We start from the raw sequence: 54,296 nt of genomic DNA on the forward strand, positions 1-54,296 counted from the left end.
GCTCTAGTGTGACGTCCGCAAAATACGCAAAGCCGTATTTTGCGGAAGATCGCTGCGCCGAAAACGTGGTTTTCGGCTTGCTCACGTGTCGCGTACGACTCCTGCGCAGCATATCGACTTTTTTCACGGACGCGACACTAGCCCGGGCCCATCCCCTCCCCTACCTCATCCTGCCGCGCCTTCAGGGCACGAAGGCCGTCACGCACGCGGGCGCGCCCGTGCCGCCCGCAAGGCGCGGGGCGGCGACGAGCAGCACGGCCCCCGTGGGCGGCAGCCCGTCCAGCCCCCGCAGGCATTCCAGGCCGAGCCCGCCCGCTCGGGCCACGGCCAGGTTGGCCGCGAAGTCCGAGGCCTGCCCGCCGTCCAGGCCGTGGGTGTCCGTGCCCAGGCCCGCGGCGCCCCGCCGCGCCATCAGGAATTCGGCCGCCTCGGCCGAGATTCCCGGGAAGTGAAGCCCCCCTGCCCCATCCAGCCCGAGAAACGCGGCCCTGGCCGCCCCGGTCTCGCCCCACCTCTCCTCCCAGCCGGTGCGAAAGAGCACCAGGGCGCCCGCGGGCACCGGGCCGTGCGCGGCCTCGAAAGTCTCGACGCGCGCGAGGCCCAGGAGCGCGTCCGCGTCCCCTGCGCAGGCCTCCCGGCAGTCCAGGACCACGGCGGGCGCAAGGAACGGCCGGGCCAGGGCCTCGTCCAGGGTCGCCTCCCCGTCCACGAAGGCGCACGGCGCGTTGACGTGCGTGCCGGAATGCTCGCCCAGGCACGCCTCGCGCAGGCCGTAGCCGTGCGTGGCTATCGCGGCCGCAGGGCGAAAGCGCGTGGCCGGGTCTCCGGGCCAGTGCGGCATGTCCGGGGAGATGCGGTGCGTGAGGTCGAGGATGCGGGTGTAGCGAAGCGTCGGCATGGCGGGCTCTCACAGGGCGGTCGAGGGTCTCGGTCGGGGGCTCAGAACTCGATCAGGGGCGGGTGGGCGAAATGGCGCATCGCCCCTGCCGTGCCGCCGTCGAGCGGCAGGCCGGGCGGCAGGTCCCAGGCGGCGGAGCCGAAGACAAAGGGCTCCATGCGCCGCAGAAGCTCCGCGGCCGAGCCCACGGCAGCGGCGAAGAGGCCGTCCAGGCCGGCGCGCCGCTCCTCGCCCGTGACCGGGTCGCGGTAGGCCAGTCCGCCCTGCACCCGGGGCAGCTGCGCGGCCATGGAGGGGATGAAGAACAGGGCCAGGATCTCGCGCAGGCCGCGCGGCAGGAAGCGCCGCGCGCGATAGAGCGCCTCCGGAAGGAGCGGCAGCCTGCCCGCGGCCTGCAGCCCGGCGAAGACGCGCCAGGCCCGCGCCTGGCAGGGCACGCGAAGCTCCTCGGGCACGCCCGCGGCCTCGCACAGGCCGCCGCGCCGCATGATCCCGGGCAGCACGCCGCGCGCGCGGCGCAGCCGGCGGCCGAGGGACATGCTCCGGGCGCGGGCGAGGCCGGGGCCTCCCCCGTCGCTCGTCCCGCCCAGGAAATGGAGGCTCACGAGCGCTTCGAGGGCGCGGTGGCGCTGTACCGCGGCCGTGCGCAGTGCCGGGTCGGGATGGTGGTAGTCGCCCGTGGCCCAGAAGATGAAGGGGTGAAACGTCGCGTCCGCGCAGACGTGCGTGGCCAGCCCGGCCAGCCAGGCGGGCAACCAGGGCTCGGGCTTCGCGCGGAAGCGCCCGGCCGCGAGCCTGAGCACGGCGTGGGTGTCCTGGCCGTCCTGCCCGCCCAGGACCGCGGGCACGCGGCGGCAGGCGGCGGGCGCCCAGCGCGGCAGGTAGTAGAGCGCGTCGTGCGCCACGCCGCCCAGGAGCAGCACGTCGGGCCGGGCGGCCAGGGGCGCCTCCCAGGCCGTGCCGGACAGGGCCTCTGCCGTGGCCCGGGCCACCAGCCAGTGCGTCAGTTCCTGGGGCACTCCCCGCCGAGCCTCCGGTCGCGCAGCCACATGTCCGCCAGCACCAGCAGCACCATGGCCTTGCACACCGGCACCACGCGCGGGATGGCGCAGACGTCGTGGCGGCCGCCCACCGTGATCTCCACCTCCTCGCCCTGCCGGTTCAGCGTGCGCTGCGGCCGGGCGATGGACGGGATGGGCTTGATGGCCGCGCGGACGACGATCTCCTGGCCGGACGAGATGCCGCCCAGGATGCCGCCCGCGTTGTTGGAGGAAAATCCCTGCCTGGTGATGGAGTCGTTGTTCACGGATCCCCGGGAGCGCGCCGCGGCGAACCCCGAGCCGATCTCCACGCCCTTGACCGCGCCGATGCCCATGAGTGCATGGGCCAGGCAGGCGTCCAGCTTGTCGAAGACCGGCTCGCCCCAGCCCGCGGGCACGCCGCGGGCCACGACCTCGACCACGCCGCCCAGGGTCTCGCCCTCGGCCCGCGCCTGGACGCAGGCCTTCTCCCAGGCGTCCGCCGCCTGCAGGTCCGGGCTGAAGAAGGGCCGCTCCCGGAAATCTCTCAGGTCGATGCGCTTGACCGCGATGCCGCCGAGTTCCACGGGATAGGCCAGCACCTCCACGCCCATCTCGCGCAGCAGGCACTGGGCCACTGCCCCGCCCGCCACGCGCGACGCGGTCTCGCGGCCCGAGGAGCGGCCGCCGCCGCGGTAGTCGCGCAGGCCGAACTTGGCGTCGAAGGTCAGGTCCGCGTGGCCGGGACGGAAGACGTCCTTGATCTTCGAGTAGTCGCGCGAGCGCTGGTCCTGGTTGGCGATGGTGAAGCCGATGGGCGTGCCCGTGGTCAGGCCCTCGAAGACGCCGGACCAGATCTCCACCCGGTCGGCCTCCTGGCGCGCCGTGGCCGCCGCGCCGCCCTGGCCGGGCTTGCGCCGGTCGAGCTCGGCCTGGATGTCGGCCTCGGACAAGGCGATCCCCGCCGGGCAGCCGTCGATCACCCCCCCAAGGCCCCGGCCGTGCGATTCGCCGAACGTGGTCAGCCGGAATTCCCGGCCGAAAGTGTTTCCGCTCATGCCGCCTCCTGCCACGCCTTCTAGCCCGTCCGCCCGGGCTTGCCAAGCCGCGGCCGAAGCGCCCGGCGCGCAGCCCCCCTCCCGCACGTCAGCGGATCGCCGCGCGCGGGGAGCGATTGCCGTTGACACCCGCGACCGCTGCCGCCATGATGCACGATAAGGAGAAGTGCATGGAGCAGGACGCCTATCGCGATCTCGTGCTGGCGGACATGGCGCGGCTGTATCCGGAGCGGGACGCGGCCCGGCTCAAGGTGCTCACGGACACCACGGACTTCTACCGCGTGAACGCGGGCGACGCCGTGGTGCTCGACGCGGACCACCGCTACCTGATGGGCAACAACACCCGCGAGGGCCGCTTCGGCCTGGACGACGAGGTCAAGTACTGGGTCAAGCGGGCCACGGACCTGGCCACGGGCGAGCGGCGCATCGTGAAGCTGGCCTTCTTCGAGCACTTCGACGCCACGGTGGGCGGCGTCCGCTTCGAGTGCTTCAGGAGCCCGCGCAAGGAGGCGCGCATCCTGGAACTGGTGCGCGGCCACCCGCACTTCATGCAGGGCATCTCCCTGCCGGACGCGGCGGGCAACGTGGTGCGCGTGCTCGAGGTCATCCCGGGCAAGAGCCTGCCGGACCGCATCTTCGCCCTGGAGTGCGACCACGAGACCTATTTTCGCGAGATATTCCCGGAGGTCTTCTCCGGCTTCGTGGACTGCGCGCGGGCCATCGCCCTGCTGCACGAGCACTGCGAGAAGCACGGCGACGTGCGGCGCGACCACATCCTGGTGGACGGCGACACGGGCGCGTACCGCTGGATCGACTTCGACTACAACTTCATGCACGGCGAGAACATCTACAGCCTGGACGTCTTCGGCCTGGGCAACGTGCTCGTCTTCCTGGCGGGCAAGGGCGACGTGCTGGTGCCGGAGCTCAAGCGCGACCGGCCGGAGATCTTCGAGAAGCTCTACTGGGAGGACCTCTCCCTGGTCTGGCAGAACCGGGTGGCCAACCTGGCCAAGGTCTTTCCCTACATTCCGGAGTCCCTGAACCGCATCCTGACCCAGTTCTCAAACAGCGCCACGCTGACCTACGAGCACGCCGGGCAGATGCTCGACGACCTCGAGGCGGCGCGCGCGGATCTCGGGAGGTAAGCCATGCCCCACAACACCCCCTTCCTGGCCAAGTCCATCCTCGTCGCGGTGGACGGCTCGGAGAACTCCCGGCGCGCGGTGGAGCACGTGGCCGCCGTGCTCGTCTGCTCGTGCGAGTTCATGGTCACCCTGCTGCACGTCATCGCGGAGCCGGACCCGGACTATTTCGACGACAGCCCGGCGCGCCGCCTTGAGTGGATGGGCAAGGAGCGCCGTGAGGCCGAGACCTATCTCGAGGAATACAAGAGGATACTGACCGGCGCGGGGCTGCCCTCCTCGCGGGTCACGGTCGAGGTCAAGGAGATGGACTGCCCGTCCATCGCGCAGTGCATCCTGGCGCAGCGCGAAAGCCTCGGCGCGGACATCATCGTGCTCGGCCGCCAGGGGCGCGGCGCGCGCGAGGAGCTGCTGCTCGGCAGCGTGTCCAAGCGCGTGGTCCACCACGCCCACAAGTGCGCCATCTGGATCGTGACCTAGGGCGCTTCGTCCCCGGCGGCCTGTGCCAGCAGATCGCGGACCTCCCCGTCCCCGGTCTGGGAGAAGTCGTCGTACCACTGCCCCACGGCGCGGAAGGGCTCGGGCGTGGCCAGGCAGACCACCTCGTCGGCGATCCTCTCGAGCGCCGCCAGGGTGTCCCGCGGGGCCACGGGCACGGCCACGACGATGGAAGCGGGCCTTGCCGCGCGCACGGCCTGGACCGCGGCCTGCATGGTCGACCCCGTGGCCAGGCCGTCGTCCACCAGGATCACGGTGCGGTCGTGCAGCACAAGGGGGCCGCGCCCTCCGCGATAGGCCTTCTCGCGGCGTACGAGCTCCGCCGATTCCCGCTTGCTGACCTCCTCCACCGAGCGCTCGGAGATGTTCAGGCCGTCGATGATGCCGTGGCGGAGCACCCTGGTCCCGCCCCCGGCCAGGGCGCCCATGGCGTACTCCTCGTTTCCCGGCACGCCGAGCTTGCGCACCACGAAGACGTCCAGGGGCGCGTCGAGCGCCAGGGCCACCTCGTAGGCCACGGGCACGCCGCCGCGCGGCAGGCCGAGGACCAGAAGCCCCGCCGTCCCCTTGAAGCGCGCGAGCGCCTGCGCCAGCTTGCGCCCGGCGTCGCGCCTGTCGATGAACATGCCCATGCGCATCCTCCCTGGCCCGGCACGGCTCACCCGGACGGACCGTCCGCCAGCAGATCGCGCAGCCTGGCCGCGTCGCGCGCGGCGAAGCCCTGCTGGTCGTTGTCGAAATAGCAGTACACGTCGCGCCCCTCCTCGAGCCAGGCGCGCGCGGCCCCGGCCCAGTCCGCCAGCTCCTCGTCCGCGTAGGAGCCCTGGTAGGCGTCGCCCGGGCCGTGCAGCCTAAGGTAGACGAAGGGCGCCGTGACCTCGCGGGGCGAGCGGTAGCCCGCCAGCTCGTAGATGCAGAAGGCCGCCCCGGCCTTTTCCAGGAGATCGAGCACGGACGGGACGATCCAGGAGCGGTCGCGCAGCTCGAAGGCGCAGCGCAGCCCCTCGGGCAGGACCGCGAGAAAGGCGCGCAGCCGCGGAAGGTTCAGGGACCAGCGCGGCGGGAGCTGGAAGAGCACGGGGCCGAGCGCCTCGCCGAATTCGCGGAGCACGGCGAAGAGCTTTCCCGTGCTCCGCCCGGGGGCCTTCAGCTTCTTCATGTGCGTGGCGTAGCGGCTGGCCTTGCAGGCGAAGACGAAGCCCGGCCCGGCCTGCTCGCGCCAGGCGCGCACGGTATGGGCCTCGGGCAGGCGGTAGAAGGTGGCGTTGACCTCCACGCTCCGGAAACGGCGCGCGTAGTAGCCGAGCTCGCCGTCCTGCCCGAGGTCCTCGGGATAGAAGGGGCCGTGCCAGTGCGCATAGCTCCAGCCGGAGGTGCCCACCAGGCAGCGGCCCCGGGCGCGCGCGGCGCTCGTCACTTGTGGCCCTCGTGGGGCTCGACCTCGAAGGAGACCTTGGCGTTCAGCCGGTAGAGGATGATGTGGCCGTCCTTGACCTTGGCATGCAGGTCCTCCACGTAGACGGACCTGACGTTGTGCACGGTCTTTGAGACCTCGCGCACCGCGACGGCGGCGGCGTCCTCCCAGCCCTTCTCGGACTGGGCCAGCACTTCGATGACCTTCACGACGGGCATGGCGTCCTCCTTTCGGGTTGCAGGATCTGCACCCCCTCCCGGAGGCCTGGACCACGGGTCCGGGCCCGCTGCGCCCGAAACGGCGGACAAACGGCCGCGCGCCGGGGACGGGCGCAGGGAGCCTCCTCCATAGCATGGTTTCAGGGATTTGCCACACCCTCGCGAGGCGCGGCAGAAGCGGACAGGAGCGTCCGCGATGCGAAGGCCCTCGGGCTAGTGCTGCTCCGGAGCCCTGGCGGGAGTCTGGGGGGTCTGGGGAGTCTGGGCCGCGGGCAGCGCCTGGCCCTTGGACAGGTTGTCCTCGAGCTCCTTGTTGATCTGGTCCAGGAACTTGGAGGTCTGGCGCAGGAGATCCTGAAGGTTCTTCCTGGCCACCTCCTGGGCCTCCTTGCCCAGCCGCTGCGCATCGGCGCCCGTGCGGGCCTGGAGCCCGGCCAGGGTCTTGCGCACGGTCTCCACGAGCAGCTTCACCTGCTCGCGCAGGGCGCTCAGCTGGTCGTGCATGCGCGCCGTGGTCCGGTCGGCCTTCTTCTGCAGCTCGTCCACCTGGGCCTTCAGGTCCTCCTGGGCGGCCTTGAGCGTGGCCATGTCCTCCTTCTGCTGCCGCGCCTCGGCGGCCTGCTCCGGCGTCTGGCGCATGGCGCAGCCCGCGGCCAGGAAGAGGCAGAGCAGCAGGCAGGCGAGGGCCCGAAGGGTCGTGAAAGCGCTCGGACGGACGGCCGCCGAGGCGGCGCGATGCGGTGCAGGGCGGCAAGCGGGCATACGGAAGACCTCCATGATCCTGGATCATGTCGCGGACAGAGGGTTCTGTCAAAAAGTTCCTGCGCGATTTTCATCTATCATTGCAGGACGCTTCGCCAGGTCGTAGAATGGCGTTCCGAGTATCGGACAATGTGCCCAGCGACCGGCGGGGCTGTGTCCGAGGGAAAGAGCCCAGAGGGGCTCCAAAGGAGCTGCTCATGCCCTGCATCCTGATAGTGGACGACGACCCCTTCGTGCGCGCGGCCCACCTGCGCAACCTGCAGCGCAAGGGCTACGAGGTCTGCGAGGTCGAGGACGGACATTCGGCCATAGAGCTCATGCGCGAGCGGCCGGTCGAGGCCGTGCTGCTCGACTTCATGCTCCCCGGCATGGACGGGCTGGAGACCTTCCTCAAGATGCGCTCCGTGTTCGGCGAGGACGGCCCGCCCGCCCTGATGATCACGGGCCAGGGCAGCATGCACCTGGCCGTGGAGTTCATGAAGGCCGGGGGCGCGGACTTCGTGGAGAAGCCAGTCACGGACTACGACATCCTGGACATCCGCCTGCGCCGGGCCATGGAGAACGCGCGCCTCAGGCGCCGCGGCAAGGAGGAGGAGATCCTGCGCAAGGCCGCGGAGGAGTCCGACCATCTGAAGGACACCTTCATCGGGCTCGTGGCCAAGGAGCTGAAGCGGCCGCTGGACGACGTGCTCTCCCTGGCCGAGCACATGGCCGAGGGGATCCAGGAGGGCACGTGCCCGGCCCTGGACGAGGCCGGACGCATGTTCGGCTCGCTCCTCGAGGTCTCCCGCGTGGTGGACGACATCCTCGAGCTGGCCGCGTCCGACGGCGTGGCCCCGCTCAAGCTCGCGCCCACGCTCCTCGTGGAGGTCATGCAGCGCATCCGCCCCGAGATCGAGGGCAAGAGCGCGGCCAAGGGGCTCGAGCTGCGCTGGATTGTGCCCGACATCCTGCCCCGGGTCATGGCCAACCCCGCCAAGCTGGCCGAGATCCTGCGCAAGCTCGCGGACAACGCGGTGAAGTTCACGGACAACGGCTTCGTGGAGGTGCGCGTGGAGAGCGACGGCAGCGACGTGCTCGTCTCGGTGCGCGACTCCGGCCCGGGCATCGCCCACGCGGACCAGCCCCGCGTCTACGGCCGCTTCGAGAAGCTGGCCCAGGCCCAGGAGAGCCCGGGCGCGGGCGTGGGACTGTTCATCGCCAAGCGGCTCGCCGAGCGCATGAAGGCCCGGCTGCGCCTGGAGAGCATGCCGGGCCAGGGCAGCGTCTTCTTCCTGATCCTGCCAGTGGCCGAATGACACCCGCACCTCCGTCCCGAGAACGACGAAACGGCCGCGCGCCCCTTTCCGGGCTGCGCGGCCGTTTCGCGTTTCGGATGTCTTTTCCCGTTCCGTCAGTCCGGCTGCGGGTCGCCCTTCTCCGTCGCCTCCTGCTCCATGGCGTGAGCCGTGACCAGCTGGCCGCAGGCGGCCTTGATGTCCTGCCCCTTGGAGCGGCGCAGGATGGTGGTCACGCCCTTGGCGCGCAGCAGGGACTCGAAGGCCAGCACGCGCTCCGGGTCCGGGGCCTCGTAGGGGCCGCCCTCGCTCGGGTTGTAGGCGATGAGGTTGACCTTGGACTTGAAGGTTGAGAGCAGGCGCACCAGGTCGCGCGCCTCGCGCTCCGAGTCGTTGACCCCGCCGATGAGGATGTACTCGATGGTCACGCGCTCGCGCGGCTTCAGGGGATAGTCGCGCAGCTCGGCCACGAGCCGGTCGAGCGGCATGGCCGCCGCGGCCCGGGGCATGATCTTCTCGCGCAGCCCTTGCGTGGGCGCGTGCAGGGAGACGGCCAGGAGCGCGGCCTCGGCCGTGCCCAGGCGCGCGAGGGTGCCGGGCAGCCCCACGGTGGACACGGTCACGCGGCGCTGGCCGATGCACAGCCCCTGCGACTCGCGCATGGTGGCGAGCGCGGTGAGCAGGGTGTCGAGGTTCTGCGTGGGCTCACCCATGCCCATGAACACGAGGTTTCGGAGCGTCATGCGCAGCTTTTCCCGCTCGATGTGCTCCTGCGCCGCCAGCACCTGGCCCAGGATCTCGCCCTGCGTCAGGTTGCGGTGAAAGCCCATGGTGCCGGTGGAGCAGAAGGTGCAGGCCATGGCGCAGCCCACCTGGGTGGACAGGCAGAGCGTGTAGTGCTCCCGCTCCGGGATGAGCACGGTCTCGATGAGCTCGCCGTCCGCGAGCCGGAGCAGGAACTTGACCGTACCGTCGCTGCTCGTGAGCACCTTGGCGGGCTCGGGCCGCGCGAGGCTGAAGGACTCCTCCAGGCGGCCGCGCAGGGCCTTGGAGACGTTGGACATCTCCGAAAAGGTGCGGACGCGCTTCTGCCAGATCCACTGGAAGACCTGGGCCGCCCGGAAGGCGGGCTCGCCGAGGTCCGCCACTGCCTCGCGCAGGGCGGGCAGGGAGAGGTCGAAGAGGCTTTGCTGCGTGAGATCCACTGTGTTTCCTGAATGCGGCCGCAGGGCGGCCCGGCACTGCCTAGACGATGCGCACGCCGCCCATGAAGTGGGCGCTGACGCGGCCGACCAGGGTGCTGCCCAGCCAGGGCGTGTTGCAGCTCTTGGAGTGCATGGTCTCGCGCGACGCGGTCCAGCGCACCTTGGGGTCGAAGACCACGATGTCCGCCGGGTCGCCGGGAGCGAAGCGGTTGGTCTCGATGCCGAAGACGCGGCCGGGCGCGTGGCTCATGGCGTCCACCAGGCGCTCCTCCGTGAGGATGCCGCCGGGCGTGAGCGACCAGACCAGGGAAAGCGCCGTGTCCAGGCCGGAGATGCCGCAGGGCGCGAGGTCGAACTCGACCTCCTTCTCGTGGTCCGCGTGCGGGGCGTGGTCCGTGGCCAGGATGTCCACGATGCCCGTGGCCAGGGCCTGGCGGAGGGACTCCACGTCGGCCAGGGTGCGCAGCGGCGGGTTGACCTTGGCCCTGGTGTCGTAGCCCTCGCAGGCCTGCTCGGTCAGCAGCAGGTAGTGCGGGCAGGTCTCGGCCGTGACGGCCACGCCGCGCGCCTTGGCGAAGGCGATGAGGTCCACCGAGGCCTTGCAGGAGACGTGGGCGATATGGATGGGCAGGCCCAGGCACTCGGCCATGAGCACGTCGCGCGCCACCTGGGAGGCCTCGGCCACCCACGGCTGGCCGCGCAGGCCGAGGCGCGCGCTGACCGCGCCCTCGTTCATGCCCGCGGCCGGGGCCATGGTCGGCTCCTCGCAGTGGTCGATGACGATGCGGCCGAAGGTCGCGGCGTACTCCACGGCGCGCCGGAAGAACTCGGCCGATGCCACGGGCATGCCGTCGTTGGAGAAGGCCGCGCAGCCCGCGGCCGCGAGGTCGGCCATGGGCGCGAGCTCGGTGCCGGAAAGCCCCTTGGAGAGCGCGCCGATGGGGTGGAGGAACGGCCCGGCCGGATGGCTCTTCCGGGCCGCGTCGAGCATGGCCTCGGTGATGGCCGCGTCGTCGTTCACGGGCTTGGTGTTGGCCATGCACATGACGTGGCCGAAGCCGCCGTGGGCGGCGGCGGAAAGTCCGGAGGGGATGTCCTCCTTGTACTCCTGGCCCGGGTCGCGCAGGTGCGTGTGGCAGTCCACCAGGCTCGGCAGCAGGATCTTGCCCGAGGCGTCCAGGACCTCGGCGCCCTCGAAGGCGCGCGTGGGGTCATGGGGCAGCACGTCGAGGATGCGGCCCTCGGCCGCGAGGCAGTCCACCAGGCAGTCGGCCGGGCGGTTCCTGGTGCCGCAGGCCAGGCGCGCGGCGCGGATGACGAGGTTTGCGCCGCTCATTGTGCGCCCTCCTTGCGGGTCATGTAGAGGAAGAGCAGGGCCATGCGCACGGCCACGCCCGAGGCCACCTGGTCGAGGACCAGGGAGGAGAGGGAGTCGGCCAGGCCGGAGTCGATCTCCACGCCGCGGTTCATGGGGCCGGGGTGCAGCACGCGCACGTCCGCGGCGGCGCGCTCGAGGTGGCGGGGGCCCAGGCCGTAGGTCCGGGCGTATTCGCGCAGGTCGGGCAGGAGGCCCGCCTGCATGCGCTCGAGCTGAAGCCGCAGGCACATCACGGCGTCCACGCCGTCCACCGCGGTCATGAGGTCGTCGTGGACCTCCACGGGCCAGGCCGAGATGTGCGGCGGCATGAGCGTGCGCGGTCCGCACAGCCGCACCGAGGCGCCGAGCCGGGTGAGCAGGTCCACGTTGGAGCGGGCCACGCGCGAGTGGGAGATGTCGCCCAAGATCAGCACCTTCTTGCCCGTGAGGCTCCCCCACTCCTGGATCAGGGTGAAGGCGTCGAGCAAGGCCTGGGTGGGGTGGGCGTGCCAGCCGTCGCCCGCGTTGATGATCGAGCACTCCAGTCGCTCGGAGAGGAAGCGCGCCGCGCCGCTCGCGCGGTGGCGGATGACGATGGCGTCGGGATTCATGGCCTGCAGCGTGAGCGCCGTGTCCTTGAGCGATTCGCCCTTGGTCAGGGAGCTCGACGAGGAGGCCAGGGCGAAGGTGTCGGCCGAGAGCCGCTTGCCCGCCATGTCGAAGGACGTCTTGGTGCGCGTGGAGGGCTCGGCGAAGAAGAGCACGACGCTCTTGCCGCGCAGCGTGGGAACCTTCTTCACGGGCCGCTGGTTCACTTCCTGGAAGGAATGCGCCGCGGCGAAGATGCGCTCCACGTCGGCAAGGGAGAGATGGTCGGTGTCCAGAAGGTCCTTGTGGGGCCAGACGGAAGTCTCGTGGGTGCTCATGGGGGCGGGTCCCGGCCCTGGGCGGGCCGCAGGTTGCGGTTTTTGGCCGCAGGAATTCTACTCGTTCAGCCCCGGACCAACAAGAAAAAGTTTTCCGCGTGTTCCCGGACCGAAAGCCCGAGCCCGGCGTAGCGCGGCGCGGTCTCGCGCCGCCAGCCGATCACGTCCGCGAGATGCCGGGAGGGGACGAGCAGCGTGTCCGGCCGGGGGAGCCCCGCGCGCACGTGCGCGGCCACGCGGGAGGCCACGTGCAGGTAGAGCGCCCGGCCGCGCACCCGCTGCCCGAAGGCCGGGTGCCAGGGGCCTGCCGCGATGGCCGCGAGCAGCGCGGGCTCGGGCGTGAGCCCGAGGCGGATGACCCTGACGTCCGCCTCCCACAGCCGGGCCACGGCCGTTCCGCAGGCGGCCAGGGCCTTTGCCAGCGGCCAGGGCGTGAAGGCGCCGCGGGCGTGCATGCGGGCGAGCGGGGTGCCCGAAAGCGCCAGGCAGGGATGCAGGCGCACGCTGTGCGCGCGAAGTTCCACGCAGCGCGCCGCGTCGGACAAAAAGCCCCGCAGGCTGCCGCACGGCAGCCCGGGCATGAGATGCACGCCGAGCCTGAGCCCTGCCGCGCGCACCGCCCGGCAGCCCGCGACAGCCGTCTCGCCGTCGTAGCCCCTGCGGCAGGCCGCGAGGGCCTCGTCGGAAAAGCTCTGCACGCCCACTTCCACGGTTTCCAGGCCGAGTCCGGCGAGCCGCGCGAGGAGGCCGGGCGCGCAGGCGTCCGGCCGCGTGGAGCAGCGCACCGCGACCACCGCCCCCTGTTCCCGAAAGCCCGCCGCGAGCCGCACGAAGCGCTCGGGCCAGTCCCCGGGCAGGGCCGTGAAGGTGCCGCCGTAGAAGCCGACCTCCACCGGCGGGGCGCCCTGCTCCATCCGCTGCGCGAGGGTGCTTCGCAGCGCGTCCAGGGCCGCGGCCAGCTCCGCCCCTCCGGGCTCTTCCACGCCGCCGTCGGCGCCGCAACCGGCTTCCCCGCACCCCGTCTGGATCCGCTGGTCGCAGAAGACGCAGCGCTCCTCTCCCCTGGCCGGACAGCCCGCATGGGGCAGGAAGACAGGCAGGAGCGGGGCGCCCTTCACAGGGGGCGCGGGGTGGAAAAAGGGGGCATAGTCCATATGGGATAAAAATTACCAGGAATTAAACCTACATGGAAACCCGTATTTTCAAATTCTTGTCTTGCCAAATTGACCAAGCATGGTGAATATACCAAATGAATTTGGTTGTTTATCCAGTCTGCCAGAAAAGGCCGCCAGCGGAGTGAACGTGGACCACAGCGAATGCATCTTCTGCAAGATCGCGCGGGGGGAGATTCCCTGCGCCAAGATCTACGAAACACAGAACATTTTATCGTTTCTGGACATCTCGCCCTCGGCCCCGGGGCATGCCCTGATCATCCCCAAGGCCCACTTCCCCACCGTCCTGGAGGTGGACCCGGCGCTCGGGCCCGATCTGATCACGGCCTTCGGCAAGGTGGGCCGCGCGGTCATGGCCGCCACCGGCGCCACGGGCATGAATGTCATGCTCAACTGCAACGAATCCGCGGGTCAGGTGGTGTTCCACACCCACTGGCACGTCATCCCGCGCATCGAGGGCGACGGCCTTCGCCTGTGGCCCGGCGGGAAATACGACTCCATGCAGGAAATGTCCGCCCTGGCGGAGAAGATACGAGCCCTGGTCGCATAGGGCTTTCTACCCACAACGGAGGATTCTTCGTATGAGCATCAACAACGGCGACGGCAAGACCCTGACCAAGGCCGACATCGTGGACCAGATCTACGAGAAGATCGACATGAACAGGGCGGAGATCAAGGCCCACGTCGAGACCCTTCTGGACCTCATGAAGCTCTCCATCAAGAAGGACCACAGCCTTCTCGTCTCGGGCTTCGGCAAGTTCGAGGCCTACGACAAGAAGGCCCGCAAGGGACGCAACCCGCAGACCAGCGAGACCATCACCCTGTCCCCGCGCAAGGTGGTCGTCTTCCGCCTCTCGCGCAAGTTCCGCTCCGAGCTCAACGATCAGCAGCAATGACGAAGGCCTGGGGGAACTCCCCGCGGAGTGCCTCCTTGCCCTGCTCTGCGGCGTTCAGGCTGGGAAAGACCCCGGCCTGAACGCGCCAGAAGGTCCTGCCGTCCACGTCCGCCTGCTCCACCTTCGTGTCCTTGTAGCCCCTGCCGACCATGCTCGCGGCCAGACGGTCCGCGTTGGCCTTGACCGTGAAGGCCCCCACCTGCACGTAGAAGCTGCCCTTCAGGTCCGTGCCCGTGAAGCCCGCGATGGCGCCGATGGAGCTGATGCGCACGTGCGCCAGCCCGGCCCGGTCCATGCCCAGGTCGCGCGCCGCGGCGAAGGAGAGGTCTATGATGCGGTGGTCCGGGTCCACGAAGGGGCCGCGGTCGTTGACGCGCACCGTGGTCGAGCGGCCGTTGTCCAGGTTCTCCACCTTGAGCATGGTGCCCATGGGCAGGATGCGGTGGGCCGCGGTCTCGTCGTACATGTCGTAGTATTCGCCGTTGGCCGTCTTCTTGCCGTGGAACTGCAGGCCGTACCACGAGGCGAGCCCTTCCTCGGAATAGCCCGCGGAGGAGAAGAGCGGCTGATAGGTCCGGCCGTCCTGGGTGTAGGCCCTGAACGTGCCCTTGGGCGCGGCCGTGCCGCCCTCGCCGGGACGCTGGGTGACGGGCACCTCGCCGCCGCGCCGTCCTGACGAGGCGGGAGTCCCTTCGTAGTTGTGGGTGCCGCAGCCGAAAAGGGCCGCGCAGAGGAACAGGAGCAGGGCGGCGCAGAAGAGGGCGCGCCGCTTCTCGTAGACTCGGGGCATTCTCGGTCTCCCGTGTTCTCCGGCCGGACAGGGCGCTTCGCCGCCGCCCTTCGCGCCGCCGTCGGCATCCGGCCGCTTTGTCCGCGCGCAGGGGATGCGCGCCTCCGGCCTTGTCGCCAGGATTGCCCTCGGGGTCAAGCCCTTTGCCCCCTCCGCCCTGCCGGGTCCGTCCCGCGAGGCTTTTCCGCCGACCGTCCGCTTCTTCCGGAAGAAGACGGATGGGCAGGGTACCCGTGCGCTTCCGAATCGCTGCGGCCTCGGGTTTTCCAGGCCGCCAGAAAAAAACGCCCGGGGCACTGCCCCGGGCGTTTTTCATGTACATGCGGTCAGACGTACTGACTCTGGACGATCTTTCCCTGCGCTTGGCCTAGAAGCCGTAGCCGAGTTCCTGGCGGATGCCGGCGGGCAGGTTGGCCGTGGCCGCCGGGTTGGCCTTCTTCTTGGCGGCGCCGGCCTGCACGCGGGCGGACTGGATGTCGGCCAGGGTGAAGCCGTCACGCGGGATGGAGAAGACCTGGCCCGGGTAGATGAGGTTCGGGCTCTTCGTGATCTTGTCGCGGTTGGCCTTGTAGATCAACGGCCACATGAAGGGGTCGTTGTAGATCTGGGCCTGCTCGGAGATGCGCCACAGGCACTCGCCCTTGACCACGGTGTGGCTCGAGGGGAGCTGCTTGTAGTTCATCTCGTAGATCTCCATGGGCGTGGGCGCGGGCTTGGGAGCCGGCTGCACGGGTGCAGGCTTTTCCACGGCCATGGGCTGCGGGACGGGTTCGGCCTTCTGCTGCTTGCTGGCGCAACCAACCGCGCCGGCGAACGCAACGGCCAGAAGAATCATCAGAATTTTTTTCATGTCGCCTTCCTCCACAATGGATCTGAGGTGCCTTTCGCCAGGTCAGACTTTCAACCGTTTTATCCAAGTATCAACAATTTCTCGTTCCTGCAATACAAGATCGTTTTCTTCTCCGCCTGTTCCCGCACGCCCCAGGGCCTCGGCCGCCTTTTCCATCCAGCCGCCCCGCCTGAGGCTCTGCGCTGCCAGCAGATACATCTCGTCCTGCCTCTCGCCGTAGACCGCGCGCAGCAGGTCGCGGCAGCCGTCGCCGAAGACCTGGGCCACGAGCTCGGCCTCCTCGAAGAGCAGGCGGGCCAGGAGCGGGTTCTCGCGGTGCGGCTGCAGGTAGATGGGGAAGAGGCGGCGGCAGTGGTAGAGGATGAAGCGGATGCGCTTGATCTCGCGCTCCATGCTCTGCCAGGTCTGGCGCAGGACCTCGTAGAGCTCCTGGCAGATGACGGACTCCTCGCGCGGCAGGTCCTGGGACTGCATGTCGCGGAACCAGGGGGCGTAGGTCTGCTGCTGGTAGGCGTCCTCCTTGAGCTTGATCGTCTCGTGGAAGATGTAGCCCACGCACCAGTCCAGGAACTGGCCCACCAGCCGCGCGTCCTTGTCCGAGCGGAAGACGTGGTGCGCCGTGTCCTTGAGGCGCCACAAAAGCCCCTTGTTGCTCTCCTCGCCCAGCAGGTCGCGCAGCACGGCGAAGTCCAGCCAGCCGTGGTGGTCGAAGCGCCTGAACTGCTCCTCCAGGGCGCGGGAGGCCTTGCAGAAGTCGCGCAGGACGTCCCGCACGAACTGGGCCTTCTTCTTCTTTATCCAGGAACGCGACATGAGCCGGAACTCCCTTTCTCTTCCGACCGTTACCACAGAAAAAGCGGCGCAACGACCGGGCAGGGCCACAAAAGGACAATCGCCCGGGCCTGTCAACACGAATCATCCCCAGGAATCATCCCCGTCACCGCCGCGGCCAGGCCCCGCCCGCGCACGGCCCCCGGGCACCGGCGTGGCGGGCGGTCAGGCCAGCTCGCGCAGGAGGTTCAGGAACTTGCCCGCCTTGGCCATGGTCTCGTGGTACTCGCGGCTCGGCTCGGACTCGGCCACCACCGCGCTGCCCGCGTGGAAGACGAGGCTCTTCGCCCCGCAGCGCGCCGTGCGCACTGCCGTGGAGGCGTCCATGTCCCGCGGGCCGTGGATCATCAGGAAGCTGCCGCCGTAGGCCTCGCGGCTGTGCGGCTCGAGCTCCTCTATGATCTGAAGCGAGCGGCGGCGGGGGTTGCCGCAGACCGAGGCGGGCGGGAAGGCGGCGGCCAGGAGGTCGAAGACGTCGCACTCCTCGCGCAGGGTGCCGGTGACGTTGGAGTACATGTGCAGGAGATCGTCCACCTGCAGCACGGACTTGTGGCCGTACACGCGCACGCTGCCCGTCCCGCAGACTGCGGCCAGGTCGTCGCGCGCGAGGTCCACGGCGATGGCCAGCTCCGCCTCGTCCTTGTCCGAGGCCAGGAGCGTCTCCGCGAGCTCCCTGGGCGCCCGGTCCAGCCCCGCGTGCAGCGTGCCCTTGATGGGCTGGGTCAGCACTTCGCCGTCCTTGACGCGCAGGAAGCGCTCGGGCGAGGTCGAGAGCAGGGTCTGCGCGCCTCCCCCCTCTCTCTCTCCGCCCGGGGCGCGGAAGCAGGCGTAGTAGCCCGCCGGGTAGCGGCGGAAGAGCAGGCGCAGGAGGCCGAGCGGATCGCCCGAGGTGATCTCGGCGCGCAGCTCCATGGAAAGGTTCAGTTCCGAGACGTCCGAGGCCCGGATGTGGTCCACGGCCCGCTGCACGGCGTTCTCGTAGGCCGTGCGGTCCAGGGATTGGGCCAGGGCGCCGGAGAAGCGCACCGGGGCCCGGGTCAGGGCCTTGGGCGGCCCCTCGGCCAGCAGGTCGCGCACGAGGTCGACCAGATCGTCTGCAGGCCCGGTACCGCCCTCCTCCCCTGCAGGCCCGGCGGCCGAGGGATGCAGCAGCTCCAGACTTCGGGCGTCCGGGTCGTAGGAGAGGTAGAGGGCGTACTTGCGCAGGGCGCCGAGCGGCAGGGAGCGCGTCTTGGCGCTCGTCACGCCGTGGCGCGCGAGCCCCCACTCGTAGGCCAGCCAGCCGAGCACGGGCCGGGCGTCGGCAAAGGCGAAGGCGGCCATGTCGCGCGGGCCCGTGGCCGCGTCGGCCACGAGCTCGGCCTCGGCCTTGAGCCCGGCCAGGATGCGCGGGGCGCGGCCGTCCCTGCCCGGCGTGAGGAAGGCGTCGGTCCCGGCCGCGGCGTCGAGCGCCGCGAGCAGGTCCAGGGCCGCTTCCGGCTCAAGGGTGAAGGAGGCCAGCGAGCGCATGGCGCAGAAGCTCCTCGGGCTTCTCGGTGAGGAAGGACTCCACCTGGAAGGCGAGGCCCGCCAGGGGCAGGCTCTCGTGGCGCACGGCCATGGGCACGCCGCCGTCCGTGGCCGCGGTGACCGCGAGCCCGGGCGCGAGGCGCGAGGCGTAGAGCGACTGGTAGCGGGCCACGCGCAGGCGCTCCGGGCCGAAGCCCACGGTCTCGGCCCGGCCCTGCGCGGGCGTGGCCAGCGCCGCGGTCTCCCCGCCCAGGCAGTGGTTGACGATGAGCATGCCGAGCCCGATGCCCAAAATGGCTGGCCCGGCGTGTCGCGCGGAGTCGTCCGCGGGATTCCCCTGCGCGAAGAGCGGCGCGTAGGCCGGGTAGTCGCGCGGGTGTCCAGGCCCGGTGGCGATGAAGAGCAGGTCGCAGTCGCGCGCCCGCTCGGCCGAGAGGTCGGCGTAGGCCACGCTCTCGGGCACGACGTCGAGGACCTGGGCCGCGAGGTGGGCCAGGCTGCGGCTGAAGCCGCCCCCGTTGTCGGCCAGGAGCAGGCGCATCTCAGCCCTCGGCTTCTGCCCCCGCGGGCGTGGGCGCCGCGGGGCGGCCGTGCCAGAAGATGCGCGAGAAGGTCTCCTCGGAGAGGAAGCTCGAGCCCTTGACCAGGATGGCGATGACCGCGAGCGAGAAGAGGAGCCTGCCCCAGAGGATGCCCGAGAGGTGCGCCCCGGCCAGGATCATGAGCATGGTGTCCTCGATCAGCGAGTGCGACAAGGCCATGAGCGAGAGGCCGAAGACCACGTCGCGCCGCGAAAGCCGCCCCGAGCGCGCCTCCTCGATGATCAGCCCGCCGCCGTAGGCCAGCCCGAGGGTCACGCCGATGACCGTGATGGGCGCGGCCGCGGGCCCTATGCCGCAGAGCCTGAGCATCGGCGCGAGCAGCCTGTTCAGCCGGTCGGTCAGGCCGGTGGCCTCGAAGATGCCCATCATGACCACGAGGAAGAAGATGATGCAGGCGATGAAGCCGAGGGTGCGCAGCTCCTTCACCCCCCACTCGAGCAGGCTCTCCGTGCCCGGGGCCGGGGTGAAGATGATCTGCGCCGGTCCCTGCAGCCAGCCCGTGGCGAGGTAGATCCGGTTCAGCAGCGCGCCCAGCGCCAGCGCGCCGACGAGGCGCAGCACGAGCTGCACCGAGGCGCGCGGCCCCGAGGCCCTGGCCACGACCGTCTCCACGAGCAGGTTGTGGGCCACGAGCATCATGGTCGCGAGCACCGTGGCCTGGGCCGCGGTCACGCTCTGGTTCTGGGCCAGCTGGGCGAAGACGATGAGCCCGGCGTACATGCTGTTGAGCATGGCCGAGACCCAGGCCAGGCTGAAGACCGCGGGCAGACCGACCAGCCCCATGATCGGGCCGAAGGGCTTGGACAGGGGGCCGACGAGGTCCAGGACCTGCAGCACCTTGACCAGCACGACCACCGGGACCATGACCTTGAACAGGGCCAGGCAGGTGCGCACGGTCTGCGCCGCCCGCCCCAGGAGCCAGGCCGGAAGGCGGGACCACATGTTCGTCTCGGTGCTCACGACAGCAGCTCCTGTATGCGCGGCGCCGCCTTCATGGCCTCGAGCCAGCCCGCGGGCACCGCGCCCTCGCCGTGTGCCGCGCCCAGGACGCAGCCCACGGCGATGTTGCGCGCCGCCGAGTCGCCGCCCGCGAGCGTGCTCTGGAGGAGCCCCGCGGCCGGGTCGTCGGCGTATCTGGCCAGCAGGTGGACCACGCTCGGGAAGGCGCTCTGGAATTCGCAGTTCTGGCCGAAGCGCTCGATCACGGCCAGGGAGTCCTCCCCGGCCGAGGCCAGGCCCGCCTCGGCCAGACGGCCGATGTCGGGCACCTCGGCCTGCTTCGCGGCCTCCTCCACGGCGGGGCGGACGGCCTGCCCGCCGAGGACGCGCGAGGCGACGCGGGCGAGGAAGGCGGCCGCGTCCACCACCTGGGGGGACTTGTGGGTCAGCGCGGCCTGCTGCCGTGCCGCCCCGGCCAGGGCCTCGGGGTCGGTCACGAAGCCGAGGAGCGGTGCGAAGCGCGAGGCCCCGGACAGGTCCTGCGAGGTGCTTCCGGCCTCCTCGGCGGGCCAGCCTGCCTTCAGGTTCTCCAGGGTGCGGCGCGTGGCGCCGTCCACGTACCCGGCATAGCCGTCGGCGAAGAGCGCCTGCCAGCGCTGCGCGAAGTCCGCCGCGTCGAAGCCGCCTTTCGCGGCCGCGGACTCGAGCAGGACCAGCATCTGATCGCCGTAGTGGGTGAAGTCGCCCCTGCCCTTGCCCTTGTGGTAGCTGTCCGCAAGCGGGGCCACGGGGCCGGAGAGGCCGGGAAACTCGCGCGCGATGCGCGCCTGGTCGTATATCCAGTGCGGCCCGAGCGCCAGGCAGTCGCCGACGAAGGCCGCAAGCACCGCGGCCCGCCTCGTCGTATCCATAAAAGACTCCTCCTCAAGGGTTCTCCCGGGGCGTCCTTTCCGGACCTTCCCGCCGCGGGATTCCTGCGCGCGCAACGCGTCTTCATCTCTGTGGCACGAACGTGGGGGGATGACAAGAAGCTGCAAGGGCGCCGGAAAACGCGTCCCCGACAGGCCGCGACTGGCCGCAACTGGCCGGGACTGGCCGCGATGGACCACGACAAGCGGCGGCGAACCGCAACGAAGAAGAACTGCAACGGGCGACGAGCGGACGCAGAGCGGGGATGGAACGGGGAGCGGGAACGGGGAGATGCGGCCGGATGCCGGGGACCGGGCGAGGGCGGGCGGGATTGGGCGGCGCCGGGTGGAATCAGGCGGCGCCGTGCTCGGCCGCGGTCTCGCGCACGGCCGAGATGAGTTCCTCGCGGCGGAAGGGCTTGCAGAGCACGCGGTCCGCGCCGAGGACCTTGGCGTAGCTCAGGTACTCCATGCCGCCGATCTCGCCGCCTCCGGAGATGGCCAGGATGTGCGCCGCGGGGTCCAGGCCGCGCAGGTCGATGATCGTCTCGATGCCGTCCTTGCGGGGCATGAAGATGTCCACGATGACCACGTCGGGGGGGCGCTGGCGGTAGCGCCGCACGCCGTCCATGCCGTCGCCGGCCTCCACCACCTCGAAGCCTCCCTGCTCGAGGTACAGGCGCATCATGTCGCGCATCACCGCATCGTCGTCGATAACCAGAACCCTGGCCATGGGGCACCTCCCTGACGGGAATCGCACTGATGCTTGCATATCTACGGCCGAATCGACCACAAGGCAAGCCGTTTGGCCGCGTCCGCTTTTCCCTTGCGCGCCGCCACCCTCGCGGCTACCCTCGGCAGGGTCACAAGGAGGTCGCCATGCAGCGCCAGCTTCGCCGTATCCTCGTCCCGCTCGTCGCCGCGGCCCTGGCCGTGGTCCTCGCGGCGCTCCCGGCCGCGGCCGAGAAGCCGGTGCGCTGCACGGGCCAGACCGTCTACGCCCCGGCCTACTCCCACATCTACCACGGCGTGAAGACCAGGCACTTCCCGCTGACCGTGACGCTCAGCATCCGCAACGTGGACCCGGCCAACACGATCACAATCACCGCGGTGGAATACCGCAACGAGAAGGGCGAGCTCCTGCGCACCTTCTCGGGCATCCAGCGCGGCCTGCAGCCCTTCGAGACCGCCGAGGCCGTGATCGAGCAGCAGGACGCCAGCGGCGGCTCGGGCGCCAGCTTCGTCGTGCGCTGGGAGAGCTCGGCCAGCGCCATTCCGCCCATGATCCAGACGGTCATGATCGGCTCGGCCGCGGGCCAGGGCATCTCCTTCCTCTCCGGGAGCCGGGTCATCGAGCAGCACTAGGCTGCCCCCTCCTCCCCTCCCCGGCCCCTCCCGGCCCCCGACCGGGGAACTCCCGGCGGCGAAAGCGCGGCCAAAGGCCTCGCTGCCGCGCGCTTTTTGACAACAACGGGCAAATTGCCTAGAGACAAGCGGTTTAGCCGCTTGGAGACGAATCATGGCCAAGATTCAGAAGATAAAAGGGTTCGCGGACCTGTTCGCGGCCGAGGCGGGCAAGTACACCTTCCTGGAAGGCGCCGCCCGGACCGTGTTCTCGCGCTACGGATACGGCGAGCTGCGCACGCCGGTTGTGGAGTTCACCGAGCTCTTCGCCAAGGGCATCGGGGCGGACACGGACGTGGTGGGCAAGGAGATGTACACCTTCCCCGACCGCAAGGGCCGTTCCCTGACGCTTCGGCCCGAGGCGACGGCGGGCGTGGTGCGCGCCTTCGCGGAGTCCGGGACGTACCAGCCCGGCCGCGTGTTCAAGTATTTCACCTTCGGTCCCATGTTCCGCTACGAGCGGCCGCAGAAGGGCCGCATGCGCCAGTTCCACCAGATCAACGTGGAGTGCTTCGGCTCGGCCTCGCCCTACACGGACGCGGAAGTGCTGCTCATGCTGCACGACTTCCTGAGCGCCGCGGGGCTGACCAAGCTCTCCTTCGAGCTGAACACCCTGGGCTGCCCCGAGTGCCGTCCCGCCTACCGGCAGGCGCTGAGCGACTACTTCGCCTCCCTGCCCGCGGACGCCCTGTGCGAGGACTGCCGCCGCCGCATGACCACCAACCCGCTGCGCGTGCTGGACTGCAAGGTGCCCTCGTGCCGCGAGGCCACGGACGGCGCGCCGAGCGTGCAGGACCACGCCTGCGCCCGCTGCAAGGGCAATTTCGAGGTGGTTACCGCGGCGCTCGACGCAGCAGGCCTCGCCTACACGGTCAACCCGCGGCTCGTGCGCGGCCTGGACTACTACCAGGGCACGACCTTCGAGGTCGTCTCCGGCGACATCGGCTCGCAGTCGTCCGTGGCCGGAGGCGGCCGCTACGACGGCCTGGTGAAGCTGCTCGGCGGCCCGGACGTGCCGGGCATCGGCTTCGCCTGCGGCATGGAGCGCCTGGCGCTGCTCCTGCCCGAGCGGAAGACGCAGGCGCCGGACTTCCACATCGCGGTGCTGGATGCGGCCGCGCTGCCCGAGGCCCTGGCCCTGGCGCAGCGCATCCGGGCCATGAATCTCACCGGCGAGGTGGCCCACGAGGCCGGAAGCATGAAGAGCCAGCTGCGCGCGGCGGATCGCTCCGGAGCGCGCTTCTGCCTGATCATGGGCGGCGACGAGCTGGCCGCCCGCACGGTGGTGGTCAAGGCCATGTCCACGGGCGAGCAGATGACCGTGCCCCTGGACGACGCCGAGCGCGTGGTCCTCAGGTAGCCCCCGGCGGGTGGACCACGAAAGGCGGATCCCGGATTTTCAGGACATCAGGAACGGACAACGCTTTTTCCCGCAGCCCCCGGCCGAAGTCCTCGGCACGGGTGCGGCGGTTCGGGGGGCGAGGAGAGGCCGGACGGCCTTCCCCTCTCCTTCCGGGATATACCAACGGAGCCCGACACAATGGATGAAGCACGGCGTATCGACGACCTGGGCGGCTGGCGCCGCTCGCACCGCAACAACGAACTGCGGGCCTCGGACATCGGCAGCGAAGTCTGCCTGATGGGCTGGGTGCAGTACCGCCGCGACCACGGCGGCCTGATCTTCATCGACCTGCGCGACCGCGAGGGCCTGACGCAGATCGTCTTCGACCCGGACATCGCGGCCGACGCGCACGCCCGCGCCCACGCCCTGCGCCCGGAGTACGTGCTGGCGGCCAAGGGCCGCGTGCGCTCCCGGCCCCAGGGCATGGCCAACCCGAACCTGGGCACCGGCGATGTCGAGGTCGAGATCTACGACTGGAAGCTGCTGAACACCTCCCAGACCCCGCCCTTCGAGATCGAGGACCGGGTGGAGGTGGGCGAGCCCATGCGCCTCAAGTACCGCTACCTGGACCTCAGGCGGCCCAGGCTCGCCAAGAACTTCGTGCTGCGCCACAAGGCGGCCCAGAGCGTGCGCCGCTACCTGGACGGCCTCGACTTCCTCGAGATCGAGACGCCCATCCTGACCAAGTCCACGCCCGAGGGCGCGCGCGACTTCCTGGTGCCCTCGCGCCTGAACCCGGGCGAGTTCTACGCCCTGCCGCAGTCGCCGCAGCTCTTCAAGCAGCTGCTCATGGTCTCGGGCCTGGACCGCTACTACCAGATCGTCAAGTGCTTCCGCGACGAGGACCTGCGCGCCGACCGCCAGCCCGAGTTCACCCAGATCGACATCGAGATGAGCTTCGCGGACGAGGAGCTGGTCATGGACATGGCCGAGGGCATGGTCCGCACCCTGTTCAAGGAGTGCCTCGACATCGACCTGCCCGCCGTCTTCCCGCGCATGCCCTACGACGAGGCCATCCGCGACTACGGCCTGGACAAGCCCGACGTGCGCTTCGGCCTGAAGCTCGTGGAGTGCTCGGACATCTTCACGAACTCCGGCTTCAAGGTCTTCGCCCGCGCCGAGCTCGTGAAGTGCCTCAAGGTCGAGGGCGGCGAATCCCTGACGCGCAAGGAGATCGACGAGCTGACCGAGTTCGTGAAGATCTACGGCGCCCAGGGGCTGGCCTGGATCAAGATCAAGGAGAACGAGTGGCAGTCGCCCATCGTCAAGTTCTTCTCCGAGGAGGAGAAGGCCGCCCTTGCCGAGCGCCTCGCGCTCAAGCCCGGCGACATCCTCTTCTTCCAGGCAGGACCGGCGGACATGGTCAACACCGCGCTCGGCTACCTGCGCGTGCGCATGGGCGAGCGCATGGGCCTCATCCCCGAGGGCAGCTTCGCCCCCCTGTGGGTCACGGACTTCCCGCTGCTGGAGTGGGACCCCGAGGAGAAGCGGTTCATGGCCAAGCACCATCCCTTCACCTCGCTCAAGCCCGGCCAGGAGGAGCTGCTCGTCTCCGATCCCGGCAAGGCCCTGGCCCGCGCCTACGACCTCGTGCTGAACGGCAACGAGATCGGCGGCGGCTCCATCCGCATCCACAACGCCGAGGTGCAGCTGAACATGCTGCGCGCGCTGGGCATCCACGAGGCCGAGGCCAAGGACAAGTTCGGCTTCCTGCTCGAGGCCCTGCAGTTCGGCGCGCCGCCGCACGGAGGCATTGCCTTCGGCCTGGACCGTCTTATCATGCTCATGGCGGGGGCGACGTCGATCCGCGACGTGATCGCCTTCCCCAAGACCCAGCGGGGCACCTGCCTGATGACCGAGTCGCCTTCCGACGTCTCCTCGCGCCAGCTGCGCGAGCTGCACATCAAGCTGCGCGAGCGGCCGCAGGACAAGGCAGCCGCCGAGGCCCGGCCCGCGGCGGACACGACGGAAAGCTAGACGGCGGCAGACGGACGCGGGCCGCGGCCCGCGTCCGCCCCGCCCTTATTTCGATGGAATAGTCGAGGACAGATGCAGCGAGAGATACGCAAATACCCGGATCCGGTGCTCAAGCAGAAGGCCGAGGCGCTGGCCGAGATCACGCCGGAGATCCGCCGGCTGGCCGAGGACATGATTGAGACCATGTACGAGAACGAGGGCATCGGCCTGGCCGCGCCCCAGGTGGGCGAGTCCATCCGGCTCGTGGTCATTGACGTGACCGGCCCTGAGAAGCGCGAGGAGCCCATCGTGCTGGTCAATCCAGAGATCGTCTGCACGAACGGCGAGGTGACCTCGGACGAGGGCTGCCTCTCGGTCAAGGGCATGCGCGCCGAGGTGGCGCGCGCCGAGACCTGCACCGTGCGCGGCCTGGACCTGGACGGCAACACCGTGGAGATCGAGGCCGAGGGCACCAAGTCCGTCTGCCTGCAGCACGAGATCGACCACCTGGACGGCGTGCTCTTCATCGACCGCATCTCGCGGCTGAAGCGCACGCTCTACGACGCCAAGGTGAAGAAATGGAAGCGCCAGGGCAAAAAGATCTGAGGCTCGTCTTCATGGGCACTCCGGACTTCGCGGCCGAGGTGCTCTCGCGCGTGCTCGACTGGCCGCACGGAAAGGTCGTGGGCGTCTACACCCAGCCCGACCGTCCCTGCGGCCGCGGCCAGGTCTGCCGACCCTCGCCGGTCAAGCGCCTGGCGCTGGAGCGCGGCCTGCCCGTGTTCCAGCCCGTGAACTTCAAGGCCGCCGAGGCGGTGGAGGAGCTGCGCGCGCTCGCGCCCGACCTCCTGCTGGTGGCGGCCTACGGCCTCATCCTGCCCCGCTCGGTGCTCGACATCCCGCGCTTCGGTCCGTTCAACGTCCACGCCTCCCTGCTGCCCAAGCACCGCGGCGCCGCGCCCATCCAGCGCGCGCTCCTCGCGGGCGACCGCTCCACCGGCATCACCATCATGCGCATGGAGGAGGGGCTCGATTCCGGCCCCATGCTCCTGCAGCGCGCCCTGGCCATCGGCATCGAGGACACGGCCCAGACCCTGCACGACGAGCTGGCCGCCATGGGCGGCGAGATGCTCTGCGAGGTCATGGACGCGCTGCGCGCGGGCACCCTCTCCCAGATCCCCCAGGACGACGGGCAGGCCACCTACGCGCCCAAGCTGCGCAAGGAGGAGGGGCTGATCGACTGGGGCGGGAGCGCGGCGGCCGTGCATGCCCGCATCCGGGCCATGACCCCCTGGCCGGGGGCCTATTTCCACCTCGCCCTGCCCGGCCGCGAGAAGCCGCTGCGCGTGGGCGTGCTGCCCGGCCGCATCGGCGAGGAGAAGCCCGCCTGGGCCGCCCCCGGCGACCTCGTGGGCGTTACGGGCTGCGAGATCCGCATGGCCACGGCGGACCGCGTCTACGCGCTCCTTGCGCTGCACCCCCAGGGAAAAAAGCCCATGGACGGCCGCGCCTTCGCCTGCGGCTACCTGGACAGCTGCCCCGAGGGCCAGGCCAAGGCCTGCTCCGGAGACGGCCTGTAGTGCCTGCGCGGCGCGCGGTTCGGACCTTTTCCCTGCCTCCCGCCCGCGGCGCGTCCCGCCGATGTCCTGATCGACCCCATGCCGCGGCGCGCGTCTGACGCGTCTTTCGGGTGCGTCTTTTGGACGCTTCTTTCGGGCCCTTTTGAGGCCCTGGCGGGTCTTTTCAAGCCTCGCCCGCGTATGCCATACTCCATCGGATGGATAAGCGGATGGACAAGACGACCAGGATTCCCGTGCACGGCGATCTGAACGACACACTGGGGCAACCCGCGCGAAAGCGGCTGTTCATCGGCCTCATCGTCGGCGCGAGCGCCATCGTCTGCTGCGTGCTGGCCCTGCTCTGGGTCATCCCCTTCGTCGGCTTCGCAAACATCCATCCGGCCGCGCCCTGGGTCTTCGGCGCGCTCGTCCTGGCGCTCATCCTCATCGTGGGCTGGGCCTCGCTCGGCCTCGTGGTGAACATCATGACCGGCCGCACCCTGCCCTTCTTCAGGCGCATGCGCGGGCTCACGGTCAAGCTCTTCCTGCCGCTCATGACCCTGCTCGGCAAGTTCCTGGGCTTCACCAAGCAGGAGGTCCGGGCCTCGTTCATCAAGGTCAACAACGAACTGGTCGAGGGCGAGGCGGGCACCTACCCGGCCTCCAAGATCCTCCTGCTCATGCCCCACTGCCTGCAGCGCAGCACCTGCAGCCGCCGCCTGACCTACGACATCCGCAACTGCAAGCGCTGCGGCAAGTGCCCCATCGACGGCCTGATCGGCCTCTCGGACCGCTACGGCATCGAGCTGGCCATCGCCACGGGCGGGACCATCGCCCGGCGCATCGTGGTCCAGAAGCGCCCGCGCCTCATCCTGGCCGTGGCCTGCGAGCGCGATCTGGCCGAGGGCATCCAGGACACCTACCCCCTGCCGGTCTTCGGCGTGCTCAACGAGCGGCCCAACGGCCCCTGCCTGGACACCCTGGTCGCCCTGCCCCGCCTGGAAGAGGCCATCCGCCGCTTCCTGGCGCCGGACGACATCGCGGCCGCCGAGGAGCGCGCGCAAGCGGCCTCGGCAAAGACCACCCCCGACGACCACGACGCGCCCGTGCGCGCGGTCGACTAGCCGTGGCCCGCTCCACCGCCCTTCCCTCGGCGCGCGCCGCCGCCCTGGCCGTGCTGCGCGGCTGCCTGCGCAACGGCGAAGACGTACAGCCCGCGCTCGACCACGCCGTGGCCTCCTTCCGCCTCTCGGCGCGCGACGCGGCCCTGGCCACCGAGCTCTGCTACGGCGTGCTGCGCCTGAAAGGCCGCCTCGACGCCCTGCTCGACCGCTTCCTCAAGGCGCCCGGCAAGGTGCCGCCCAAGCTGCGCGACGCGCTCGAGGTGGCGGCGTACGAGATCCATTTCCTGGACAAGGTTCCGGAATACGCGGCCGTGGACTGGGCCGTGTCCTACGTGCGGGCCGAGTTCGGCAAGGCGCTCTCGGGCCTCGCCAACGCCGTGCTCAGAAACGTGGCCCGGCTCGGCGACGCGGCGCACGATCCCGAGACCTTCCGCGCGGGCGCGCGCGACGAGGCGGCCTTTCTCGCGCGCTGGCATTCCTGCCCGGAATGGGTCGTGCGCATGTGGCGCGCACAAATGCCCTCAGATCGCGTTTCAGCCCTCCTCGAGGCCCAGAGCCTGCCCGCGCCCCTCGGACTGCGTCTGAACCCCGTCTCGGCCGAATCCGGCCCGCTGACCGAAGAACTGGCCGCGCGCCCCGGCCTCCTCTGGCGCGAGGGCGACGCCCTGGCCTTTGCGCCTGGCAGCATCCCCCCCGGCGAGATCGACGAGCTGTTGCGCGCGGGCGCCCTCTCGCGCCAGAGCGCGGCCGCGCAGCAGGCCCTGCTCGCGCTCGCCCCGGCCTCCTGGCCCGGCCCCGTCTGGGACGCCTGCGCCGGGCGCGGCGGCAAGTCGCTCATCCTGGCCGAGCGGGGACTTGCGCCGCGGCTCGCCTCGGACCCCAACGCCCGTCGCCTGCGAGGCCTGTCCCGCGAGTGCCACCGCCTGGGCCTGCCGGAGATACCGGCCGTGCGCGCCCGCGCCGAGGAGCCGCCGCTGCGCCGCTGGGAGGGCACCATCCTGCTCGACGCGCCCTGCTCGGGCCTGGGCGTGCTCGCGCGCAGGCCGGACAGCAAGTGGAAGCGCACCCCGCGCGACTGCGGCGACCTGGCCGCGCTGCAGCGCCGCATCCTCACCGCCTCCTACGACCTGCTCGCCCCGGGCGGCGCCGTGGCCTACCTGACCTGCACGCTGAACCGCGACGAGAACGAAGGGGCCGTGGACCACCTCCTGCGCGAACGGCCCGACGCCCGCCTTGAGACCACCTGGGCCACGCCCGCCGACTCCATCCTGCGCGAATTCTTCTTCACCGCACTCATCCGCAAGCCGTAAGGCCCGAACGGGACGAGAGGGCGGCCGGGGGGATGCCTCCGGCGGCCAAGGGGGCGCGGCCCCCTTGGAACCCCGTCTTTGGGTTTCGCCCCCCCTTCTCCCGCCATCCCTTTTTTATTTTTCGAGTTTCACATGAAACATTCTGGGGCCTGTCGATTTTCGACAGGCCCCAGGAGCAGAAAGTTTAGGAGGGGAGGTGGAGAGGGGGTGCAGGGGAGAGGCGGAGGGGAAGCCCTTTTCAAAGGGTGCCCCTCCGCCTCTCCCCCGCTCAGGCCGTCCCAGGAACCCCATCTGCCGCGTTGCCGCGAAAAGCGCACACCTTCGCGTATGCCGGAATACGCGTCAGGCGTGCACTTTTCTTGCGCCTTGCATCTGGGGCTCTTGGAACGGCCTGGAGAATGCCGTTCGTCGATCCGCGCAGTCCGCTTCGCTCTACTTGCCGCCGCGCACGGTGACGCGGTCGACGATCCTGGCGTAGTAGGCGTCGGCCTCTTCGAGGTCCACGGACCGCTTGCGGGCCATGTTGAGCTTCATGGTCAGGTAGTTGAGCTTCTGGATCTGGCGCTGCTTTTCGGACTCGTCCTCGAGGTGGGCCAGGAGGTCGCGGGTGGTCTCGATGTCGCGCAGGGTGGCGGCGTCCTCGGGCAGGTGGCCGGAGTTCCTGAGCATGGTGTAGGCCATGCGCAGCTCTTCGGGGATGCTGAAATACTCGTCCAGGGAGAGGGGGCTGCCCTGGCCCTGGAGGTCCTTGAACTCGCCGTTGCGCTCGGCTTCCTTGATGCGCTCCTCGGCGATGATGTGGATGGCGCTGAACATGCGATGCTCCATGTTCCCGCAAGGCGGGACCGCGGGCGAGACGTCAGGCCTCGCGCCAGATTTCGAGCACGGTCATGTCGTCGCAGGCGGTGTTCCCGGCCAGCCATTCCCTGGCCGAGGCCAGGGCCGCCGGGCCGTAGGGCGGGCAGGACGGGAAGCCGTCGCCGTCCGCGAGGCGTCCCAGGCAGCCTTCGTCCCAGGCCGTGCCGCAGGGGGCGCGGGCCTCGGTCACGCCGTCGGTGAGGAAGAGCACGGAATCTCCGGGCCCGACCGTGATCTCGGCGGCAGCATAGGACACGCCGCCCGCGATGCCAAGGGGCAGCCCCGCGGTCTCCGGCGGGGGGCAAAGGCCCGCGGGCGTGATCCAGCAGGGCGGTACGTGGCCCGCCCGGGCGAACTGCAGGCAGCCGCTCGCCGGGTGGTAGCGGCCCGCCAGTGCGGTGACGAAGAGTTCGCCCGCGAAGAGGTCGACCAGGGGCTCGTTGACCGCGGCCAGGAGCTCGCCCACGTCCTCGTGGACCTGGGCCTCGGTGCGCACGCGCGACCAGAGCGCGGCCATGACCAGGGCCGCGGGCAGCCCCTTGCCCGCCACGTCGGCCACGTAGAGGAGCAGGCTGCCGTCCGGAAGCGGGATGCAGTCGAAAAGGTCGCCGCCCACGAAGGCGGCGGGCCTGGAGGCGGCCCAGAGGCGGCTGCCGTGGGGCAGGTCGGGCAGGGTCGGCCAGAAGTGGGCCTGGATGCGCGCGGCGGTCTCGAGCTGCGTGGTCATGCGCTGCTGCTCCAGCCGCGCCTTGAGCAGCCTGGCACGCACGATGGCCACGGCGGCGAGGTTGGCGAAGCTCTCCAGGACCTCGCGGTCCTCCGCGTCGTAGCAGGTGCGGTGCGTCGCGTTCAGCACCTGGAGCACGCCCAGGAGCTCGTCGCGGTGGACGACGGGCACGCAGAGCAGGCAGCGGGTGGTGAAGCCGGTGGAGCGGTCGGCGCCGTCCGAGAAGCGTTCGTCGGAGCGGGCCTCGTTGACGATGAGCGAGGTGCGCTCGCGCGCCACCCAGCCCGCCACGCCCTCGCCCAGGCGCAGGGTGATCTCGGCGCGCAGCAGGTCCGCCGCGGCCGAGCCCAGGACGTCGTTTCGCGCGTGGGCGAAGGAGAGGAGCCGGGTGGCCGGGTCCCAGAGGAGCAGGGAGGAGGCCTCGGAGCCGGTGACCTCCTGGGCCAGGGAGAGCAGCCTGTCGAGGAGCTCGGGCAGGGATTCGATCTCGGCCAGGCTCTGGCTGGCCGAGATGAGGTGGCGCAGGCGCCGTGCCTGGCCGCTGCCGCTCCCCATGCGCCTCTCCCCCCCTTTCCTCCGCTGTCCCGGCTATTCGCCGAAGCGGCGGAGCAGCCCTTCCAGCTCTTCCTTGCTGGTGAAGTAGAAGCTGATGCGGCCGCGCTCCTCCTGGCCGGTGCAGGTCACCTTGACCCCGAAGCGGCCGGCCAGCTCCTGGGCCATGTCGTCCAGGCTCGGGCTCTTCTCGCGCCCCGGGCCCTTGCGGCGGCCCGCGCCGATGCGCACCACGGCGCCCTCCTCGGGCAAGTCGCCGTTCTTCTTCCAGTAGGTGGCCTGGGCCTCGGCCTGGCGCACGGAAAGTCCGAGCTGGCCGATGCGCTCCATGAGCGTGACCTGGGCCGCCTGGTCGGCGATGGCCAGGATGGCGCGGGCGTGGCCCGCGGTCAGGCCGCCCTTCAGCAGGTCGTCCTGCACGCTCTCGGGCAGGGTCAGCAGGCGCAGGGCGTTGGCCACGGCCGGGCGGCTCTTGCCCACGCGGCCCGCCAGCTCCTCCTGGGAGAGGGAGAGGCGCTCCTGCAGCTCGCGCAGTCCCCGGGCCTCTTCGATGGGGTTCAGGTCCTCGCGCTGCAGGTTCTCGATGAGGGCGATGGCCAGGCTTTCCTCATCGTCGAGATTCTTGATCATGGCCGGGATGTCGGTCATTCCGGCCATCTGGGAGGCGCGCCAGCGGCGCTCGCCCGCGACCAGCTCGTACTCGTCCTTGCGGCCGGGAATGCGGCGCACGAGCACCGGCTGCAGCACGCCCTGGGACTTGATGGAGCGCGCGAGGTCCTTCAGCCCTTCCTGGTCGAAGGTCCGGCGCGGCTGCTGCGGGTTGGGGATGATGGAGGTGATGGGCAGGCGGCGCACCTCGGCCGCGCCCGCTTCCTGGGCCACGCCGCCGAGCAGGGCATCGAGTCCCCTGCCGAGTCCACGCGACGGTTCAGGCATGACGCTACTCCTTCAAGCCGTGACGGCTGTTTCTTGACTCCGCGTGATCTTGCCCTATTCTCTGTAAGCGCCCGACGCCAGGCCCGGGGCCTGCTTCGGGGCAATCAGCACACAAGGAGCCTATAGTGTCCGAGACCAGCCCCGTTCTCTATCTCTACGACGAGGCCAAGCGCCTGCACGGCGTTCTCATAGATCCCGAACTCTGGGAAAAGATCGAGCCCCTGGTCCGTGAGCATCTCCCCTCCTCCGCCAAGGCCGAGGAGCCCGAGCCGCCCGAGCCGATGGCCGACTGGGAGACGCTGACGGCCTACTGGGACTTCAAGTACGACCCGGACTACGACGTCGCCTGCGGCGTCTGCGGCGAGTCGACCACGGACTGGCGCGCGGACGAGCCGCGCAAGTTCCGTCTCGTCGGGGCGAACCTGGGGGGCCTGGTGACCTTCAAGTGCCAGAAGTGCAAGGCCAAGGTCATCAAGCGCCATTTCAAGGATCATATCAAGGTCGAGACCCAGCCCTTCCAGGACAAAAAGGACCCCCGCCTCAACGCCGTGTACGACGGCAACCGCCAGTACTTCACCTAGGGTCTTCCCTCGGCTCAAGCCGAGCGCGGCCTCCTGCGGGCCACCTCCTGCGCGAGATTGAGGTAGGCGGTGGCCCCCACAGATCTGATATCGTAGGAAATGACCGGCTTGCCGAAGCTCGGCGCCTCGGAGAGGCGCACGTTGCGCGGCACGACCGTCTCGAAGAGATACTCGGGCAGGGTGCGGCGCACCTCGTTCTTGACCTGCGCGGAGAGCCGGTTGCGCTTGTCGTACATGGTCAGGACCACGCCGAGGAGCGCCAGCCCCGGATTCAGGCGGCGGCGGACCAGGGTGTAGGTCTTGAGCAGCTGGGCGATGCCCTCCATGGCGTAGTACTCGCACTGCAGAGGCACGAGCATCTCCGTGGCCGCGCACAGGGCGTTGACCGTGAGCAGGCCGAGGGACGGCGGGCAGTCGAGGATCACGTAGTCGTAATCCGGGCTCACGACCTCCATGAGGTCGCGCAGGTAGAACTCGCGGCCGAGCTTGTCGGCAAGCTCGAGCTCCGCGCCCACCAGGTCCTGGGATGAGGGCATGAGCGAAAGATAGGGAAGATCGGTGGGGTAGACGGCTTCGAGCGCCTTCTCGGGCTGGAAGAGCACGGTGTACAGGCTCCCCTTCCCTTCCCCGGCCGCAAGGCCCAGGCCGCTCGATGCGTTGGCCTGGGGGTCGCAGTCCACCAGGAGGACCTTCTTCTCCATGACCGCAAGGCAGGAGGCGAGATTGACCGCTGTGGTCGTCTTGCCCACGCCGCCCTTCTGGTTCGCGATGACGATTTGTCTGGCCATAGCGCGTAACCCGCCGAACTCCTTGAGTGTTTCGTGTGAGAAGTCGAATTTCACCAATGTTTCACGTGAAACATCAACTTTTCGCAGTAAACTGTCTGTTCGACTGTGACCTACCGTCTATCCCCCCATATGGGAAGTTCAAAAGCTGAAAAAAATTAAAAATGAAATAAAAAAGCCCGGCAGAGCCGGGCTTCATACATTCCAGGAAAACCGTAACTAGATTTTATAGTAGTCGCGGTACCACTCGACGAATTTCTCGATTCCCTTCTCGATGGGGGTGTTCGGTTTGAAGCCGACATCCTCGATCAAGTCATCGACATTCGCATAGGTCGCCGGCACATCACCCGGCTGCATGTCCATGTAATTGCGGGTCGCCTTTTTCCCGAGCGCATTCTCGAGAACTTCGATGTAGCGTTCGAGCTCGACGCAGTTATTGTTTCCGATGTTGTAGATTTTATACGGCGCCGGGCTGGAGCTGGGGTCGGGATTGAGACCGCTCCACTTCGGGTTGGGTTCGGGAACCTTCACCATGACGCGCACGACACCTTCGACGATGTCATCGATGTAGGTAAAATCTCGCTTCATCTTTCCGTGGTTGAAAACATTGATCGGCTTCCCTTCCAGAATACCCTTGGTGAAAAGGAAGAGCGCCATGTCCGGTCTGCCCCACGGGCCATAGACGGTAAAAAAGCGAAGACCGGTGGCCGGGAGCTTGAACAAATAGCTGTAGGCGTGCGCCATAAGTTCGTTGGACTTCTTCGAGGCCGCGTACAAGCTGATCGGGTGGTCCACGTTGTCGTGAATGCTGAAAGGCATGGTGGAGTTCAGGCCGTACACCGAGCTGGAAGAGGCGAAAACGAGATGCTTCACTCCCGTATGGCGGCAGCCTTCGAGAATATGCAGGAAGCCGTTGATGTTCGCGTTGATGTAGGACTTGGGATTGATGAGGCTGTAGCGGACTCCTGCCTGGGCCGCGAGGTTGACCACGTAATCGAAGGCGTGGTCCCCGAAAACTTTCGCCACGGCGGCCTCGTCGTTGAGATCGTCCGGGCAGAAGGTGAAGGCGTCGTTCTTCTGCAGCAGGGCGAGGCGGGCCTTCTTGAGGTTCACGTCGTAGTAGTCGGTCAGGGCGTCCAGCCCCACCACTTCGTAGCCCCGCTCCAGCAGCCGGGCGGAGAGATGAAAGCCGATGAATCCGGCGGCGCCGGTGACAAGTACTTTCATGATCGCTGTTCCTTGTTTGGACGGATAGTCTGCCGGGCGCGGCGCGGCGCATGGAGGCGGGAGCGCGAAATGCGCGCGGGGCCGTGCGAGGCCCCGCGCTTATAGCCCAAAAGGGATGTGTCCGCCAGCCCCGAGGCCGGGCGCCCCGGGCCGCGCCCGCGCGGGACCGGGGTCCTCCCCTGCCCTGCCGGACGATTCAGCCTCACTCCTTGCCGAACATCTTCAGCAGGTCGATGGGCAGCGGGATGACAGTGGAGGAGCGGCCCTCCGACGTCATCTCGCGCAGGGTCTGCAGGTAGCGCAGCTGCAGGGCCTGCGGCGACTCGCTGATGATCCGCGCGGCCTCGGTGAGCTTGGCCGCCGCCTGGAACTCGCCCTCGGCGTTGATGACCTTGGCGCGCCGCTCGCGCTCGGCCTCGGCCTGCTTGGCCATGGAGCGCTGCATTTCCTGGGGCAGGTCGATGTACTTGAGCTCCACGGTCGTGACCTTGATGCCCCAGGGGTCTGTGTGCTGGTCAAGGATCGCCTGGATCTCGTGGTTCACCTCTTCGCGGTGCGAGAGGAGCGAGTCCAGCTCAACGCCGCCGCAGACGCTGCGCAGCGTGGTCTGGGCCAGCTGGGAGGTGGCGTAGATGTAGTCCTCCACCTCCACGATGGCCTTCACCGGGTCCATGACACGGAAGTAGACCACGGCGTTGACCTTCACGCTCACGTTGTCGCGGGTGATGACGTCCTGGTTGGGCACGTCCATGGTGATGACGCGCAGCGCGACGCGGGTCATGCGGTCGAGGACCGGTATGAGGAAGATGAGGCCGGGCCCCTTGGCCTTGATGATGCGGCCGAGCCTGAAGATGACCCCGCGCTCGTACTCGTTGAGCACGCGCACCGAGGCCATGAGCAGAAAGATGAGGATGGCGGCGATGGGCAGGAAGGCGATCATGAATCCCCCTTGGTGGTGGTTGAATGCGCAGGGTGTGAAGGATGCGCGGGATGGATCGTGTCCGAAGGCTCCTCGAGCATGACCTCAAGAGTCAGGCCGTCGACACGCAAGACGCGGACGACGTCGCCCGCGGCATATTCTCCGGCCTCCTCGGAGACCGCGTTCCACAACTCGCCGTGCGCCAGGATGGTGCCCCGGCCGCCCGACCAGCGCTGCACCACTCCGCGGGTGCCGAGCATGCCCTCGGACCCGCCCGAGGGCCGGGCGCGATGCGCCTTGGCGGCCAGCCACACGGCCAGCAGCAGGAGCAGCGAGACGCCGCTCACGGTGACGATGATGGTCAGCATGTCCACGCCTTCCGCCCCCTGTCCCGACTTGAAGAGGATGACCGAGCCGACGAACAGGGAGACCACGCCCGCGACCGAGAGGAGGCCGTAGCTGGTGACGTGCAGCTCGAGCAGAAAGAGCACGAGGCCGAAGAGGATGATTATGAGTCCTGCGGCGTTGGTGGGCAGGATGGACATGGCATAGAGCGCGAGCAGCATGGAAAGCCCGCCGAGCACGCCGGGCAGGATGGCGCCGGGCGTGGCCAGCTCGAAGAAGAGGCCCGCCATGCCGCCGAGCAGCAGGAAATAGGCGACCTGCGGGTCGAGCAGCCAGGCCAGGAAGGCGTGCCTGAACCCCGGCTCCTGCTGGTGGATGACCACGGTGTCCGGATCGAAGCGGATGGACTCGCCGTGATAGGGGATGCCGCGCTTGCCGAGCTGCTGGATGAGGTCGTCGGGGCTGTCGGCGATGAGGTCCACGACGTGCTTGAGCACCGCCTCCTTGGCCGTGATGCTCACGGCCTTGTCCACGGCCTCCTCGTACCACTGCACGTTCCTGCCGCGCGCCTCGGCCACGCCCCTGATGAAGCTCATGATGTCGTTCTTGACCTTGGTCTCCATGGTCCCCTTGATGTCCTCACCGCCCGGCCCCACGGGCGAGGCCGCGCCGATGGTCGTCTGCGGGGCCATGGCCGCCACGTCCGCCGCAGCCACGATGAAGACACCCGCGGAGGCCGCGTGCGCGCCCGCCGGACCGACCCACACGGCCACCGGCACCGGGGCATTGAGGATGAGGCGGACCATGTCGCGCATGGCCTCGCCCGAGCCGCCGGGCGTGTCCAGGCGGATGATCAGCAGGCCCGCGCCCTCGTTCGAGGCCGCGTCCATGGCGGACTGCAGGAAGTCCGTCTGGGCCGGGCTTATGCTGCCCGTGATCTCCACGTAGCGGATGATGAAGGGCGATTCGTCGTGCACCTCGGGCGACTCGGGCTTCTCCTGCGCCAGGGCGCCGGACACCGGGCAGACCGCGAGGCAGGCGAGGAGAGACACGAGCAGTGAGACCGGCAGCAGCCAGGCGAAGGGGACTCTGCGCATCATGCGCAACCCATAGCGCAGCGCGCAGGGCGAGACAAGCGCGGGAGAAAAGAAACGGGGCCGAAACGGCCTGTCAGTCGAGGGAGAGGGTCTGCAACGTGGAGAGGACCAGCTTCATGGCCTGGACATTGCGGGCCACGAGCTCGCCGGGGCCCGGCAGGACGACCACGCGCGGCCCGCCCTGGCGGGCCATGGAAAACGAGCGGTAGGCGAAGGGCCTGTCCGGGAAGAGGGTCATGCCGGCGCGCTTGCCGAAGAGCACCACCGTGGCGGCCTGAAGCTCGGCCACGCCGCGCCAGAAGAGCGCGGGCTTGGCCAGGACCGCCTGCCCGCTCGGCTCGCACAGCGGCCAGAAGGCCACGGTGCCCGCGGGCCAGGCCAGCTTTTCCAGAAGGCGCCGCCAGACGTCGCGCCGTTCCCGGCTGGGCTCGGGGCCGAGGTCCTGGAACAGGTCCCAGTAGCTGAAGACGACCCGCGCGGGCTTGCGGACGCGTTGCAGATATCCGTCCCACGGCGCAGGCCACGGTTGGCCGTCAGATTCCACCATGCCTTCCCTGTAGGCCGCCATTGACGGATTTTGCGCGCCTTCGCCGACCCCTGCGGAAGGTTGCGGATGCGGACGTCCCTGACGCGCGGTTGCGGACGTTGTGGACGGCGCCGCCCTGCCCTGCCCTCCGGCCTGCTCAGGGGCCTTGCGCGCCGGAGCCGGGGCAGGTGCCGGAGCGTGTGGGGATGGCTGCGCAGGTGCCTTTGCGGCCGCAGGTGTGCGTCCGGCAGGTTCAGGCCGCGGACGGGCGGCGACAGCGGGCCTGTCGGCGGCGACCGCTGGCGGCTCCTCGGGCACGAAGCCCCAGAGGAAGCGCACGCCGGCCTGCTGCCAGGGCCTGAGCCGCTCGCTCAGCTGGAGAGCAGCGAAACGTGATCCCATATGCGCCACGCGACTTCGGACTTGGGCAGCACGGGCCAGGATTCCTCGCGGCCGGTGCGGTCAAGGAGGACGATGCGGTTGGTGGAGGCCTCGAAGCCGCTCTCCGGCACGCCCACGACGTTGGCCGCGAGCATGTCGCAGTTCTTGTTCTGGAGCTTGCGGCGGGCGTTCTCCACGAGGTTCGAGGTCTCGGCCGCGAAGCCGACGAGCATCTGCCCGGCCTTCTTGTTCTGGCCCATGGTGCGCAGGATGTCCGCGTTCAGCTCGAACTCGATGGCCAGCCTGCCGTCGCCCAACTGGTCCTTCTTGTACTTCTCGCGGCCCACGGGCACAGGGCGGAAGTCCGCCACCGCGGCCGTGAGACAGCCGATGTCCGTGTCCGGCCAGAGCACCATGGCCGCGTCGTACATCTCGCGCGCCGAGCGCACCTGAAGGACGCGCACGCCCTCGGGCATGCGCACCTCGCAGGGACCGACCACGGCCGTGACCTCGGCCCCGCGCAGCCAGGCGGCGGCGGCCAGGGAGGCGCCCATGGCGCCGGAAGAGGGGTTGGACCAGAAGCGCACGCCGTCCCACATCTCGCGCGTGGGGCCGAGCGTGACCAGCACGCGGCGCCCCGCGAGATCCTGGGGCGCCAGGGCGCGCAGGGTGCGCATGCAGATCTCGTAGACGTCCGGCAGCCTGCCCTGCCCTTCCTCTCCGCAGGCCATGGAGCCGAGCCCGGGTTCGAGGCAGATGCAGCCGCGGCGCTTGAGCTTCTCCCAGTTCTCGCGCGTGGCCTCGGCCTCCCAGAGCCTGGGGTTCATGGCCGGGGCCAGGAGCAGCGGGCCGCGGAAGGCCAGCGCCTGGGCCGAGAGCATGTCGTCCGCGATGCCCGAGGCCAGCTTGGCGATGATGTTCGCCGTGGCCGGGGCGACGAGCATGGCGTCGGCGTTCTGGCCGGGCTCGAGATGCCCGAAGATGTCCGGGGATGCCGGGGCCTCGGACGGAAACATGCCGGAGTAGACCGGCGCCGCGCCCAGGGCCTCGAAGAGCAGGGGGCGCACGAATTCCTGCGCGGAACGGGTCAGCGTGGCGCCCACGCTGACCCCGCTCTTGAGCAACATCCGCAACAAATCCGGAGATTTGCACGATGCTATCGAGCCGCAGACGCCGAGATGGACGCGTTTGCCGCCAAAGCAGGTGAATTCGGGCCGCACGCTCATGATTACTGGCTCAGATTCCGGACCTGGGGTGCGGAGTAGATGGTGGACGAACCGCCCGAGGTCTTGGGTTTGGAAGACATGCCCATGCCCCCGGAGTTCATCGAGGAGCCCATGTTGTCGCTGCCGCCGACCTTGATCTTCACGGCCTGGATCTCCACGCGGGTGTTGGCGAAGTTCTCGTCGATGACCCGGATGGTGCAGCGCTCGCGGGGCTTCTCGAAGATCAGCTCGGAGCTCTTGGACTTCATCACGTAGATGTTCTTCCACCCGTCCTTGGCCATGTTCTCGAGGAAGAAGTTGACCAGGCTCAGGTTCTCGACCCGGCCGTTGAAGACCTGGAAGCCGATCTTGAAGTCGGGGGACTCGATGACCGTGGAGTCCTTCACGTCGTAGGTAAGGTCCTTGTAGATGAGGATGTCGTCGAAATCGTAGTAGTAGTTGACGTCTTCCGCCTTGCCGCCCGAGTCGGTGCCGCTGCCCGGACCGGATCCGAGGTCAGCCGACTTCATGGAACAGGCGCTGAGTCCGAGAACCAGCACCGCCAGGGTGAGCCAGATGCGGCATTTGTGCATGCCCGTCTTCCTCCTTGTCTCTGGAATCTGCTTGGGGTAAGCGGATGACGCCGCACGGGACTCCGAGCTTTGTCCGCCGGATAACCTCCTGTGCAGCAGATACCTTAGCTCGGCCCAAAGCGCAACGAAACACGGCCGGGAAAGAGCCCGGGCCGCGGGTTCTCGCGCCTCTTCCCGGCACCCGGCACGCCGTGCGGCAACACCCTGTCATGAACATGTCCGACGCACCCGACGAGCTGCTCGCCAGCTACGACTTCGCGCTCCCCGAGGAGCTCATCGCCCAGCACCCCGCGCCCCGGCGCGACGCCTCGCGCCTGATGGTCGTGGACCGCGCGGGCGAGGGCGAGGAGCTGGCCCGCTTCGCCGACCTCCCCCGCATCCTCTCCGAGCGGCTGCCCGAGGGCGCCCTGCTCGTGGCCAACAACTCGCGCGTGGCCCCTGCCAGACTCTTCGGCGCGCGCGCGAGCGGCGGCCGGGTGGAGATGCTGCTGCTCACGCCCCCTCCCCTGCTCGAACCGGAGCCGGACGCCGTCCCGGGCTTCTCGCGCGCCCGCGCCGAGGTCCTTCTGCGCGCCTCGAAGACGCTGCGCAGGGACGAGGAGCTCGACTTCGGCCCGGACCTCGTGGTGCGGGTCGGGGCGCGCGGCGAGTTCGGCCGCCACGAGGTGGAGCTTTCCTGGCGCGGGGAACTGGCCGCCGTGCTGGCAAAACAGGGCTGCATGCCCCTGCCGCCCTACATCCGGCGCGAGGCCGCCGGCGACGACATGGAGCGCTACCAGACGGTCTACGCGAGCGCGGACAAGGCCGGGTCCGTGGCCGCGCCCACGGCCGGGCTGCACTTCACGCCCGAGGTGCGCGCGGACCTTGCCGCGCGGGGCATCGAGTGGGCCGAGGTCACGCTTTACGTGGGCTACGGCACCTTCAGCCCGGTACGCGCGGCCGACATCCGCGACCACCGCATGCACGCGGAGTGGGTGGAGGTCCCCGAGGCCACGGCCGCGGCGGTGGCCAGGGCTAAGGCCGAGGGCAGGCCCGTGCTCGCCGTGGGCACCACCTCGGTCAGGAGCCTCGAGGGGGCCTTCGCGCAGACCGGGGAGCCGGCTCCGTTCTGCGGCACCACGAGCATCTTCATCCGCCCCGGCTTTCGCTTCCGGGTCGTCGACCACATGCTCACGAACTTCCACCTCCCTTTATCTTCCCTCATAATCATGGTATCGGCATTCGCCGGACGAGTTCGCATCCTATCCGCTTACGACCGCGCGGTCCGTGAGAGATTCCGTTTTTTCTCCTACGGCGATGCCATGCTCATCCTGTAATTCGCCCCACGGGGCCATTCCACCATACCGGGAGCCGGACATGTCCCGAATCGTCATCCGCGAGGAACGCTGCAAAGGCTGCCTCCTCTGCACGACCGCCTGCCCCAAGGGGCTGATCGTGCAGTCGGAGCGCTTCAACGCCATGGGCTACAAGGTCGCCGAAGTGCCCGAGGGCAAGATGTCCGAGTGCACGGGCTGCGCCTCCTGCGCCAAGCTCTGCCCGGACTGCTGCATCACGGTCTACAAGACCGTGAAGGAAGCGGCCAAGAAGGAGAAGAAGTGATGGCCCAGCGCATCTTCATCAAAGGCAACGAGGCCATCGCCCGGGGTGCGCTGGCCGCCGGGTGCACCTGCTACTTCGGCTATCCCATCACCCCCCAGAACGACATCCCCGAATTCATGTCCTCGGCCATCTGCGAGGCAGGCGGACAGTTCGTCCAGGCCGAGAGCGAGATCGCCGCGGCCAACATGCTGCTCGGCGCCGCCTCCGCAGGCGTGCGCGCCATGACCTCGAGCTCGTCCCCCGGCGTTTCGCTCAAGCAGGAGGCCATCTCCTACATGGCGGGCTCCGAGCTGCCCGGCGTGATCGTGAACATGAACCGCGGCGGCCCGGGCCTCGGCGACATCGGCCCCTCGCAGGGCGACTACTTCCAGTCCGTGAAGGGCGGCGGCCACGGCGACTACCGCACACTGGTCCTGGCCCCGGCCACCTGCCAGGAGGCCTACGACCTGACCATCCTGGCCTTCCAGCTGGCCTTCACCTACCGGAACCCCGTGCTCATCCTGGGCGATGCGATCATCGGCCAGACCAAGGAGCCGGTCACCCCCTGGACGCCGGAGAAGCTGAACCCGGACGAGGCCGCCTCCTGGCGCCTGGACGGCGCCAAGGGCCGCCCCTCCCGCCTGCTCAAGTCCCTCTTCCTGGAGGACGGGGCCCTGGCCGGGCAGAACCTTCGCCTCAAGGCCAAGTACGAGAAGATGGCCGCCGAGGTCCGCTTCGAGTCCTTCGAGACCGAGGACGCGGAACTGGTGGTGGTCGCCTACGGCTCCATCGGCCGCATCGCCAAGAGCGCCGTGCGGAAGCTGCGCGCCAAAGGAAAGAAGGTCGGGCTCTTCCGCCCCATCACCCTCTTCCCCTTCCCGAGCGCCGCGCTTGCCGAGCTGGCCAAGGCGGGCAAGCGCTTCCTGACCGTGGAGCACAACCTGGGCCAGATGGTCGAGGACGTCCGCCTCAGCGTGCTGCCGCACGCGGACAGCGGCTTCTTCAGCATCCTGCCCGGCAACCTGCCCACGCCGGACGATTTCGAGCAGCCCATCCTGCAATCCCTGGCCGGAACCTTGTGAGGTGCACGCCATGACTGAAAAGATCGCATTCCAGACGCCCGAGAGCGTTGTCGACCGGGCGACCCACTACTGCCCCGGCTGCCACCACGGCACCATCCACCGCCTGGTGGGCGAGGTCCTGGACGAGATGGGGCTGCGCGAGGAGACCATCCTCGTGGCCTCCATCGGCTGCTCGGTCTTCCTCTACAACTACCTGGACGTGGACGCCGTGGAGGCGCCGCACGGACGCGCCCCGGCCGTGGCCACGGGCGTGAAGCGCGCGCGCGGCGACAAGGTGGTCTTCGCCTACCAGGGCGACGGCGACCTGGCCTCCATCGGCATGGCCGAGATCATGCACGCGGCCAACCGGGGCGAGCGCATCACCATCATCTTCGTGAACAACACGGTCTACGGCATGACCGGCGGCCAGATGGCCCCCACGACCATGGAAGGCCAGAAGACCACCACCTGCCCCTCGGGCCGCTGCCCGGAAAAGCACGGCCTGCCCATCCGCATGGCCGAGATCATCGGCACGCTCGGCGGGGTCGCCTACTGCGCCCGCGTGGCCGTGGACACGGTGAAGAACCTGACCCAGGCCAAGAAGGCCATCCGCCGCGCCTTCGAGGTCCAGACCACGGGCCAGGGCTTCGGCTTCGTGGAGCTGCTCTCCACCTGCCCCACCAACTGGCGCATGACCCCGGTGAAGGCCAACGAGCGCATCGCCAAGGAGATGATCCCCTATTTCCCGCTGGGCGTGTTCAAGGACATCCCGGCAGAGGAGTGCGCGTAATGTACCAGGACGTCATCATCGCGGGCTTCGGCGGCCAGGGCGTGATGCTCATCGGCAACCTGCTGGCTTACGCGGGCATGCACGCGGGGCTGAACGTGACCTACATCCCGGTCTACGGGCCGGAGATGCGCGGCGGCACGGCCAACTGCACCGTGGTCCTCTCGGACGACGACATCGGCTCGCCCATCATCCACGCGCCCCTCGGCCTCATCGCGCTGAACCGTCCCTCGCTGGACAAGTTCCAGCCGCGGCTGCAAAACGGGGGCGTCTTCATCGTCAACTCCTCGCTCATCGACGAGGGGCTGATCGACAAGGAGCGCGTAAAGGCCCTGGCCGTGCCCTGCAACGACATCGCGGACAAGCTCGGCAACTCGCGCCTGGCCAACATGGTGGCGCTGGGCGCCTACGTGCAGGCCAGCGGCGCGGTGAAGCTCGACTCCGTGATCGACAGCCTGCCCGAGGTCATCTCGGCCCACTACAGCCACCTCATCCCCAAGAACAGCGAAGCCCTGCAGGCCGGCGCCGCCTTCGTGGCGGGCTAGCCGAACGCGGCCTTCCCGGCCGCCGCGCTCCGGTTCACCGCTCTGACGGTGGGACCGGAGCGCGGCGCTGCCGACGCCCCCCTCCCCTTTTTCTCCCTTCCACCTCACTCCGTTCCGACCGACTCCGCAGTCTCAATCAACCTTCGCCTCGCGCACACGATATCGCCCTGGCGTTTTCATCGCTTCGGAAGGCTCCCGCTCCGAAATTTTGCCGCCGCGGAAAGGCCCCTCCGCGCGCAGAGGCACACGGCGCACGCCGCGCAGCCGAGGCCGCGCGAGAGGGCCGCAAACGGGTCTCTGTGGCCTCGGCACCGGCCATGAAGGAAAAGACCCGGCCAGCCTCGTGAAAACGCATTCCTGGGCGAATACGGAGGTCGTTTTTTCGGCCGGATTCCTGCCGTTTTCCCGTCGAGCGGGACGTGGTGGCCAGGACGCAGCCCGGGCTCACGAGAGGAGGCCGGAAGAAGCCGAACCCTGATATGTGGAAAGGGATGCCGGATGGGGGCGCAAGACCGCCTCGAGGCGGCCGGGCCGAACTTGCGGGGCGACGGACATCCGGACTACAAGGACGCGATCCGAGAAACCGCCACAACCCACGGACTCCCATGAACGCCACGCGCACGGGCCAGGACTTCCTGGTCGTCGAGAAGATCTGCGGCATCATCGGCCACCCGCTCGGCCACTCCCTGAGCCCCCTGCTGCACAACGCCATGTTCCAGCACCTGGGGCTCCCCTACGCCTACACGGCCTGGCCCACGCCGCCCGACAGGCTCGCCGCCGTGGTGGCCGGGGTGCGCGCCCTGCCCGTGCACGGCCTGAGCGTGACCATCCCCCACAAGGAGGAGGTCATGGCCCTGTGCGACGAGGTCACGGAGCGCGCCCGGGCCATCGGCGCGGTGAACACGCTGTACTGGCGCGACGGTCGTCTCGTGGGCGAGAACACCGACGTGACCGGCTTCTGCGCGCCGCTGCGCGGCCTGCCCGGCGCCGCGGCGGAGCTCTCCCCCGCCCTGGTGCTCGGCGCGGGCGGCGTGGCCCGGGCCGCGGTGGCGGGTCTGCGCGAGCTCGGCGCAGGGAGGATCATCCTGGCCAACCGCTCGCCCGAGCGGGGGCGCGCCCTGGCCCGGGAGATGAGCTGCGAGGTCGTGGCCTGGGAGGAGCGCGGAGACGTGGGGCCGACGCTCGTGGTCAACGCCACGGCGCTCGGCATGTCCGGCGAACGAGTCGACCAGAGCCCCTGGCCCGCCGAGGCCTTCCGGCCGGGCATGATCGCCTACGACCTGGTCTACAACCCGGTGCGCACGCGCTTCGTGCGCGAGGCCGAGGAGGCGGGTTGCCGGGCGGTGGACGGCCTGACCATGTTCCTGGAACAGGCCGCCGAGCAGTTCAGGCTTTGGACCGGCTGCGAGATGGACATGGCGCTCGGCCGCTCGCTGCTCGCCGAGGCCCTGTCCGCACCCCACGGCGCGTCCTGAGCAGGCTTCCGCGCTCACCGGATCGGGCCGCATTTCACCTGTCCTGCCTGGATTTCAGCCAGCGCCCCGGGGCAGTCCGACCTTCAGGCCGGACTGCCGACCTCGAAAATCCGCCCTGCCCTCCCGCCCTGGGTGGAAAATATCCGCTCTCCGGAAAGCCTTCGTCCTGCCCTGTTTCGCCGTTTATTTCGTGCGTGCCAAGCCACTTTTGCCGAAGACGGAACACGCCCGTTTCGGACGTATCTCCATGCCGTTTGCGACGACGAGAAGGGTCATAAAAGAAGCGATTCAAACCCAAAGCATTCCGCGACATGAAGGGCGCCGAACAGCTGCAGAAGCAGCGTCGTCCGGCGTCGCTCAACAAAGCTATTTATTGATGTATTTGTTTACAAAATGTAAACATCAATAAAAACAGTTATTTACAGATTGGATCAGCCAATCCTTCAGATGCACGTATCCTGGGAAGCGGGGAGGTTACTCGAGTCGGATGCGGAGCGACTGGCCGGGCTGGAGCACGTCGTCGTGGTCCAGGTTGTTCCGGCTCAGGATGCTGGTGGGATTGACGTTGTACTTGCGGGCGATGGCCCAGACGGTATCACCCTGCTGCACGTGGTAGGTCGTCTCCCGATACGCGCCCTTGGCCTTGGCGACCTGCTCGCGCGTCTCGGCCTCTCCGACCGAGGGGATGTAGAGCTTCTGCCCGACACGCAGGTGGCGGCCGTTCTTCATGCCGTTGGCGGCCAGCAGCGTGTCCACGCTGACCTCGTACCGGGTGGCGATGTCCCAGATGGTATCGCCGTTCTTGACCTTGTAATTCGCGCGCTTGGCAGCAATGCTGCGCGTTTTTGCGCTCGCGCTCTCGGCCTTGGAAGCGGAGGCATGGCGGCCGCGCGGCTGCGGGTCGTCCGCCGAGGCCACGGCCTCGGCCCTGTTCTGGCCCGGGACCATGACTTCCTGCCCAGGATGCAGCGTGGAGGCCAGCTCGTTGTTCAGCTTGCGCAGCACGCTGATGGGCACCTCGAAACGGTGCGAGATGGCCCACCAGGAGTCGCCCGAGCGCACGTGGTAGCGCACGTAGCCCGCGAAGGGCCTGGCCTCTGGCTTCGCGAGGTAGGCCTTGGCGTAGGCCACCTGCTCGGTCGGAATCCAGATCGAGGCCTCGTGCTCCGGCGGGCTCACGGTGCGCCTGAAGGCGGGGTTCATGTCCGCGAACTTGGACCAGGACATGTTGCAGCTGCGGGCCAGGGCCATCAGGTCGGTGCCGCCCTTGACCTTGAGCTCGGTGACCTCGGCCCCCTGATCCCAGTCGATGGGCTCGAAGCCGAGCTCCTTCAAGTGCCTGACGATCTTGCACAGGGCCAGGAACTTGGGGACGTAGCGGCGGGTCTCGGCCTTCAGGTACTCGCTGGTCTTGCAGATTTCGAAATAGTCGTTGGTGCCGCTCTTCTGGATGACGCGGGAGATCTTGCCCTCGCCCGCGTTGTAGGCGGCCAGCGCCAGATACCAGTCGCCGAACATCTCGTAGAGGTTCGAGAGGTAGGTCACGGCGGCCCCGGTGGCCTTGTACGGATCGCGGCGCTCGTCGATCCACCAGTCGACCTCCAGGCCATACTTGCGCGCGGTGTAGGGCATGAACTGCCACATGCCGCATGCGCCCGCGCTGGAGGTGACGGTCGGGTTGTAGCCGGATTCGGCGAAGGGCAGGACGACGAGGTCCTCGGGCAGCCCCTTGTCGCGCAGCACCTGCCGCACATAGGGCAGATAGGGGCGTGCGTTGTCGAGCCAGTGCTCGAAGGCCCTGCGGCCGCGCTTGGGGTTGCCGTTCTCGTCGACGGCCGTGAAGAACTTGAAGTAGTTGACGAAATCAGCGGTCTCGCGCTGGTCGAGGTCGAACTTGAGGGTGTCGGAATCGTTCTGCAGCACGCTCTGCTGCTGCTGCGTCAGCGCGTCCTGCTCCGCTTCCGCCTCGTCGCCGTCACTGACGTCGGCATCCCCGTTCTGCGTCGCGGCGACCTTCTGCTTGGCGGCCTTCTGGGCGCTCGGCATGGTCGCCGCAGGCTTGTGCATGCCTGCGGAACACGCGGAAAGGATGAGGATGAAAGAAAAAAGAAGCAGGAACTTGAAAGGCTTATGCGCACCCGAGGGTGTTGAGGTCTGGTCTGTATGAAACTGCATGCGGTCGTGTTTCGTGTTTGTCGCGTCCAGCGTTACTGTGATGTGCGGGCAGCAGCGTAGTCCGGAGAGTGGAGGAGGAGAAGATGGCCGCTGCATGACCAGGTTGCAAGGTGCTAGCCTAATTTCGTATTCATGGCAAGCACACGGCCGCAATACGTCGCCCGGCCGCAACCAGAAAGGATGGGACGATGTCCGAGAACAAGAAAACAGACCCGAAGAGCGAAGGGCTCGTAGTCGGTCGACACCCCGTGTCCGAGGCCCTTTCCGCACACCCCGAGCGCGTGGAAGCCGTGCTCGTGCAACGCGGGCTCAAGGGGGAGACGACGGACCGCATCCTGGACGCCTGCCGCGCGGCCCACGTGCGCTTCCGCCTGTGCGAGAAGAGCGAGCTCGACCGGCTCTACTCCGGCCCGCACCAGGGAGTGGCCGCCATGGTCGCGCCCATGGCCTTCAGGGAGCTCGACGATCTGCTGGCGGGGCTCATGGACGCCCCCCTGCCGCTTCTCGTGGTCCTCGACCAGGTCCAGGACCCGCACAACGTCGGCGCCCTGGCGCGCAGCCTGCTGGCCTTCGGCGCGGCCGGGCTCGTGCTTCCCAAGCACGGCGCGGCGAGGCTCGGGGCCGGGGCCTTCAAGGCCTCGGCAGGGGCGCTCTCGCGCCTGCCCGTGGCCCGCGTCACGAACCTCGCCCAGGCCCTGGACCGCCTTGCCGACGAAGGGCTGCCCATCTACTGCGCCGCGGCCGGGCCGGGCTCGGAGAGCCTCTTCGAGGCCCGCCTGCACCTGCCAGCCGCGCTTGTTCTCGGCAACGAGGAGAAAGGGGTGCGCCAGGGGCTTTCCAAGCGCTGCGCCGCGGCCCTGGAGATTCCCATGCCCGGCGGCTTCGACTCGCTGAACGTGGCCCAGGCGGGCACGGTCATCGCCTCGCACTTCGCGCGCGCCGTGTTCGAGGCCGCGCGCCGCAAGGCCGAAAAGGCTCAGCGGATGTAGTTCGGCAGGTTCATGAACAGGTCGCGGGTGTAGCCGGTCATCTTGTCCATGATCCAGGGGAAGGCCAGGAGCAGGGCCAGGAAGATCGAGATGATCTTGGGCACGAAGCTGAGCGTGGTCTCCTGGATCTGGGTCGCGGCCTGCAGGACGCTGACGACCACGCCCACGGCCAGGCCGATGCCCAGCATGGGAAGGGAGATGAGCAGGGTCAGCTCGATGGCCTGCTTGGCGAAGCCGATGACGAATTCGGGGGTCATGTCCGTTTCTCCTCGAAATCTCAATGAAATCCGTTGACGAGCGAGCCGACGATCAGGTTCCAGCCGTCGACCATGACGAAGAGCAGGATCTTGAAGGGCAGCGAGATCATGACCGGCGGCAGCATCATCATGCCCATGGCCAGGAGGATGCTCGAGACGACCATGTCCAGGATCAGGAAGGGGATGTAGATCATGAAGCCGATGGTGAAGCCGGTCTTCAGCTCGGAGATCATGAAGCCCGCGATGAGCATCATGGTCGGGACGTCGTCCTTGGTCTTCGGGCGCTCCATCTTGGCCACGGAGTAGAAGATGGACAGGTCCTTCTCGCGCGTGTGCTTGAACAGGAACTCGCGCAGCGGCACCTGGGCCCGGTCCAGGGCCTCGTTGAAGCCTATCTGCTGGTCCATGTAGGGCTGGATGGCCTCGGTGTTGATCTGCCTGCCCACGGGCAGCATGATCACGAAGGTGATGAACATGGCGAGGCTCGCCAGGATCTGCGTGGGCGGCATCTGCGGCGTGCCCATGGCCTGGCGCAGGAAGTGGAAGACGATGATGATCCGGGTGAAGGAGGTGACCGTCAACAAGATGGCGGGCGCGAGCGAGAGGACCGTCAGCAGGAAGAGGATCTCGAGAAGGACCGAGACCCGCTGCGGCTCGTTCTGGCCCGCCGCCAGATTGAGGGTCAGGGAAGGAATGTTCTGAGCGAAGGCCGGGGCCGCGCAAAGCGCCACCAGCGCGAGGGCCGCCAGGCTAGCTGCGGCCAGTATCCCGGGCGTTCTCCAGGGTTTTCTCGAAAGACTGCGTTCCGTCGCGGTCATGGTCGCGGTCATGGTCGTCGTCCGCCTCGTGCAAGAGATTGATGCTGTGGTCTGTGACCCCAAGCACCAGCCTCTTATTCAAGAAGCGGACCACCACGACGCTGCGGCGCGGGCCGAGCGCCAGATGCCCTTCCATCTTGAGCGGGCCGCGGCCGCCGCCGAGCAGCGCGGTGCGCGGCCCGAAGCGCTTGAGCAGCCAGAAGCCCGCGTAGAGCACGCCGAGCAGGAGCAGCAGCGAGGCCGCCACGGTCATGAAGTCGCCGAAGCCGGGTCCCGGCGCGGCGAGGGCGGGGGCGACTGCCGTGCTATCCAAGCTGCTTCACCCGTTCGATGGGGCTGATGATGTCCGTCAGCCGCACGCCGAATTTCTCGTTGATGACCACGGCCTCGCCGCGGGCCACGAGCTTGCCGTTGACGTAGATCTCGAGCGGCTCGCCCGCGAGCTTGTTGAGCTCCACCACCGAGCCCTGGCCGAGCTGCAAGAGCTCGTTGATCAGCAGCTTGGTGCGGCCGAGCTCGGCCGAGACCTCGAGCGGGATGTCCAGGATGAAGTCCAGGTCGCGCTTGGTGGCGTCCTGGCGCGGCATCTTGGCGTCCTGCGTCAAATCCTTGAACTCGGCCTTGCGGCTCTTGGAGGAGAGGTAGTCCTGCTCCTTCTCCTTGCGCAGGCCCTGCTCTTCCTGGTCGGCGAGGGCCGCGGCCCATTCGTCGGCCATGCCTTCCTCGCCGCCGCCCGGCGCGCCCGCGGCGTCCTCGGACTCCTCGCCGGCCAGGGCGGAAGCCCACTCCTCGGCGAGCTTGTCTTGATCGATGTCGTCGGGAACCATATCCACACCTCTTTTTAAGGCCCATGCACACAGCGGGCCGATTGGGCGTCGAAACCCTCTACTGCACCACCATGTCGGTGAAAAAGACGCGCAGGACCTTCGGTCCGCCCAGGACCTGGTTCAGCCTGTCCACGATCTGCTTCTTGAGCAGGATCTTGCTCTCGATGGTCTGCAGGTCCTGGAAGGTCTTGCTCGACAGGAGCAGGATGACCGCGTCCTGCACCTGCGGCTGCATGGCCTTCAGCTCCTGCGCGGTCTTCTCGTCGGTCACCTCGACGTCCACGGAGAGCTTCAGGTAGCGGCGGCCGAGCGGGTCGGCCAGGTTGACCACGAAGGTCGGCAGGGTCACGAGGTCCTTGTAACCCTTGGCCTCGCCCGCCTTCTCGGCCCCGTGCTCGGCTTCCTTGGCCGGGGCCTCGGTGCCGTGGTCGGCCTTGGGCTTGGCGAAGAACTTCGTGTAGGCGAAGTAGCCGCCGCCGGCCAGGCCCAGGATGAGCACGGCCAGGATGATCCACTTGATCAGGCCCTTCTTCTTCTTTTTCGGGGCTTCCTGTTCTTTTTCTTCTGCCATCTCGGTCTCCGGTTCAGGAATAGCTGCCCAGGGGCTGCTGCGTCTTGATGAGTATCTCCACCCGCCGGTTCCCGGCGCGGCCCTCGTCCGTGTCGTTGTCGAAAAGCGGCCTCTGCGGCCCGTAGGCCGAGACCGAGAAGCGTTCCGGCGCCAGGGGGCGCGCGGCCAGGAGCTCCGTCAGCACGGCCAGGGCGCGCTCCTCGGAAAGCCGGTAGTTCGCGTCCGATTCCCCGCCCACGTCGTCCGTGAAGCCCGCCACGTTCACCGGGGCGCCGCAGGCCTCGACGACCATGGCCACCTGTCCGAGCAGCGCCTTGGCCGCGTCGGAAAGCTCCGCGCTGCCCGTGTCGAAGAGCAGCCTGTCGGAGAGGACCAGGACGACGCCGTCGGACCGCTCGAGAATGTCCAGGTTCTGCTCCAGGGTCTTCTTGTCGATGCCCGCGGGCAGCACCTCGTCGGGAAAGAGCAGGTCCTGGATGCGCTTCTTGTCGATGCGCGCGTCCTGGGGACGCTCCATGAGCTCCACCACATGCCACACGCGGGTCGGAATGCGCCCCGCGCCACGCGAGGTCAGGTGTCCCATGTCCTTGTTGAAGACGCTGATCCGCGTGAGAAAACTGTGATCCATCGACGACATACTGAGCAAGAGGACAAAAAAAGTCAAAAGCAGCGTGATCATGTCGCCGAAGGTGATCACCCAGCCCATGCCCGGTCCGCTCGATTTGGCGCGCTCGCGTCTGGCCATCTACCGCCTCCCGGGTCCCTTGCCCCGCGAGGGCCCGACCCTGCCGTCGCCGGAGGCCGCCTTGCCGTCCGCGCCTGCCCGATTCCCGGCCCCGTTCCCGGCCTGTTGCCCGGTGCGCGGCGAGCCGAGCTCGAAGACGAAGCCGCCGTACTCGTAGGAGTCCGACTGCCCGGGCGCCGCGCCCTTGCCCGGCGCGGCCGCCTCGGCCAGGTCGTCGCCGAGCGGGGAGCGCTTGTCCAGGACGAGGTCCACGCGGCGGTTCATGCGCCGTCCCTCGGGCGTGGCCGCGTCGAAGCGCGGGTGGAAGCGGCCGAAGCCCTCCACGCGCAGGTTCTGCGAGGGCACGCCCTTGCCCAGCAGGAAGCGGTACACGGCCAGGGCGCGGCCGAGCGAGATGCGCCAGGAGGGGTCCACGGGCAGGTGCGCGACGGACGGCCTGTAGGCCTCGCCCATCTCGTCGCGCAGGCTCGAGGTGTTGCCCGCCAGGAGCACGGGGTGGCGCACCTTGTCGAGCACCGGCAGGAGGTCCTCGAGCAGCTTCTCCCCGCGCGGGGCCAGCGTGGTGCCGCCGGGCTCGAAGAGCACGTCCGCGCTGATGGAGAAGACCTGCACGTAGCGGCTCTCGGCAAAGCTCACGTCCTTCTCGATGTCGTCCCAGACGTGCTGCTTGAGCGGCTCGAGGTCGCCCACGCCCTCCATGGGGCCGGACTCCACGGTCTGCTTGGTGTCCTTGCGGGTCAGCACGTCCACGCTCTTGGAGCCCTCGCCGAAGGTGCCGATGATCGAGCCGATGGCCACGAGCTTGCGGCGCTCGTCGATCACCGCCATGGCGTTCAGGAGCACGAAGAAGGTCAGGAGCAGGGTCATCATGTCCGAGAAGGTCAGGAACCAGCCGGGCAGCTCGTCGCCGCCCGCCTTGCCCGCTCTCTTCCTCCTGGCCATGGCCCGCCGCCTTCCAAGGCCGCGCTAGTGCGCGCTCTGGCGCAGCTTGGGAGGCAGGAAGCTGTTCAGCTTCTCCTCGATGATGCGCGGGTTTTCGCCCTTGGAGATGGAGAGGATGCCCTCCTTGACCAGCTCGCGGATGAGCACCTCGTGCCTGCTCCTGTTCCTCAGCTTTCCGGCCATGGGCAGGAAGAGCAGGTTGGCCAGGAGCGCGCCGTAGAAGGTCGTGATCAGGGCCACGGCCATGGCCGGGCCGATGGAGCTCGGGTCGGCCATGGACTGCAGCATCTGCACGAGGCCGATGACCGTGCCGATCATGCCCAGCGCCGGGGCGTAGGCGCCCATGGCCGAGACGATCTCGGCGCCGGTCTCGTGGCGCTGCTCGAGGAACGAGACCTCGGTGTCCAGGATCTCCTCGATGGTCGCGGGCTCGAGCCCGTCCACGGTCAGCTGCAGTCCCTTGCGCAGGTAGTCGTCGTCGATCTCCTTGAGCAGGGGCTCGAGGGAGAGGATGCCCTCGCGCCGGGCGCGGTTGGCGTAGTCCATGAAGCGCCCGATGATCTCGGCCGGGTTCTCGGCCTGCGAGAAGACGGTCTTCTTGAATATGGCGATGACCCCCAGGACCTGGTTCAGGGGGTAGTTCACGAGGGTGGCGCCGATGGTGCCGCCGAAGACGATGAGCATGGAGGGCACGTCGATGAAGATGAACAGCGACGAGCCGACCATGATGCCGGAGACGACCAGGCCGAACGAGAGCAAGATGCCGATGATGGTCGCCAGATCCATAGCAACCGAACTCCTCTCCGGTCCCCTGCCGGGGTCCCACCCGGGGGTCCCTCCCCGGGATCATTCGCCGCGCGGCCGCGGCCGGTCCATTGGCCCGGATGCGGGCCGGTGAGTTGGGCCGAAAGCGGCTACCTGGGCGGCCGCTCGCCGAAAATCCGCGTCCCCACGCGCACCAGGGTGGCGCCTTCCTCCACGGCCTGGACGAAATCGTTCGTCATGCCCATGGAGAGCTCGGGCAAAGCCACCGAGAGCCGCTCCTGCAGCTCGTCGCGCAGCTCCCGAAGCCCCCTGAAGTAGGGTCGGGAGCGCTCCGGGTCCTCGTCCCAGGGCGGCAGGATCATGAGACCCTTGGGCGCCAGCGCGGGAAGCTCCAGCACGCCCTGCACCAAGGCCAGGGCGGCCTCGGAGGCGGCCCCGCGCTTCTGCGTCTCGCCCGCCAGGTTGACCTGCACGAGCACGTCCTGCACCGTTCCTTCCGCCGCAGCCCGTTTATGCAAGGCCTGGGCCAACTTCAGGGAATCCACCGAGTGCACGAGGCCGAAGGCCCCGGCCACGAACTTGGCCTTGTTCGTCTGCAGGCCTCCGATGAAATGCCACCTCAGGCCGCCAATATGGCGTAATTCTTCCTTTTTCGCCAATGCTTCCTGCACGTAGCTCTCGCCGAAGTCGTGCTGACCGGCAGCCGCCAGGATGCGCACGGCCTCGGCCGGGTGGGTCTTGGACACGGCCACCAGACGCACCTCCTCCGGCCGCCTGCCGGCGGAAAGCGCCGCCTGTTTGACGGCCTCCCTGACCTCGCGCCACCGCGCGACCAGCGCCTCGGCATCCACATGCCCGCTCATGCCGACCTCCTTCGCCCCCTCCGTGTCCTTGCGGTCCCGCGCGCCTATTCCCCGAAGCCGAGGCCGCGCAAAAATCCCGGGTCCTCGGTCCAGCCCTCGCGCACCTTGACCCAGAGCTGCAGGTGGACCTTCATGCCGGT

General features: G+C 68.8%; 60 protein-coding genes (1 of these 60 running past the window's edge). 20 read left to right on the forward strand and 40 right to left on the reverse strand.

Annotated elements, in window-relative coordinates; genetic code table 11:
• Positions 1–181: 181 nt before the first annotated feature.
• The 3 genes from DSX2_RS03115 to aroC are packed head-to-tail and all read right to left on the reverse strand — an operon-like array spanning position 182 to position 2,975.
• Positions 182–898: a cyclase family protein gene (locus DSX2_RS03115; RefSeq protein WP_020879582.1), complete on the reverse strand. Its 717-nt coding sequence runs from the start codon at positions 896–898 to the stop codon at positions 182–184.
• 41 nt (positions 899–939) lie between these two features.
• The gene (locus tag DSX2_RS03120; protein WP_020879583.1) at positions 940–1,917 is read right to left on the reverse strand and encodes a zinc dependent phospholipase C family protein; all 978 of its coding nucleotides are present in this window, start codon (positions 1,915–1,917) and stop codon (positions 940–942) included.
• Entirely contained in the window at positions 1,902–2,975 is a 1,074-nt protein-coding gene (gene aroC / locus DSX2_RS03125; protein WP_020879584.1) for a chorismate synthase, read from the reverse strand. Before aroC ends, DSX2_RS03120 begins: the two co-directional genes overlap by 16 nt.
• A gap of 170 nt (positions 2,976–3,145) precedes the next feature.
• On the opposite strand from aroC, the gene DSX2_RS03130 reads away from it, so the two are divergent.
• Entirely contained in the window at positions 3,146–4,120 is a 975-nt protein-coding gene (locus DSX2_RS03130) for a serine/threonine-protein kinase (RefSeq protein ID WP_020879585.1), read from the forward strand.
• 3 nt (positions 4,121–4,123) lie between these two features.
• Positions 4,124–4,597, forward strand: a complete 474-nt coding sequence (locus DSX2_RS03135; protein ID WP_020879586.1) for a universal stress protein — start codon at positions 4,124–4,126, stop codon at positions 4,595–4,597.
• On the opposite strand, the gene DSX2_RS03140 is transcribed toward DSX2_RS03135, so the two are convergent.
• The 4 genes from DSX2_RS03140 to DSX2_RS03155 form a co-directional block, all read right to left on the reverse strand.
• Positions 4,594–5,247 (reverse strand): phosphoribosyltransferase, encoded by a 654-nt coding sequence (locus tag DSX2_RS03140; protein ID WP_020879587.1) that lies wholly within the window; start codon positions 5,245–5,247, stop codon positions 4,594–4,596. The two genes, DSX2_RS03135 and DSX2_RS03140, sit on opposite strands and share 4 nt — an antisense overlap.
• Before the next feature lie 26 nt (positions 5,248–5,273).
• Positions 5,274–6,032, reverse strand: coding sequence for a DUF72 domain-containing protein (locus tag DSX2_RS03145; RefSeq protein ID WP_020879588.1), 759 nt, complete (start codon positions 6,030–6,032; stop codon positions 5,274–5,276).
• The gene (locus DSX2_RS03150; protein WP_020879589.1) at positions 6,029–6,247 is read right to left on the reverse strand and encodes a dodecin family protein; all 219 of its coding nucleotides are present in this window, start codon (positions 6,245–6,247) and stop codon (positions 6,029–6,031) included. Before DSX2_RS03150 ends, DSX2_RS03145 begins: the two co-directional genes overlap by 4 nt.
• Before the next feature lie 213 nt (positions 6,248–6,460).
• On the reverse strand, positions 6,461–7,009 hold the full coding sequence (locus DSX2_RS03155) for a hypothetical protein (RefSeq protein ID WP_020879590.1): 549 nt from the start codon (positions 7,007–7,009) through the stop codon (positions 6,461–6,463).
• A gap of 197 nt (positions 7,010–7,206) precedes the next feature.
• On the opposite strand from DSX2_RS03155, the gene DSX2_RS03160 reads away from it, so the two are divergent.
• Positions 7,207–8,307, forward strand: a complete 1,101-nt coding sequence (locus DSX2_RS03160; RefSeq protein ID WP_020879591.1) for a hybrid sensor histidine kinase/response regulator — start codon at positions 7,207–7,209, stop codon at positions 8,305–8,307.
• A gap of 95 nt (positions 8,308–8,402) precedes the next feature.
• On the opposite strand, the gene rlmN is transcribed toward DSX2_RS03160, so the two are convergent.
• The 4 genes from rlmN to DSX2_RS03180 all read right to left on the reverse strand — a co-directional run bounded on the left by rlmN (position 8,403) and on the right by DSX2_RS03180 (position 12,892).
• Complete coding sequence (rlmN, locus tag DSX2_RS03165) at positions 8,403–9,491, reverse strand: 23S rRNA (adenine(2503)-C(2))-methyltransferase RlmN (RefSeq protein WP_020879592.1); 1,089 nt, start codon at positions 9,489–9,491, stop codon at positions 8,403–8,405.
• Between the two features lie 40 nt (positions 9,492–9,531).
• Positions 9,532–10,827: a dihydroorotase gene (locus DSX2_RS03170; protein WP_020879593.1), complete on the reverse strand. Its 1,296-nt coding sequence runs from the start codon at positions 10,825–10,827 to the stop codon at positions 9,532–9,534.
• Entirely contained in the window at positions 10,824–11,774 is a 951-nt protein-coding gene (locus DSX2_RS03175; protein ID WP_020879594.1) for an aspartate carbamoyltransferase catalytic subunit, read from the reverse strand. Before DSX2_RS03175 ends, DSX2_RS03170 begins: the two co-directional genes overlap by 4 nt.
• A gap of 65 nt (positions 11,775–11,839) precedes the next feature.
• On the reverse strand, positions 11,840–12,892 hold the full coding sequence (locus DSX2_RS03180; RefSeq protein WP_236615068.1) for a radical SAM protein: 1,053 nt from the start codon (positions 12,890–12,892) through the stop codon (positions 11,840–11,842).
• Positions 12,893–13,076: 184 nt separating this feature from the next.
• Between DSX2_RS03180 and DSX2_RS03185 the strand changes: the two genes are divergently transcribed.
• Both DSX2_RS03185 and DSX2_RS03190 read left to right on the forward strand, forming a co-directional pair.
• Entirely contained in the window at positions 13,077–13,496 is a 420-nt protein-coding gene (locus tag DSX2_RS03185) for an HIT family protein (protein ID WP_020879596.1), read from the forward strand.
• 31 nt (positions 13,497–13,527) lie between these two features.
• Positions 13,528–13,842, forward strand: a complete 315-nt coding sequence (locus tag DSX2_RS03190; RefSeq protein WP_020879597.1) for an integration host factor subunit alpha — start codon at positions 13,528–13,530, stop codon at positions 13,840–13,842.
• On the opposite strand, the gene DSX2_RS03195 is transcribed toward DSX2_RS03190, so the two are convergent.
• The 8 genes from DSX2_RS03195 to DSX2_RS03230 form a co-directional block, all read right to left on the reverse strand.
• On the reverse strand, positions 13,823–14,632 hold the full coding sequence (locus DSX2_RS03195) for a septal ring lytic transglycosylase RlpA family protein (protein WP_020879598.1): 810 nt from the start codon (positions 14,630–14,632) through the stop codon (positions 13,823–13,825). The two genes, DSX2_RS03190 and DSX2_RS03195, sit on opposite strands and share 20 nt — an antisense overlap.
• A 367-nt stretch (positions 14,633–14,999) precedes the next feature.
• The gene (locus DSX2_RS03200; RefSeq protein WP_020879599.1) at positions 15,000–15,482 is read right to left on the reverse strand and encodes a LysM peptidoglycan-binding domain-containing protein; all 483 of its coding nucleotides are present in this window, start codon (positions 15,480–15,482) and stop codon (positions 15,000–15,002) included.
• A gap of 42 nt (positions 15,483–15,524) precedes the next feature.
• Positions 15,525–16,295: a hypothetical protein gene (locus DSX2_RS03205; protein WP_020879600.1), complete on the reverse strand. Its 771-nt coding sequence runs from the start codon at positions 16,293–16,295 to the stop codon at positions 15,525–15,527.
• Between the two features lie 183 nt (positions 16,296–16,478).
• Positions 16,479–17,822, reverse strand: a complete 1,344-nt coding sequence (locus DSX2_RS03210) for a chorismate-binding protein (RefSeq protein WP_020879601.1) — start codon at positions 17,820–17,822, stop codon at positions 16,479–16,481.
• Positions 17,794–18,363: a glutamine amidotransferase gene (locus DSX2_RS03215; protein ID WP_020879602.1), complete on the reverse strand. Its 570-nt coding sequence runs from the start codon at positions 18,361–18,363 to the stop codon at positions 17,794–17,796. Before DSX2_RS03215 ends, DSX2_RS03210 begins: the two co-directional genes overlap by 29 nt.
• Before the next feature lies 1 nt (position 18,364).
• Positions 18,365–19,384, reverse strand: a complete 1,020-nt coding sequence (locus tag DSX2_RS03220) for a hypothetical protein (protein ID WP_020879603.1) — start codon at positions 19,382–19,384, stop codon at positions 18,365–18,367.
• The gene (locus DSX2_RS03225) at positions 19,381–20,274 is read right to left on the reverse strand and encodes an ADP-ribosylglycohydrolase family protein (protein ID WP_020879604.1); all 894 of its coding nucleotides are present in this window, start codon (positions 20,272–20,274) and stop codon (positions 19,381–19,383) included. The genes DSX2_RS03220 and DSX2_RS03225 overlap by 4 nt, the downstream gene beginning before the upstream one ends.
• 349 nt (positions 20,275–20,623) lie before the next feature.
• Complete coding sequence (locus DSX2_RS03230) at positions 20,624–21,004, reverse strand: response regulator transcription factor (protein ID WP_020879605.1); 381 nt, start codon at positions 21,002–21,004, stop codon at positions 20,624–20,626.
• A gap of 146 nt (positions 21,005–21,150) precedes the next feature.
• On the opposite strand from DSX2_RS03230, the gene DSX2_RS03235 reads away from it, so the two are divergent.
• The 7 genes from DSX2_RS03235 to DSX2_RS03265 all read left to right on the forward strand — a co-directional run bounded on the left by DSX2_RS03235 (position 21,151) and on the right by DSX2_RS03265 (position 29,026).
• Positions 21,151–21,636 (forward strand): DUF3124 domain-containing protein, encoded by a 486-nt coding sequence (locus DSX2_RS03235; protein WP_020879606.1) that lies wholly within the window; start codon positions 21,151–21,153, stop codon positions 21,634–21,636.
• A 154-nt stretch (positions 21,637–21,790) separates the two neighbouring features.
• On the forward strand, positions 21,791–23,035 hold the full coding sequence (gene hisS, locus DSX2_RS03240; RefSeq protein ID WP_020879607.1) for a histidine--tRNA ligase: 1,245 nt from the start codon (positions 21,791–21,793) through the stop codon (positions 23,033–23,035).
• Between the two features lie 180 nt (positions 23,036–23,215).
• Positions 23,216–25,054 carry an aspartate--tRNA ligase gene (gene aspS / locus DSX2_RS03245; RefSeq protein ID WP_020879608.1) on the forward strand — a complete coding sequence of 613 codons (1,839 nt, stop codon included), beginning with the start codon at positions 23,216–23,218 and terminating at the stop codon, positions 25,052–25,054.
• A gap of 72 nt (positions 25,055–25,126) precedes the next feature.
• A complete protein-coding gene (gene def / locus DSX2_RS03250) occupies positions 25,127–25,639 on the forward strand; it encodes a peptide deformylase (RefSeq protein ID WP_020879609.1) in 513 nt (170 codons plus the stop codon).
• An 11-nt stretch (positions 25,640–25,650) separates the two neighbouring features.
• The gene (fmt, locus tag DSX2_RS03255; protein WP_020879610.1) at positions 25,651–26,613 is read left to right on the forward strand and encodes a methionyl-tRNA formyltransferase; all 963 of its coding nucleotides are present in this window, start codon (positions 25,651–25,653) and stop codon (positions 26,611–26,613) included.
• A gap of 209 nt (positions 26,614–26,822) precedes the next feature.
• Complete coding sequence (locus DSX2_RS03260) at positions 26,823–27,716, forward strand: DUF116 domain-containing protein (RefSeq protein ID WP_020879611.1); 894 nt, start codon at positions 26,823–26,825, stop codon at positions 27,714–27,716.
• Between the two features lie 2 nt (positions 27,717–27,718).
• The gene (locus tag DSX2_RS03265; RefSeq protein WP_020879612.1) at positions 27,719–29,026 is read left to right on the forward strand and encodes a transcription antitermination factor NusB; all 1,308 of its coding nucleotides are present in this window, start codon (positions 27,719–27,721) and stop codon (positions 29,024–29,026) included.
• A 432-nt stretch (positions 29,027–29,458) separates the two neighbouring features.
• On the opposite strand, the gene DSX2_RS03270 is transcribed toward DSX2_RS03265, so the two are convergent.
• Genes DSX2_RS03270 through DSX2_RS03280 form a run of 3 tightly spaced genes read right to left on the reverse strand, consistent with a single transcriptional unit; the run spans position 29,459 to position 32,099 of the window.
• Complete coding sequence (locus DSX2_RS03270; RefSeq protein WP_020879613.1) at positions 29,459–29,842, reverse strand: DnaJ family domain-containing protein; 384 nt, start codon at positions 29,840–29,842, stop codon at positions 29,459–29,461.
• Positions 29,843–29,885: 43 nt separating this feature from the next.
• Complete coding sequence (locus DSX2_RS03275) at positions 29,886–31,166, reverse strand: PP2C family protein-serine/threonine phosphatase (RefSeq protein ID WP_020879614.1); 1,281 nt, start codon at positions 31,164–31,166, stop codon at positions 29,886–29,888.
• A 33-nt stretch (positions 31,167–31,199) separates the two neighbouring features.
• A complete protein-coding gene (locus DSX2_RS03280; RefSeq protein ID WP_020879615.1) occupies positions 31,200–32,099 on the reverse strand; it encodes a ParB/RepB/Spo0J family partition protein in 900 nt (299 codons plus the stop codon).
• A gap of 125 nt (positions 32,100–32,224) precedes the next feature.
• Here DSX2_RS03280 and DSX2_RS03285 point away from each other — a divergent pair, with 125 nt between their 5' ends.
• Positions 32,225–32,680, forward strand: coding sequence for a hypothetical protein (locus DSX2_RS03285; RefSeq protein ID WP_020879616.1), 456 nt, complete (start codon positions 32,225–32,227; stop codon positions 32,678–32,680).
• A gap of 14 nt (positions 32,681–32,694) precedes the next feature.
• Here DSX2_RS03285 and DSX2_RS03290 read toward each other — a convergent pair whose 3' ends face one another.
• From DSX2_RS03290 to DSX2_RS03320, 7 genes are all read right to left on the reverse strand, one after another.
• Positions 32,695–33,468, reverse strand: coding sequence for a ParA family protein (locus DSX2_RS03290; protein ID WP_020879617.1), 774 nt, complete (start codon positions 33,466–33,468; stop codon positions 32,695–32,697).
• Positions 33,469–33,684: 216 nt separating this feature from the next.
• Positions 33,685–34,692 (reverse strand): NAD-dependent epimerase, encoded by a 1,008-nt coding sequence (locus tag DSX2_RS03295; RefSeq protein WP_020879618.1) that lies wholly within the window; start codon positions 34,690–34,692, stop codon positions 33,685–33,687.
• A 202-nt stretch (positions 34,693–34,894) separates the two neighbouring features.
• Positions 34,895–35,632 carry a slipin family protein gene (locus DSX2_RS03300; RefSeq protein ID WP_020879619.1) on the reverse strand — a complete coding sequence of 246 codons (738 nt, stop codon included), beginning with the start codon at positions 35,630–35,632 and terminating at the stop codon, positions 34,895–34,897.
• Positions 35,629–37,056, reverse strand: coding sequence for a nodulation protein NfeD (locus DSX2_RS03305; RefSeq protein WP_020879620.1), 1,428 nt, complete (start codon positions 37,054–37,056; stop codon positions 35,629–35,631). The genes DSX2_RS03300 and DSX2_RS03305 overlap by 4 nt, the downstream gene beginning before the upstream one ends.
• Before the next feature lie 70 nt (positions 37,057–37,126).
• Entirely contained in the window at positions 37,127–37,597 is a 471-nt protein-coding gene (locus DSX2_RS03310; RefSeq protein WP_172640002.1) for a hypothetical protein, read from the reverse strand.
• A 353-nt stretch (positions 37,598–37,950) separates the two neighbouring features.
• A complete protein-coding gene (coaBC, locus tag DSX2_RS03315; protein ID WP_020879622.1) occupies positions 37,951–39,186 on the reverse strand; it encodes a bifunctional phosphopantothenoylcysteine decarboxylase/phosphopantothenate--cysteine ligase CoaBC in 1,236 nt (411 codons plus the stop codon).
• Between the two features lie 2 nt (positions 39,187–39,188).
• Positions 39,189–39,758 carry a hypothetical protein gene (locus DSX2_RS03320; RefSeq protein WP_020879623.1) on the reverse strand — a complete coding sequence of 190 codons (570 nt, stop codon included), beginning with the start codon at positions 39,756–39,758 and terminating at the stop codon, positions 39,189–39,191.
• Between the two features lie 215 nt (positions 39,759–39,973).
• Between DSX2_RS03320 and queA the strand changes: the two genes are divergently transcribed.
• The 6 genes from queA to aroE all read left to right on the forward strand — a co-directional run bounded on the left by queA (position 39,974) and on the right by aroE (position 45,204).
• On the forward strand, positions 39,974–41,074 hold the full coding sequence (gene queA, locus DSX2_RS03325; RefSeq protein ID WP_035040487.1) for a tRNA preQ1(34) S-adenosylmethionine ribosyltransferase-isomerase QueA: 1,101 nt from the start codon (positions 39,974–39,976) through the stop codon (positions 41,072–41,074).
• Positions 41,075–41,114: 40 nt separating this feature from the next.
• On the forward strand, positions 41,115–41,357 hold the full coding sequence (locus DSX2_RS03330; protein WP_020879625.1) for a 4Fe-4S dicluster domain-containing protein: 243 nt from the start codon (positions 41,115–41,117) through the stop codon (positions 41,355–41,357).
• Positions 41,354–42,418, forward strand: a complete 1,065-nt coding sequence (locus DSX2_RS03335; protein ID WP_152512825.1) for a 3-methyl-2-oxobutanoate dehydrogenase subunit VorB — start codon at positions 41,354–41,356, stop codon at positions 42,416–42,418. The genes DSX2_RS03330 and DSX2_RS03335 overlap by 4 nt, the downstream gene beginning before the upstream one ends.
• A 10-nt stretch (positions 42,419–42,428) precedes the next feature.
• Positions 42,429–43,187 (forward strand): thiamine pyrophosphate-dependent enzyme, encoded by a 759-nt coding sequence (locus DSX2_RS03340; protein ID WP_020879627.1) that lies wholly within the window; start codon positions 42,429–42,431, stop codon positions 43,185–43,187.
• Positions 43,187–43,729 carry a 2-oxoacid:acceptor oxidoreductase family protein gene (locus DSX2_RS03345; protein WP_020879628.1) on the forward strand — a complete coding sequence of 181 codons (543 nt, stop codon included), beginning with the start codon at positions 43,187–43,189 and terminating at the stop codon, positions 43,727–43,729. Before DSX2_RS03340 ends, DSX2_RS03345 begins: the two co-directional genes overlap by 1 nt.
• A 605-nt stretch (positions 43,730–44,334) precedes the next feature.
• Entirely contained in the window at positions 44,335–45,204 is an 870-nt protein-coding gene (gene aroE / locus DSX2_RS03350; RefSeq protein ID WP_020879629.1) for a shikimate dehydrogenase, read from the forward strand.
• A 474-nt stretch (positions 45,205–45,678) separates the two neighbouring features.
• Here the strand turns inward: aroE and DSX2_RS03355 are convergent, their stop codons facing one another.
• A complete protein-coding gene (locus DSX2_RS03355) occupies positions 45,679–47,271 on the reverse strand; it encodes a LysM peptidoglycan-binding domain-containing protein (protein WP_236615069.1) in 1,593 nt (530 codons plus the stop codon).
• 296 nt (positions 47,272–47,567) lie between these two features.
• Between DSX2_RS03355 and rlmB the strand changes: the two genes are divergently transcribed.
• On the forward strand, positions 47,568–48,368 hold the full coding sequence (gene rlmB / locus DSX2_RS03360) for a 23S rRNA (guanosine(2251)-2'-O)-methyltransferase RlmB (protein WP_020879631.1): 801 nt from the start codon (positions 47,568–47,570) through the stop codon (positions 48,366–48,368).
• Here rlmB and fliQ read toward each other — a convergent pair.
• The 10 genes from fliQ to era form a co-directional block, all read right to left on the reverse strand.
• Positions 48,356–48,625 carry a flagellar biosynthesis protein FliQ gene (gene fliQ / locus DSX2_RS03365; protein WP_020879632.1) on the reverse strand — a complete coding sequence of 90 codons (270 nt, stop codon included), beginning with the start codon at positions 48,623–48,625 and terminating at the stop codon, positions 48,356–48,358. The genes rlmB and fliQ overlap by 13 nt on opposite strands.
• A gap of 20 nt (positions 48,626–48,645) precedes the next feature.
• Entirely contained in the window at positions 48,646–49,455 is an 810-nt protein-coding gene (gene fliP / locus DSX2_RS03370; protein WP_236615070.1) for a flagellar type III secretion system pore protein FliP, read from the reverse strand.
• Positions 49,376–49,756, reverse strand: a complete 381-nt coding sequence (fliO, locus tag DSX2_RS03375) for a flagellar biosynthetic protein FliO (protein WP_052014671.1) — start codon at positions 49,754–49,756, stop codon at positions 49,376–49,378. Before fliO ends, fliP begins: the two co-directional genes overlap by 80 nt.
• Positions 49,749–50,270 carry a flagellar motor switch protein FliN gene (gene fliN, locus DSX2_RS03380; protein WP_020879635.1) on the reverse strand — a complete coding sequence of 174 codons (522 nt, stop codon included), beginning with the start codon at positions 50,268–50,270 and terminating at the stop codon, positions 49,749–49,751. Before fliN ends, fliO begins: the two co-directional genes overlap by 8 nt.
• 58 nt (positions 50,271–50,328) lie before the next feature.
• Positions 50,329–50,841 (reverse strand): flagellar basal body-associated protein FliL, encoded by a 513-nt coding sequence (gene fliL, locus DSX2_RS03385; protein ID WP_020879636.1) that lies wholly within the window; start codon positions 50,839–50,841, stop codon positions 50,329–50,331.
• 13 nt (positions 50,842–50,854) lie between these two features.
• Positions 50,855–51,586, reverse strand: coding sequence for a flagellar motor protein MotB (locus tag DSX2_RS03390; RefSeq protein WP_020879637.1), 732 nt, complete (start codon positions 51,584–51,586; stop codon positions 50,855–50,857).
• Positions 51,587–52,528 (reverse strand): flagellar motor protein MotB, encoded by a 942-nt coding sequence (locus DSX2_RS03395; protein ID WP_020879638.1) that lies wholly within the window; start codon positions 52,526–52,528, stop codon positions 51,587–51,589. It lies immediately after the preceding gene.
• 24 nt (positions 52,529–52,552) lie between these two features.
• Positions 52,553–53,314: a motility protein A gene (locus DSX2_RS03400; protein ID WP_020879639.1), complete on the reverse strand. Its 762-nt coding sequence runs from the start codon at positions 53,312–53,314 to the stop codon at positions 52,553–52,555.
• A gap of 128 nt (positions 53,315–53,442) precedes the next feature.
• Positions 53,443–54,156, reverse strand: a complete 714-nt coding sequence (locus DSX2_RS03405; protein ID WP_020879640.1) for a YggS family pyridoxal phosphate-dependent enzyme — start codon at positions 54,154–54,156, stop codon at positions 53,443–53,445.
• Positions 54,157–54,200: 44 nt separating this feature from the next.
• Positions 54,201–54,296: the 3' end of a GTPase Era gene (era, locus tag DSX2_RS03410; RefSeq protein WP_020879641.1), read on the reverse strand. Its footprint extends 819 nt past the window's final position; the window shows 96 of its 915 coding nt (coding positions 820–915); its start codon lies beyond the right edge, outside the window — the gene reads right to left on this strand; its stop codon occupies positions 54,201–54,203.

Source organism: Desulfovibrio sp. X2, from assembly GCF_000422205.1.
In the GTDB taxonomy this organism is placed as follows: Bacteria; Desulfobacterota; Desulfovibrionia; order Desulfovibrionales; family Desulfovibrionaceae; genus Alkalidesulfovibrio.

Bases quoted from the DNA above. Each gene is read 5' to 3' on its own strand.
- fliN (WP_020879635.1), bottom strand. From the start codon at position 50,270: ATGGTTCCCGACGACATCGATCAAGACAAGCTCGCCGAGGAGTGGGCT.
- DSX2_RS03270 (WP_020879613.1), bottom strand. From the start codon at position 29,842: ATGTTCAGCGCCATCCACATCATCGCCGAGGAGCGCATCAAGGAAGCC.
- DSX2_RS03215 (WP_020879602.1), bottom strand. From the start codon at position 18,363: ATGCGCCTGCTCCTGGCCGACAACGGGGGCGGCTTCAGCCGCAGCCTG.
- DSX2_RS03280 (WP_020879615.1), bottom strand. From the start codon at position 32,099: ATGCCTGAACCGTCGCGTGGACTCGGCAGGGGACTCGATGCCCTGCTC.
- DSX2_RS03300 (WP_020879619.1), bottom strand. From the start codon at position 35,632: ATGATCGCCTTCCTGCCCATCGCCGCCATCCTCATCTTTCTGCTCATG.
- DSX2_RS03140 (WP_020879587.1), bottom strand. From the start codon at position 5,247: ATGGGCATGTTCATCGACAGGCGCGACGCCGGGCGCAAGCTGGCGCAG.
- DSX2_RS03230 (WP_020879605.1), bottom strand. From the start codon at position 21,004: ATGGCCAGGGTTCTGGTTATCGACGACGATGCGGTGATGCGCGACATG.
- DSX2_RS03355 (WP_236615069.1), bottom strand. From the start codon at position 47,271: ATGCACAAGCCTGCGGCGACCATGCCGAGCGCCCAGAAGGCCGCCAAG.
- DSX2_RS03135 (WP_020879586.1), top strand. From the start codon at position 4,124: ATGCCCCACAACACCCCCTTCCTGGCCAAGTCCATCCTCGTCGCGGTG.
- hisS (WP_020879607.1), top strand. From the start codon at position 21,791: ATGGCCAAGATTCAGAAGATAAAAGGGTTCGCGGACCTGTTCGCGGCC.
- DSX2_RS03205 (WP_020879600.1), bottom strand. From the start codon at position 16,295: ATGTCGCGTTCCTGGATAAAGAAGAAGAAGGCCCAGTTCGTGCGGGAC.
- coaBC (WP_020879622.1), bottom strand. From the start codon at position 39,186: ATGAGCGTGCGGCCCGAATTCACCTGCTTTGGCGGCAAACGCGTCCAT.
- aroE (WP_020879629.1), top strand. From the start codon at position 44,335: ATGAACGCCACGCGCACGGGCCAGGACTTCCTGGTCGTCGAGAAGATC.
- DSX2_RS03175 (WP_020879594.1), bottom strand. From the start codon at position 11,774: ATGAGCACCCACGAGACTTCCGTCTGGCCCCACAAGGACCTTCTGGAC.
- DSX2_RS03330 (WP_020879625.1), top strand. From the start codon at position 41,115: ATGTCCCGAATCGTCATCCGCGAGGAACGCTGCAAAGGCTGCCTCCTC.
- DSX2_RS03195 (WP_020879598.1), bottom strand. From the start codon at position 14,632: ATGCCCCGAGTCTACGAGAAGCGGCGCGCCCTCTTCTGCGCCGCCCTG.
- DSX2_RS03225 (WP_020879604.1), bottom strand. From the start codon at position 20,274: ATGGATACGACGAGGCGGGCCGCGGTGCTTGCGGCCTTCGTCGGCGAC.
- DSX2_RS03155 (WP_020879590.1), bottom strand. From the start codon at position 7,009: ATGCCCGCTTGCCGCCCTGCACCGCATCGCGCCGCCTCGGCGGCCGTC.
- DSX2_RS03115 (WP_020879582.1), bottom strand. From the start codon at position 898: ATGCCGACGCTTCGCTACACCCGCATCCTCGACCTCACGCACCGCATC.
- rlmB (WP_020879631.1), top strand. From the start codon at position 47,568: ATGTCCGAGAACAAGAAAACAGACCCGAAGAGCGAAGGGCTCGTAGTC.
- aspS (WP_020879608.1), top strand. From the start codon at position 23,216: ATGGATGAAGCACGGCGTATCGACGACCTGGGCGGCTGGCGCCGCTCG.
- DSX2_RS03395 (WP_020879638.1), bottom strand. From the start codon at position 52,528: ATGGCCAGGAGGAAGAGAGCGGGCAAGGCGGGCGGCGACGAGCTGCCC.
- DSX2_RS03275 (WP_020879614.1), bottom strand. From the start codon at position 31,166: ATGGGGAGCGGCAGCGGCCAGGCACGGCGCCTGCGCCACCTCATCTCG.
- aroC (WP_020879584.1), bottom strand. From the start codon at position 2,975: ATGAGCGGAAACACTTTCGGCCGGGAATTCCGGCTGACCACGTTCGGC.
- DSX2_RS03295 (WP_020879618.1), bottom strand. From the start codon at position 34,692: ATGAAAGTACTTGTCACCGGCGCCGCCGGATTCATCGGCTTTCATCTC.
- DSX2_RS03405 (WP_020879640.1), bottom strand. From the start codon at position 54,156: ATGAGCGGGCATGTGGATGCCGAGGCGCTGGTCGCGCGGTGGCGCGAG.
- DSX2_RS03235 (WP_020879606.1), top strand. From the start codon at position 21,151: ATGCAGCGCCAGCTTCGCCGTATCCTCGTCCCGCTCGTCGCCGCGGCC.
- def (WP_020879609.1), top strand. From the start codon at position 25,127: ATGCAGCGAGAGATACGCAAATACCCGGATCCGGTGCTCAAGCAGAAG.
- DSX2_RS03390 (WP_020879637.1), bottom strand. From the start codon at position 51,586: ATGGCCAGACGCGAGCGCGCCAAATCGAGCGGACCGGGCATGGGCTGG.
- DSX2_RS03260 (WP_020879611.1), top strand. From the start codon at position 26,823: ATGGACAAGACGACCAGGATTCCCGTGCACGGCGATCTGAACGACACA.
- DSX2_RS03160 (WP_020879591.1), top strand. From the start codon at position 7,207: ATGCCCTGCATCCTGATAGTGGACGACGACCCCTTCGTGCGCGCGGCC.
- DSX2_RS03320 (WP_020879623.1), bottom strand. From the start codon at position 39,758: ATGCACAAATGCCGCATCTGGCTCACCCTGGCGGTGCTGGTTCTCGGA.
- DSX2_RS03150 (WP_020879589.1), bottom strand. From the start codon at position 6,247: ATGCCCGTCGTGAAGGTCATCGAAGTGCTGGCCCAGTCCGAGAAGGGC.
- DSX2_RS03305 (WP_020879620.1), bottom strand. From the start codon at position 37,056: ATGATGCGCAGAGTCCCCTTCGCCTGGCTGCTGCCGGTCTCACTGCTC.
- fmt (WP_020879610.1), top strand. From the start codon at position 25,651: ATGGGCACTCCGGACTTCGCGGCCGAGGTGCTCTCGCGCGTGCTCGAC.
- DSX2_RS03200 (WP_020879599.1), bottom strand. From the start codon at position 15,482: ATGAAAAAAATTCTGATGATTCTTCTGGCCGTTGCGTTCGCCGGCGCG.
- DSX2_RS03170 (WP_020879593.1), bottom strand. From the start codon at position 10,827: ATGAGCGGCGCAAACCTCGTCATCCGCGCCGCGCGCCTGGCCTGCGGC.
- fliQ (WP_020879632.1), bottom strand. From the start codon at position 48,625: ATGACCCCCGAATTCGTCATCGGCTTCGCCAAGCAGGCCATCGAGCTG.
- DSX2_RS03190 (WP_020879597.1), top strand. From the start codon at position 13,528: ATGAGCATCAACAACGGCGACGGCAAGACCCTGACCAAGGCCGACATC.
- DSX2_RS03130 (WP_020879585.1), top strand. From the start codon at position 3,146: ATGGAGCAGGACGCCTATCGCGATCTCGTGCTGGCGGACATGGCGCGG.
- queA (WP_035040487.1), top strand. From the start codon at position 39,974: ATGTCCGACGCACCCGACGAGCTGCTCGCCAGCTACGACTTCGCGCTC.
- fliP (WP_236615070.1), bottom strand. From the start codon at position 49,455: ATGACCGCGACCATGACCGCGACGGAACGCAGTCTTTCGAGAAAACCC.
- DSX2_RS03210 (WP_020879601.1), bottom strand. From the start codon at position 17,822: ATGCGCTCGCTGGCCTCCTTCACCCTTGAGCCGGAAGCGGCCCTGGAC.
- DSX2_RS03345 (WP_020879628.1), top strand. From the start codon at position 43,187: ATGTACCAGGACGTCATCATCGCGGGCTTCGGCGGCCAGGGCGTGATG.
- fliL (WP_020879636.1), bottom strand. From the start codon at position 50,841: ATGGCAGAAGAAAAAGAACAGGAAGCCCCGAAAAAGAAGAAGAAGGGC.
- DSX2_RS03400 (WP_020879639.1), bottom strand. From the start codon at position 53,314: ATGGATCTGGCGACCATCATCGGCATCTTGCTCTCGTTCGGCCTGGTC.
- DSX2_RS03340 (WP_020879627.1), top strand. From the start codon at position 42,429: ATGACTGAAAAGATCGCATTCCAGACGCCCGAGAGCGTTGTCGACCGG.
- DSX2_RS03290 (WP_020879617.1), bottom strand. From the start codon at position 33,468: ATGGCCAGACAAATCGTCATCGCGAACCAGAAGGGCGGCGTGGGCAAG.